The following is a 57,671-nucleotide window of genomic DNA, read 5'->3' on the forward strand; positions in this document are numbered from 1 at the left end:
TTACCACATTTGCTTACGAGCTAGCGCGTAAAGAAAACCGTAAAAAAGTCACTATCGTTCATAAAGCGAACATCATGAAGTCGACTTCAGGTTTATTCTTGAAAGTCGCGCGTGAAGTGAGCCTACGTTACCCTGACATTACAACTGAAGAAATGATTGTTGATGCAACCTGCATGAAATTAGTCATGAACCCTGAAAATTTTGATGTAATTGTAACTACGAACCTATTTGGTGACATCTTATCAGACTTATGCGCAGGTCTCGTAGGTGGTTTAGGCATGGCACCTGGCGCTAACATTGGTCGTGATGCTGCTATTTTTGAAGCTGTCCACGGCAGTGCTCCAGACATAGCAGGTAAAAACCTTGCTAACCCAACGTCAGTTATTTTGGCATCGATTCAAATGCTTGAGTATTTAGGTATGTCTGATAAAGCGGTCATGATACGCGATGCCGTTTCTGCAGTGATTGAAGAAGGTGATCGTACGACTCGCGATTTAGGTGGTACTTACGGCACTACTGACTTTACCCAAGCTGTTCTTGATCGTTTAGGCTAATCACTTCTTCTTAAAAAGACTTGAAGCTCAATAAAAAGCCCGCTGATAATGACTATCAGCGGGCTTTTTATATTAATCGATATTGAGATAATTAAGCGTAACTCACACCCTTTTCAGGGAATAACCATAAATGCACGGTGACTTCATCACGGTCATGATATAAGTGCTTACACTGCATTTTAAAGTCAATTTCGTTCTCGGTTAAAATGGTGGCCATGGTTTCTAAAATGGTACTCACTTCTTTGTAGCGGCTCTTCATCGGTAATTTAAGGTTAAAGATAGCTTCTTTAAACCAGCCGTTAATTGCCCATGCTTCCATTAATTCAGCTACACGCGCAGGCTTTTCAACCATGTCACATACTAACCAGTAAATATTTTTACGCGGTGGCTCAAAACGAAAACCATCGGCGCGATAATGTTTAACCTGGCCTGTTTCCATTAATTTAGGATCCATTGGGCCATTGTCAATTGCAGCAACCATCATACCGCGACGAACAAGCTGATATGTCCAACCACCGGGGCAAGCCCCTAAGTCAACAGCATTCAAGCCACTACGACAACGTGTCTCTTGCTCTTCTTTAGTTAAAAATACCCCAAAAGCTTCATCGAGTTTTAAACTTGAGCGGCTGGGTGCATCGGTTGCCATTTTTAAACGAGGAATACCCATAAAATGAGGTGAGCTATTGTTACTCAACGAATAACCGGCATAGGCTTTGCCCGGGCCAATAAAACATACATGAATAATAGGGCGACGATCATTTTCTGCACCGAGTAGTGCGCCACTTTTCTTTAAACCTTGACGAAGCGGTACCGTAAATTTACGGCAAAAAGCAGACAGTTCTTTAGCTTCATTAGTGTCTGGAGTCTCAACACGTAAGTCGCCACATTTTGATAACTCAGATAATGCAGCAACTACAGGGCTAACGCGGTCTTGCTCAGGTAAATCAGACAATAACTCGCCTGCGGCAAACATTTGTCTAGCGAAGACTAATGAACTTAGCGCCAAATCTTTAGCTAAAGTATCCGCCCCATCCTCTTCAAAACATTGATAAATAACATATGCATCATTAACGTTGGTTTTAACAAAACCACCGACATTCAGTTCTGCTGCACGTTGTTGAATTTCTGCCGCACAGTCTTTTTCATAGCCTGATCGACAAAATAGGAATAGGTTTTTCATTTGGAGCCTTAACGTAAGGATGGTCGCATTGAATCGCGAGACAATAATCCCGCTATTATACCCAAAAAAACGTCAGGAGGGAGAATTTAGACGAACCGTTATTTATCTGTTTTTGATTGCCAAATAGCGGCAGCAAATAACAGCCAACCAATGAGTAAACATAACCCTCCCATGGGGGTTATAGGCCCAATCCATTTTGCGCCAGTAAAGGCATATAAATACAATGAACCAGAAAATAACACCATGCCAGCAATGAAGCTGTAAGCAGCCCAGTTGAGTAATCTAGAGGTAATCCATTGGCCAGAAAATGCTAATGCGATCAATGCAAAGGTATGGTAAAACTGATACTCAACACCCAGTTTAAAAATACTCACTAACTCTGGTGGTGCTATTGCTTTTAGCCCATGAGCACCGAAAGCTCCCAATGCCACCGCTAAAAAGCCGCTCATGGTTGCGACAAGTAACACGCCTTTATTCATGTCATCAATCCTTTCAATACCCAAAAATTTAACCGTTAGAAGTAATAAATTGACGAATACAGCTTACTGCCAATTGCATATTACCCACTAACGTATAACCGGACGACTTTCGAGGCTGCAGGCTGTGATCGCCATCGCTTATCCAGCACAATTGTGTTTTATCTGTTAACGCCCACGTTGGGACTTGCTCTAGGCCACCAAACTTATCTCGCTCACCTTGAACGATTAGAATAGGTAATGGATTAGTTTGAATAGGCGATAAACGTGGTTCGCCACCTTTTAACGGAATAAACGGATAACCTAAGCAAATGACAGCACTAATCTGAGCCGCAATATCTTGCGCTTGTGATGAAACAAAGGTGTGTTCTTTACTGGTTAATATGGCCGACATTCGTCCGCCCATTGATTTACCCATTAGCACGATTCGTTTAGGAGTAATTAGCCCTTGCTCAATTTTATGACCAACGTCTATCAGCACTTGCTCAAAATGATGCAACAATTTTGGCGCGCGATCAGGTGGACGACGTTTACCATCTTGCATATTGGCTTGCATATATAAAAAATTGAATCGGTAAACTTGAAAGCCAGCAGTGACTAATTGATCACTCATGTTGATCATAAACTCATGGTACATATTGGCACCGGCGCCATGAGCAAAGATTACCAAGGTATCACTTTTAGGTCCTTGTAAAACATAATCATGAGCCAGTTCAATTTGGCTATCCGGTGAGCAGTTCACTGCGCGACTCCTCTGCAAACATGTCGACCATCCATTCTCTGAACGCTGATATTTTACCTATTTCGGAGTGATTTTGTTGGCACACAAGGTAATAGGCATCTTTACTGACTAACACTTCAGAAAACGGGCAAATTAAGCGCCCAGCTTTAATGTCTGGCCTTGCCAACACACTGTACCCTAACGCAACACCTTGCCCGTGTGCTGCAGCTTGTAGCACTAATGACGAGTGACTAAATATCGGCCCCTGGTTAACATTAATGTCGGTAACACCGCATTGCCTAAACCACGCTTGCCAGTCTTGACGGCTCGAATCATGTAATAAAGTATGGAATTTTAAATCGCTGGGCTGAGATAAAGGCTTAGGACCATTTAACAATAAAGGAGAACACACAGGAATGAGCACTTCATTTCGTAATTTATCTGCACGTAACCCTGGCCAGTTACCTTGGCCATAATAAATCGCCACATCTACATCGTCGGTTAACGAACTGGCATCACTGTCTACGGCTTTAATACGTACATCGATATCAGGGTTTTTCTCGCTAAACTTTGCCAAACGAGGTACTAGCCATTGGATAGCAAAACTCGGAGACATACTTACCGTTAATGAACCGACAGCACTTCGAGCAAGCAGGCGATTGGTCGCTTCGCCAAGCTCAATAAAAATATCTTTGATATCGAGAAAGTAGCTTTGGCCTTCTTCTGTTAACAATAATGATCGATTCTTACGTCTAAACAGTTTTAGCCCTAAAAAATCTTCTAATGCTTTAATCTGATGACTTACTGCGGCTTGAGTGACGAACAACTCTTCTGCGGCGCGGGTAAAGCTCAGATGCCTTGCTGCGGCCTCAAATGCTTTCACCGCATTTAAGGGTGGCAATCGTCTAGACATAGTGATCAATCTCTCGTTTTATAATTAGTTTTTCTAATGATTATCGTTATTTTTTGTCGCTTGTAAAGAACACTGTGTTTGGTTAAATTAGCATCATTGAAAATACAGTTGGACAATCTCTACGACGTAATCGGGATAGTCCGGCAAATGTGATAAATTAGCCTGGAGGCTCACCCCTATGTTCAACTTAAAAATAATTGCTACGTTAATTCTGACATCCATCATTGGATTTACTACTGCACAAGCAACAGAGTTAGAGCCTATCAACATGAGTGATTTGCATGCAGAATTATCTCAAAGCATTGAAGCGATGAAAGTTGACATCAATGATGATGTTAACAGCATTTTAGTTGCAGACAATGAAGAAGCACAAAAAACTTCTGAAGCTATTCAAGCAAACTAATTTTTAGCGAGATATGCAGACAATAAAAAACCGCATTAAATGCGGTTTTTTATTGTCTGTAAGTTTTTATTGTCTGTAAATAATCAACCAATCAATAACGTCATCGGCATTATTGATTGGCGTTATGCTTATGGACGGTAAACTTTAACGTTGGTATAACCCTGCTCAATTAAATACAACGCTTGCAATTTACTCATCACACCGCGATCACAATAGAGAAGATAAGTTTTGCTCTTGTCTAAATCAGCAAACTGAGTCGCTAATTTAAAAAATGGAATAGCTTTCACCGTCACGTTGTCTAATTCTAACGGTTTACGTTCTTCTTCTTCAGGTGCGCGTACATCAATAACAATCTCGCCAGAAGCCACGTCTTTAACCGTTTCTGTTTCAGTAACCTGCTTATTCATTTCAGCTTCAATATCGCGAATGTCCATCACCACAGCGGCATCAACAACACGGTCGATTAAATCCTCAGAGAATTTAAGCTCTTCTTTTTCTACTTTAGATAAAATTGCTTTCACGGTTGGTTTTTGTGAAATGACACCACAATATTCAGGAATAGATTTAGCAAAATCTTCAGTGCCAATCAAACGGCTCTGATTAATGATATCTTGTTTATCCATTGCAATCAGCGGGCGCAAAATCAATAAATCAGTACTGCGGTCAATCACGTTCAGGTTGGTTAATGTCTGGCTTGATACTTGGCCTAAACTTTCGCCTGTCACTAACGCTTGGATCCCAAATTTGTCAGCAATACGCGTTGCAGCGCGCATCATCATCCGCTTTAACACTACGCCCATTTGGCCATTATCAATACGTTCAAGAATTTCAGCCACGACAGGCTCAAACGGCACAGACACAAAACGTACCTTGTGAGATTCACCATACGTTTTCCACAAATGGTAAGCCACTTGCTTTACGCCAATCTCGTGCTGTGCACCACCAAGATTGAAAAAGCAGTAATGAGTACGGGCGCCTTTTTTAATAAACTGGAAACTCGATACGCCTGAGTCAAAACCACCAGAAATAAGTGATAACACGTCTTCTTGAGTCGCCATAGGAAAACCTCCCAGACCAGGAATACGACGCTCAACCATGTACAATTTGTCTTGATCAATTTCAAGATTCACTGTTACGTCAGGATTTTTAAGTTTTACACCAAGCGCGTCAGTGTGTTGGTTTAATCCGCCGCCAACATAACGTTCAACTTCAATAGAGTTAAAATCATGATTTCCTGAACGCTTAACCCGCACACAAAAGGTTTTACCCGCGATTTCATCGCGGTATTTAGGCAATACTTGCTGGTATATGTGATCAATTGAATCAAAAGCGTATTCACTCACCTGCACGACATGAGCAATCCCCGGAATACAGCCTAAACGTTCAGCAAACGCGTCGACTAACTCAGGCTTATTGTCTGGTACTTTCACTAAAATACGATCATATAAACGTTGTACCTTGGCTTCTTCATCAACCTTTTTCAGTACATTACGAATATTGGTTTCGAGCATTTTGGTAAAACGCATTCTTACCGACTTACTCTTCATCATTATTTCAGGGTATAGCTTTACAATAAACTTCATGGGGTTTCCGCAGGCATAACTTATCCCTTAGCACAGACAAAATGTGGTTAGCTAAAAGGAATTGTAATACGTTGATTATAAATTGAAAAAACAGCTTACAGATTTGATACATAACGGTTTATTGATAAACCAAAGCAAAAGCGTAAGCAATAATTCGCGGATTATACCAAAAGCTGACTATTAACCAAACATATTCACCAGTTAATCATTCATTTTGTGCAGACTATACGGTTAATAAACATTCTTATAACAAAAAAGCGCAACCTATTCAGGTTGCGCTTTTTGTTAGTAAGCAATCTTACTGCTCTACGGTTATCTCATTTGATTCTTTAGCTTTACCTTGCTCAATGGAAATTTCAACTCGGCGGTTTCGAGTTCGATTCTCATTGGTGTCATTGGGTACTAGCGGCCGATTTGACGCCTCACCGACAACCTTCATTCGAGTTTCATCAAACCCAGATACACGTCTTAATTCATCTGCAACAGCAACTGCACGTTGGCTCGATAGCTCCCAGTTAGAACTGTATAACTCGTTACTAATGTGGGCGCCATCAGTATGGCCAGATACCGTCACAATACCAGGAACATCTTTAAGTAACGTACCAATAGAGCGAACAATAGGTTTAAATTTAGGTTGTAAAAAACCAGAACCAGAAGCGAACGAGCCTTTTTCACGAATGCGAATAATAATTTGTTGGCCCAGTGATTCAATTTCAATGGCACCATCAACGATTTCTTCGTTGAGCTTTTCAGCCATTTTTTTCACTTGTTCATTAATATTTTCTTGTGCAGAAGCGGCATCTTTTTTCACAGCCTCAGCTTCTTGCTGCGCCGTTGCAGCTGCATTACCACCACGTTGATCACCACTTTGCTTTTGAGTGCCACCCGCGCTGTCTTCCTCGCCGGCTTGATATTCAATCGTCGGTTGGGTCATTTCGTTAGTCTGCTGATTAATAATCTCAATCGGCGTGGGATCGGGTCTACCAGGACGAAACTCAAGTGCAATCACCGATGTTCCTTTAGGAATATCTTTCACTTCAACTTTGTTTTGCACCCCAAATGCGTACTTCATCGAGCCTGCAATTTGCTTAAACTTCATGACGTCCATTTCGGAAAACGCCAGCAATAAAACGAAGAAACACATAAGTAGCGACATTAAGTCAGCAAAGGTTGCCAGCCACATAGGGGCGCCAGCCGGTGGACAATCACACTTGGCCTTAGCCATGAGTTACTCTCCGTCCGTTGTATCAATTTTGCGTTGTTTCTCTGCAAGGTAGTTCTTTAGAAAACCTTCAATAACTCGAGGGTTTTGTCCATCTTGAATCGCCAATACAGCATCCATAATTAAATTACGGTTCAACAGTTCTTCGCCCATGCGCAGTGACAATTTATCGGCCATAGGTATCGCAATCATGTTTGCAATAACAGCACCGTAAAGCGTGGTTAACAACGCAACCGCCATGGAAGGACCAATGGATTTAGGGTCATCCATGTTTGACAACATTGCGACTAAGCCTACAAGTGTACCAATCATCCCCATAGCTGGAGCAACATCGCCCATGGCCTTAAAGATACCAATACCAGTTTTGTGGCGGTCCTCAGTTAAGGCAATGTCTTTTTCTAGCGCATTACGCACAACATCACCATCATGACCGTCCACCAACATATCAACGGCTTTTTGCATAAAAGTATTCGTAATGACCGCTTCTTCTAAGGCTAAAAAGCCGCCTTTACGAGCTGCATCGGCCATGGTGATAGATTGTTCAATCAAGTCTTCAGGCTTATCTATTTTAAACATAAAGGCTTTCATGCCGATCTTTATCGAACCTAAAAATTGCTTTAGGTTAAACTTCATCATCACAACAAATAAGGAGCCAGCAACAACAATCAAAATAGATGGGACATCAATAAATAAACCAATACCACCACTGGTCACCATTGCACCAATAATAAACGCAAACGCGCCGATAATACCTATTAGGGTAGCTAAATCCACAACCTCTCCTCAATCGCAGTGATGACTCTGCTTTATTGTGCGCTTTATAAGTGCAATTTATAATGACGTTTTAGCACGTTTAACTTCGATAATAAGCAATCTTAAGCTCAATCGTTATGCATTATTGCAAAAGTTGCAATACTCTCTTTAAATAACATGATGGTATCAATCTAACAGCAGTTTACGCTATTGATTGAAAATCTTAACTCTTTATCGGACAAAGTCAGCTCAAGTTTAGCCCGTTTTTAAGGTTTCTAAAAAAAATTCAACAACAAAGCGTGCTGTTGAGCAAATAACCAGCGACTGTATTTGACCGATACGCTGGGCTGATATACCTTGTCACACGCGCCGAGAGAGGAATAATAACCGTGGCTAAAAAACCAGAAAATCTCAGTTTTGAACAATCTTTGACAGAACTCGAAACTATTGTAGCTCACTTAGAGCAAGGTGAAGTCTCACTAGATGACGCGCTCAAACAATTTGAACGCGGTATTACCTTAGTGCGCCAGAGCCAAACTAAGCTAGAACAAGCCCAACAAAAAGTGTCTATTTTATTAAATGAAAATGATGTTGATTTAGCACCATTTTCAGTCGAAAGTGAATAATCGTCAATCCTTTAGGTTGAATTATAGGTCTTGATACGTGTTAGCTGAAGCGATAAAAACTTACCAAAAACGAGTTGATGCTGTACTGAATGAGCATTTAAATCAACTTGATGCTGCCGCGCCTCACCTAAAAGCGGCCATGTTGCATGGCGCCTTATTAGGCGGTAAACGTATTAGACCTTTTTTGGTTTACAGTGTCGGTGACATGCTAGGTGTCAATATTGACGCTCTGGACAAAGCTGCTGCGGCAATTGAATGTATTCATGCTTATTCATTAATACACGATGACTTACCCGCAATGGACAATGATGCGCTCCGTCGTGGTCAGCCGACCGTTCATGTTGCCTTTGATGAGGCTACTGCCATTTTAGCCGGTGATGCCTTGCAAACTCTAGCGTTTGAGATTATTACCGCGCCATGTGAAACACTAACCGCAAGCCAACAATTAGCCATGGTAAGTGCGTTAGCCAAAGCATCGGGTTATCAAGGAATGTGTGGTGGCCAGGCGATTGATCTTAGCGCCACCAATCACAGTATAAATTTACAACGCTTAACAGAATTACATAATAAAAAAACAGGTGCTTTGATTAGTTGTGCCGTTGAACTTGCATTAATAACAGCCAATGTTCCAAAAGAGCAGTATCTATTAATGATGCAATACGCTCAATCACTAGGATTAGCATTTCAAGTTCAGGACGATATTTTAGATATTACCGCAAGCACGGAAGAGCTTGGAAAACCTCAAGGCAGTGATGAGCAATCCAATAAAAGCACCTTTCCTAAACTACTGGGTCTTGATGGTGCAAAGGCCTGCGCAGAACAACTAATACAAGATGCACTATCAGCGCTGACTAAATTGCCATACAATAGCCAGTTAATTGCAGACTTCGCTCGTTATATTATTGAGCGAAGATTATAATAAGAGTCAGAATATCTCGCTATGAGTTTCGATATTTCTAAATTCCCAGTACTAGCTCAAGCTAATACACCAGAAGAATTAAAGAAGTTACCGCAAGGTTTACTTCCACAAGTGTCTGATGAACTTAGACAATTCTTACTTCAGTCTGTTGGTATTTCCAGCGGACATTTTGCGTCTGGCTTAGGCACAGTAGAATTAACTGTGGCACTTCATTATGTCTATAACACCCCATTTGACCGTTTAATATGGGATGTTGGTCATCAAGCCTACCCACATAAAATCTTAACGGATCGCCGTGAGCGTATGCATACCATTAGACAAAAAAATGGTCTGCATCCTTTTCCCTGGCGTGAAGAAAGTCAATACGATACCTTTAGCGTTGGCCACTCTGGTACATCAATTAGTGCTGCATTAGCTATGGCTGTTGCCGCAGACAAAGAAGCCGCTGGACGTAAAGTTGTGGCTGTGATCGGTGATGGTGCAATGACTGGCGGCATGGTATTTGAAGCCATGAACCACGCTGGTGATCTGCATAAAGACATGCTCGTTGTGTTGAATGACAATGAAATGTCGATTTCAGAAAATGTTGGCGCTTTAAATAATCATTTAGCCCAATTGATGTCGGGACGCTTTTACACCACGATCCGCGAAAATAGTAAAAAAGTGCTTAAAGGCATGCCTGTCATTAAAGAAATGGCTAAGCGTACCGAAGAGCACCTTAAAGGCATGGTTGTTCCTGCTACGTTATTTGAAGAGCTCGGTTTTAATTACATTGGCCCAATTGATGGGCACGATGTGGATTCGCTGGTAGAAACCTTGCGTAATATGCGCAACCTTAAAGGCCCTCAAATGCTGCACATCATGACCAAAAAAGGTCGTGGTTATGAACCCGCAGAGAAAGATCCTATCGGTTGGCATGCTGTGCCTAAATTTGACCCTAGCCAATTTAAAAAACCTGCAACAAAACCCGGACTGCCTACCTTTTCCCAGGTTTTCGGTAAATGGTTATGTGACGTTGCAGCTCAAGATGACAAGTTAATGGCGATAACACCTGCAATGCGCGAAGGCTCAGGCATGGTTGAGTTTTCGCAGCGTTTTCCTGCACAATATTTTGATGCGGCTATTGCAGAGCAACATGCTGTGACACTAGGCGCCGGATTTGCTTGTGAAGGACTGAAGCCTGTTGTAGCGATTTACTCAACCTTTTTACAACGTGGCTATGATCAATTAATCCATGATGTTGCCTTACAACGCCTACCAGTATTGTTTGCCATTGACCGTGGCGGTATTGTGGGCGCAGACGGCCCAACTCACCAAGGTGCATTCGATTTAAGCTTTATGCGCTGTATCCCTAACATGGTGATTATGGCGCCTTCCGATGAAAATGAATGTCGCCAAATGTTATACACTGGCTATTGCTACCAAGACGGCCCAACCGCTGTTCGTTATCCTCGAGGTAGTGCTACAGGAGCTGAACAAGTCGAGCAAATGACAACCTTACCTATTGGTAAAGGCCTGTTAAAACGTCAAGGCAAAAAAATTGTCATCATTAACTTTGGCACAACATTAGCAGCTGCATTAGAGGCCGCAGACCAACTTGATGCCAGTGTCGCTGATATGCGCTTTGTGAAGCCACTTGATGTTGATTTGCTAGCTGAGTTGGCGACTAGTCACGATGTCATTATTACTGTTGAAGAAAATGCAGTCATGGGTGGTGCAGGCTCTGGCGTGCTAGAAGCTCTACAACAAATGCGCATTATAAAACCGGTTTTATTAATAGGTTTACCTGATGAATTTATTAAACACGGTGCACCAGACGAAATCACATCAGAATTACAGCTTGATGCTGCTGGGATTTTAGCGCAAATTCAGGCATTTGTGGCATAGATAAGGTTAGTTTTAATTAGCTAGATTACATGATGACCATAAAAAAGGACTGATAATTCAGTCCTTTTTTTATTTCTATTTAACAGTGAAACGACTAAATGTTTATTTTCAACATCACGTTTCTATATATAAGGTTATGCTCTAACTTCAACGGCTATGCTTCAACATCTACGCTATTACCGCCTTGTGAAACCATTACCATGGCTGGACGTAATAAACGGTCATTGAGTAAATACCCTTTCTGCATCACCATCATTACTGTGTTAGCTGGGAATTCAGCGCTTGGCTGCATACCAATAGCTTGATGATGATCAGGATTAAATGCTTCACCTTGAGGATTAACTTGGTTTACACCAAACTTCTCAACTGAAGTAAGAAACCCTTTCATCGTTAATTCAACACCTTCGTAGATAGCTTTAGTCGTCTCATTTTCAGGGTCTGTTCCCTGCAAAGCGCGCTCCATATTGTCAATTACTGGCAATAATTCATTAACGAACTTTTCTAAGGCAAATTTACGTGCTTGCTCAACATCTTTCGCAGCACGAGTGCGTATGTTTTGCGTTTCTGCAGCGGCACGCATCTCAACATCTTTACGCTCAGCCAATGCAGCTTGGGTTTCAGCTAATTGCTGTTCTAATTCTTCGACGCGAAAATTTGCTTGGGTCAATTCATCCATCAAACTTGCTTCATCAGCCACGACTTCAGGTGTTACCACTTCTTCCACTTGATCTTGCGGTGCGTTGTTCGATTCGTTGCTCATTTTCACTCCAGCTAAAAAAATGCAAAATTGGATATGCTATTAATGTGACTATTTACTGATTAATTAACAGCGATTATCACACTTTTAATAAGTTTGAGTATATTATGGGGATCAATTCTTATGTTTCAAGTCCTAAAGGCACAACAAACTCGAATATGACTAATTTGTTCAAAACAATCGGACTCATCGGCAAACCGCATCACGAAGGGACCAATCAAACCTTACGGCGATTGCATCATTGGCTCAGTGTTCAAGGCTTTAATGTGATTGTCGAAGAACGCGTCTCTGCAGAGTTAGGCCCTGATGTTTGCTCAATGGACTTACTCGAAATGGGTGAACATTGCGACTTAGCCATCGTCGTGGGTGGTGACGGTAATATGCTTGGGGCAGCCAGAGTACTAGCCCGATTTGATGTTGCGGTTATTGGCGTTAACCGTGGTAACCTGGGTTTTTTGACCGACTTGCCACCGGACAACTTTGAAGATGCATTATCAAAGGTGTTAGACGGTGAGTTTGAAACAGAGCATCGCTTTTTACTTGAAGCTGAAGTGCATCGACACGGTAAGACAATCGCAAGTAATACAGCAGTAAACGAAGCGGTATTGCACCCGGGTAAAATTGCTCACATGATTCAATTTGAAGTCTATATTGATGAGCAATTTATGTACAGTCAGCGAGCTGACGGCATGATTGTATCTACGCCAACGGGTTCAACCGCATATTCATTATCTGCTGGCGGTTCTATTTTAACCCCAAATTTACAAGCCATTATTTTAGTTCCGATGTTTCCTCATACCCTATCATGCCGCCCAATAGTGGTTGATGCCAGCTGTAATATTAAGCTCGTCGTATCACCGAATAATGACGAAAATCTTGAAGTGAGTTGTGACGGTCATGTGCATCTAGCCGTTTTGCCTGGAGATGAAATCTTTATTCGCCGCTCTAATGAACGTTTAAGATTAATTCATCCGAAAGGTCATAATTACTTCCATGTACTGCGAAATAAGTTAGGCTGGGGAAGTAAACTTTTTTAACTTTTGAACTAGCTCACACCTTCTCAAACGTTCACGTGAAGCTCTTCACATTAACAACTACTAATAAACGTTATCTTAAGGCCAATCGTTCTTAACGTTTGGCCTTATTTTTATGATTATTTTCGTTCCCCAAAAACGTGATCTAAAACCAACATTCGAAATACAGCTATTGGACATAGATCCCACTTCGATAAGCAAACCCTGTTTCTCGAGTTTTAAATGATCTCGATCAACACTTTTAACACTTAAATAACGTCTATTACGCCCTAGTTAGCGAAAGTCTAACAAATAATAACAATTTAATACCCACTATAAGTGATACAGAGGTATACATGACATTTCTACAGTTACTAGCAAGCTTAACGCCCATTATCAGCGTAATGGTATTTTTAGTACTCATGCGCTTACCGGCATCCAAAGCAATGCCGATATCAATGATTGCGACAGGTCTGGCAGCAATCTTTATTTGGCAAATGGACACGATGCTTCTCGCAGCTTCCGTTGTCGAAGGACTTCTTTCAGCATTAACACCGCTTACCATTATTTTTGGGGCGGTGTTTTTGTTAAATACCTTAAAATATTCTGGCGCGATGGACACTATCCGCTCTGGATTCACCAATATTAGCGCTGATGCTCGTGTGCAAGTAGTTATTATTTGCTGGCTATTTGGCTCATTTATTGAAGGCTCTGCAGGTTTTGGGACCCCTGCAGCAATTGGTGCACCATTACTCGTATTACTTGGCGTACCTCCAATTGCCGCCGCTGTGGTTGCTTTGATTGGTGACTCTACTGCAGTTTCATTTGGTGCAATCGGTTTACCCGTTTTATTTGGTATGGAACAGGGACTAACAGAAGGCGGCGTGAATATGGCGGCTGCGCAATTTGCTGAACATGGCGGTACCTTTGTGGGTTACGCGCAGTTTATTGCGAAGCACATGATCACCATCGATTTGATTACTGGCTCACTTATTCCATTAGTGATGGTATGTGTGTTAACGGGTTTCTTTGGCCGTAACAAATCAATTAAAGAAGGCTTACAAATTTGGAAGTTTGCCCTATTTGCAGGCTTTGCATTCACCATCCCAGCATGGTTAATTAACTACTTTGCAGGCCCAGAGTTTCCTTCTGTTATTGGTTCGCTTGTCGGTATGGCATTAGTTATCCCAGTGGCGAGAAAAGGCTGGTTACTCCCAGCACAACCTTGGTGTGACTTTAGTGAAAATGACAACAAAACAGAAGAAGAGTTAGCCATTGATGAAACACCGGTTAAGTTTTCGCAAATCGCAGCTTGGTCTCCTTATATCATCATGGCAGCGTTATTAGTTCTGTCTCGTGTTGTAGGGCCTTTCAAGAGCTGGTTAACCAGCTTCAACATTAGCTGGACAGGCTTACTCGGCACTGAGTTAAAAGCCGGTTTTGCCACTTTCTACGCCCCTGGTATTTTCTTTGTTGCCGTCTGCTTATTTGGTTTTGTGTTATTCAAAATGAAACCCAAAGCAATGAAGCAATCATTGACTGTGTCATGTAAATCAATGTTACCTACCATCATTTCATTAGGCGCATCTGTGCCTATGGTAAAAATCTTCCTGAACTCTGGCGAAAACGGAGCTGGCTTGGCTTCAATGCCTGTAGCACTTGCCGATTTACTCGCTAATAGCATGGGTGCGGTATGGGCTTGGGTATCGCCAGTGGTTGGAATTTTCGGTGCATTCCTTTCGGGGTCTGCCACTTTCTCAAACATGATGTTCTCTGGCTTACAATATTCTGTCGCCGATAACATTGGCATGAACCACGCGTTAGCGTTGGCACTACAAGGTATTGGCGCGAACGCCGGTAATATGATGTGTGTGATGAACGTTGTTGCTGCCGCTACTGTAGTTGGCATGGCTGGACGTGAGTCTGAAATCATTCGTAAAACGATGCCTATCGCCCTTGGTTATGCACTTGTTGCAGGCACCATTGCGGTTATCTGGGGCGGTTTTTAATTACTCAAATTCATATTGATAACGAAATACTCAAGCAGATTGGAGTTGTAGCCAACAATGTTACAACTCCAACATAAGAGTATAAAACAGTAGGCATAACTGCCTACACAACATTACAGTGTAAGAGAGCATGTTATGACTATAAACTATCAAGTGGTAATGGGTATTTTAACGTCTCAATTAGGCAGCAAATGTGTTACCAATGATCCGGTTCGTCGCTTTGCTTGGTCTACCGACGCCAGTTATTTCCGTATCGTCCCAGAAATCGTCGTTCACGCAGATACCATAGAACAAGTAAAAATAACGTTAAACGTAGCAAGAGCACACAATGTACCGGTAACATTTCGCGCAGCAGGTACCAGTTTATCAGGCCAAGCTATTGGTGAAGGTATTTTGCTCATTCTTGGTCACGATGGTTTTAGAACTATTGAAATCAGCGAAGATAAATCCTCTATTTCGCTTGGTGCTGCTGTAATTGGGTCTGATGCCAACGCGGCATTAAAACCATTTAACAAGAAAATCGGCCCAGACCCTGCTACCCTCGCCTCAGCACAAGTCGGTGGTATGGTTGCTAACAATGCCTCGGGAATGTGTTGTGGTACGGCGCAAAACAGCTATCAAACCATTAAGTCTGCAAAGCTGATGCTTGCTGATGGTACCGAGTTAGATACCGGTTGTCCGCACTCTAAAGCTGCATTCAGCCAATCGCATTCGATGCTTTTAGCTGCGTTAACTGATTTATCGCAGTTAACCCAAAATAACCCAACACTATCAGCGCGTATTCGTAAGAAATTCTCGATTAAGAACACGACGGGCTATAGCATCAATTCTTTAGTCGATTTTAGTGACCCTTTTGACATCATCAATCACCTTATTGTTGGTTCTGAAGGTACATTGGCGTTTGTTAATGAAATCACTTATCACACGGTAGACGAAGCGCAATTTAAAGCGTCTGCCATGGCAGTGTTTTTCAATATGGAAGACGCTGCAAGCTCAATCCCGCTCATTAAAGGTGACAGTGTTGCTGCAGCTGAATTACTCGATTGGGCCTCAATTAAATCAGTGACAGGCAAAACCGGCATGCCTGAATGGCTAAGCCAGTTACCTGAAGGCTCTGCTATTTTGTTGATTGAATCACGCGCAAATGATTCTCAAACACTCGATAGCTATACCAATGACGTGATCCAAAAAATTGCACACATTAAAACCGAACGTCCGATTGAGTTCAGTAAAGATCCTGCGGTATTTGGCCAGTATTGGGCAATGCGTTCGGGCTTGTTCCCTATTATTGGTGGTGCACGCCCTAAAGGAACATCAGTTATTATTGAAGATGTGGCGTTTGAGCTTGAACATTTAGCGAGCGCAGCTGCAGATTTAACTGCGTTATTCCATAAGCATGGATACCCAGAAGGGGTGATTTACGGCCATGCACTTGCGGGTAACTTCCACTTTATCATTACCCCTACGTTTGCTTCGCAAGGCGATATCGATCGTTTCCATGCCTTTATGCAAGATGTCGCTGATATGGTCATCAATAAATACGATGGTTCGATGAAAGCGGAACATGGTACTGGACGTGCTGTCGCACCATTTGTGGAAATGGAATGGGGTAGCGATGCTTACACCCTTATGAAGCAAATTAAACAAATTTTTGATCCGAGCGGCTTGCTCAACCCAGGTGTTATTTTAAACAACGACGCACAAGTCCATGTCAAAAATATTAAACCATGCCCTGTAGTAGATGACTTTGTCGATAAATGTATTGAATGTGGTTTCTGCGAAAAGACCTGTCCAACATCGGCACTTAACTTCTCTCCACGTCAACGTATAGCAGTATTACGTGAGATTGAACGCCTAGAACAGTCAGGTGACAAAAAAGCGGCAGCAGAAATGCGTGCCAGCTCGAAGTACGATGTTATCGACACCTGTGCTGCTTGTCAGTTATGTACTATCGCCTGCCCTGTTGATAACAGCATGGGTCAGTTAGTACGTAAATTACGTACCCCTTATATCACCACTACAGAACAAAAAGTACTCGACTTCCAAGCGAAGCATTTTGGTGCAGTAAACCAGGTGATTAGTACTGGGTTTGATATTCTTGGCATTCTTCATAAAGTGACCGGTGACACTATCACCAACTCACTGATGAATGCGGGTAGAATGATCACTAAAGAAGTACCCTATTGGAATCCAGATTTTCCAAAAGGTGGTAAAGTCGCTAAGCCATCGCCTCATAAACCGGGCCAGCAAACGGTATTATACTTCCCTGCTTGTGGCGGCAGAACCTTTGGGCCAACACCAAAAGATCCTGATAACCGCACCTTACCAGAAGTGGTTATTACCTTACTCGAACGTGCCGGTTACAACGTGATTATCCCAGATAATACTCGTCATTTATGCTGTGGCCAGATGTGGGAATCAAAAGGTGATTTTAAAAATGCCGACGCTAAACGTGATGAACTCATTGATGCGTTAAGCAAGCTATCTGACAACGGAAAAGTGCCTGTTGTAGTTGATGCCTTGTCTTGTACTTATCGTACGTTAACTGGCAACCCTAAAGTAGCCATTACAGACTTAGTCGAGTTTATGCACGATAATTTGCTACCCAACATGACCATCACTAAAAAATCTAACGTCACCTTACACCAAGGCTGTAGTGCCCGTAAGATGAAGCTAGAACCTAAACAACAAGCGATTGCCGATGCATGTGCTAAACATGTTGTATTACCTGCAGGTATTACGTGTTGCGGTTATGCGGGAGAAAAAGGCTTGTACAAGCCTGAAATCAACGCCAGCGCCTTACGTAATATCAAAAAACTCATTCCAGCGGAAACCAAAGAAGGGTATTACGCTAACAGAATGTGTGAAGTAGGATTAACCCAACACAGTGGTATTTCATATCGACACTTAGCGTATTTGTTAGAGGAATGTACTCGCTAATCTGCAGAGTATTGTTAACCTCTTAAACGCAAAATGGGCATTGATTATTTATCAATGTCCATTTTTATTGGATTATTGCTAATTGATCAGCTCAATAGCATTCAAATAACTGTTGTTGAAGTGTGCCACCATCAAGCGGTTTGTCGCTAATGATCTCGATACGCGAATCAAGGGCATCATCTAATTCGTCGAGAGTTAATTTATCATCAACCATATTGACACTTAGAATGCCGTCAAAGGTAATGACAATGGCTTTTAATCTGATTACATTTAGCAACTTTACAGAGTCAATCCATACCATAAAACGGTCAAAATCAACACTGCGCTGGCTGTCTAAAACCCAACCGTAGCTAAAACAGCCCTCACCTTGATTAGTTTTGTAAATATAGCCCTGCTCAGCTAGCTGTTGTTGTAATTTATCGCCACCTTGAGTTGATGTAGCCATAGGCAATAACCATTGATCTGCCGTTCGAAAAAGCAAGCTGGTAGGTTTGGACTCTGACATGATGCTAGCCGTCGCTCGGCCACTAGGCTGATTTAATATGGCGATCAGCTGTTCTACTTGCCCTTTTTGGCTAAAATAATCATCACTCTTAATAATCGGCGTTTCCGCTCTATCCAATCTCGCCATCAATTCTATTAAGTGTTGCTGTTCTTGCTCACCATATTGTTGAGCTTTGTTAGCAATCACAGTGTCGGCTATCTGCAATTGTTGGATAAAAATATCATGGCTATTATAGCGGCTGTCACTGACCTTACGTGCATCGACTAAACACAATGTAGTTTGTACCTTTATCACCTGTTGCAAATGCGGCACTTGTAATAATTTAACGATTTCAGCTGGGTGGCCAAGTCCGGTAGGTTCAATCAATAATCTATCAGGCTTAGCCTGTTGAATAATTTGATTTATTGCAACTTGGGTTGGCACTCCAGCCGTGCAGCAAAGACAACCACCAGGGACTTCTTTAATCACGACTTTAGTTGCTGTAGAGCCGGCATTGAGTAAACCACCGTCAATGCCAATCTCGCCAAATTCATTGACTAAAACCGCCCACACTTCATGCTCGGGTTTATTGGCCAGCAACGCTTTAATGAGCGTAGTTTTACCTACCCCCAAAAAACCGGTGATAATATTCGTTTTTATCGGTTTAGTGATCACTTTTTAACTTTCGCAGCGTATTTACCTTTACGCATTGGTTTTGCGGCGCCTTGAGGCGGTTTTCCGCGTTTATGCTTAAAGGCTTTCTTTGGTTTTTCAGGGCTGACATCTCGATATCTAGCAGGCAATGGCGCTCCTTCCTCATAACCAGTTGGAGTCAGTGCAGGTAACGTTTGGCCAATAAGCTGTTCAATATCACTGAGTAATTCAAGTTCTTGTGGGCTCACTAAAGAAATAGCCTCACCAGCCAACCCTGCACGACCCGTACGGCCAACACGATGAACATAATCTTCACATTCTTCAGGCAGTTCAAAGTTAATTACACGTGGTAATGCCTGAATATCCAGGCCTCGAGCGGCTAAGTCGGTAGCAATTAATACTCGCAATTGGCCGGCCTTAAATTCTTCTAGGGCACGATTACGTGCACCTTGACTCTTATCACCATGGAATACGGCTGATTTAATCCCATCCAATGACAACTCACGGAATAAATGTTCAGCCGTTTCTTTACGGCTGGTAAAAACCATCACTTGTTGCCAATTGTGTTTACCAATAAGTTCAGACAATAGCTCGGCTTTACGACGAGCATCCACTTTATAGACTTGCTGAGCGACATTCGCAGCCGTCGTGTGAGTTTCAACATGGACATATTCAGGTTGATTAAGCATTTTAGCCGCAAGACTTTTTACATCGTCAGAAAAGGTGGCAGAAAACATCATGGTTTGATGCGGCTTCGCAATTAGGCGTTTTACTTTTTCGATGTCTTTAACAAAACCTAAGTCAAGCATACGGTCGGCTTCATCTATCACCAGATGCGTCACAAATGATAAATCCAATTCATGTTGGCCAATGATGTCAAATAGGCGCCCAGGAGTTGCAACTAACACATCAACGCCCTGTTCTAAGGTTTTACGCTGTGGATTAATGCTGGCACCGCCGTAAACAGCTAAGCTAGAAAGGTCGCTAAATTGACTGTACTTAATCAGGTTTTGTTCTATTTGAATTGCAAGCTCACGAGTCGGCGTCATGATGAGCACGCGCAAGCGCTGGCCGGGAATAATATCGGCTATAGGCTGTTGTAATAATTGATGTAAAAGTGGCAACGCAAATGCAGCTGTTTTACCTGTGCCGGTTTCGGCACTGGCCAACACATCCTGGCCATTGAGCGCTAGTGGGATCACCGCTTGTTGGACAGGTGTTGCGGTGTGATAACCAGATTGATTAATCGCATCTAATAATAATTGCGACAACCCTAGCGAAGTAAATGACATAACAGACTCAGTAAACAATGAAATAGGCTGCTATTGTATACTAATCTAAAGCGCATTAACTATTTCAATTATATCTCGCATTACGCTATTAATTGGCGTATGTCGCTATCAATAACACTTTAATTCGAACTAGATTCAAGCAAAAAATAAGCAGTCCTTAATTTGTGACAAGTTCATCCGACAGCCTTGGCACAACATATTGTTGCATATATTTCTTTTCAAAATCCTCGCTACATAAGGCATGTGAAAACAAATAACCTTGGCCATAATCGCATCCAGCAAACTCAAGTAAGCTTCGCTGTTGTTCGGTTTCGATCCCTTCGGCAATCACTTTCATGCCTAATTTATGTGCCATTACGATAATGGCTTCACACAAACTTAAATCATTACTGTCAGGGGCTAAATTATTGACAAAAGATTTATCAATTTTAAGATAATCGATATTGAATTTTCGTAAATAGGATAACGATGAATAACCGGTACCAAAGTCATCTAACGACACTTCAAGCCCCGCCTCGCGGTAAGCTAAAAGCTTAGCTTCAACGTTTTGTTCTTTTTCTAACAACAACCCTTCGGTAATTTCAATACAGATACTTTTTGCATCAACATGTTGCTCAGACATTTGCGATAACCAATCGTTTACGTCTGTGGTTTCATCTCTAAATTGTATCGGAGATTTATTAATACTTATCTGAATATCCGCATTGAACTGTTTTTTCCATTTAGCAGATTGTGTCACGGCCTGACTAAACACCCAGTTACCAATTTCGATAATCATCCCGGTCTCTTCTGCGATAGGGATAAACTCCGCTGGCGAAATAAATCCCATCGTAGGATGATTCCATCGGATCAGCGCTTCTACCTTGACGATATGCTCACTGCTTAACTCAACAATAGGTTGGTAATACAGTTCAAATTGCTGTTGTAGCACCGCATTTTTTAGCTCTTGCACTAGTTGCATGCGTTTTTGGGCATCACTTTGCATTGCTGGAGTGAAATAATTAAACCGATTTCGGCCATGTGATTTTGCAGAATACATAGCTTGATCGGCATTTTTTAGAAGCGCTTCTGTGGTGATGGCATCATCGGGGAACAAAGTAATACCAATACTGCCGCTTATGTAGGCTGTCTGTTGTCCTAATGTATAAGGTTCAGCTAGGCGTTTAAGTATTTGGCTCGCAACGCGTTCGACACCATGATTATGATCAAGATTGGTTAATACGATGGTAAATTCATCGCCACCTAAACGCGCCACGACATCTGACTCTCGTACGCAGCTTTTAAGGCGTTCTGCGGTTTCTAACAACAATACATCACCCATATCGTGGCCTAATGTGTCATTGATTTCTTTAAAGTAATCTAAGTCTAAAAACATCAAAGCAAAGTGATTATGCTGTCGGTCGCTATGTTGGACTTCTTTAGTTAAAAACTCTAATAACATCCTACGGTTAGGTAAGCCAGTGAGTGCATCATAGTTCGCTTGGCGCCAAATAAGCTCTTCCGTTTGTTTTTTCTTGGTAATATCAGAAAATAGCGCAACAAAACGAGCAGACTGATTTTTTGTTTGGCTAATTGAGTTTATCGTTAATAGGATCAGGTAGTTTTCACCATTTTTACGCCGCATCCATACCTCACCCTGCCAACGACCGAGTTGCTTCAGTTGTTTATCTAGCTGGTCGTAAAAGCTCTTCGGTTGTAGTTCAGATTGGAATACACGTAAACTTTGACCTTTGATATCTTCCTTGTTAAACCCAGTAATCATTGAAAATGCAGGATTTGAGTCAACAATTATTCCATCGGATGTAAATACACTCATCGCCTCACTAGAATTTTGGTATACAGACGCCGCAATACTTAACGACGCCTCGACCTGTTTAATATCGGTAATATCACTTAAAGTGCCACACACTCGCAGTGGTTTTCCTCGCTCATCGATATCAACTACCTTCCCAGTTTGTAATATCCATCGAGTTTCCCCCCATAGATTAATCAGTTGATACTCTATCTTTTGGCTGATACAACGGCCTTTACGAACATCGATAATTGACCGTAAAAAACGAATCCTATCTTGTGGATCAATCGCATCAACCCAAATTTTTGGGGTTTGATTTAATTCTTCCATCGAACAACAGAGAATATCAGCACTATAACGGTTAATCTGCATGGCTCGATTGGCAACGTCCCAATCCCAAACCCCCAGCTCACTGCTGTCGAGCACTAAATCTAATTGCTCTTTACTTTGCAATAATGCTTTCTCAGCTTTTTTCTGTTTAGTAATATCAAGGAAACCAGCAATCACCAAAAAACCGTTATTTTCGACATTACGTCGGCACGTTATAGTGATATGGGTATAAACAATAGAACCGTCTTTGGCCACAAAACGTTTATCCATTTCATACTCATCAATATCCCCCTTAACCATCTTGTCGTATAACAGTAAGTCTTTATTTAAATCATCTGGGTAAGTTAATTCGACCCAGGTACGGGCTTTTAACTCACTCTCACTGTAGCCAAACATTTGGCACAAATAAGGATTAACTTTAAGCCAGTATTTAGCTTTCGACGTAATTGATATACCAATATTACCGATGTCGAATTGATTTTTAAAAAGAAAATCTTCTTGAAGCTTTACCTGCATATCACGTTCGCGAAACACAATTTGAGCCAGTAAGTGACCGATTACCATCGTTAATAGCGGAAATATGATTAAGATGGGCAGTGAAATATGCAAAAGCGTATCAATGGCTTGATTTAGCGGTAATAACAGTAACGATGACAACAATACAAGATGGACTATTATACCGAATGTATAAAATGCCCATTTGCTAATTTGAGCAAGGTGGTCTTTACGGTAATGGTGCCAGGCCACGCCAATAAAGCCACTGCAAAACAACATCAAAATGCCAACCAAAGCACCAGTTCCACCCTGGTTATATCGATATAACGCCATGCAAACAGAAGCTATGATAGTTGGGATAAATCCAAAAAATAATCCCGACAGGCTTAACAATACAGAACGAGTATCAAACAATACCCCTTCTTGGAAAGCCAATGGATTCATCATAATAATCACACCGATGATACCAATCAGCGCGCCCATACTAAATTGCCATGCAAATAAGTGAGATTTACGTTGGTGGGAAGGAAAAAGCGAATACAGATACACCAACGCTAACAGCAGCGCGGCATTTTCGAAAAAAGAGAAAAAAACATTCAGATTGATCATCTACACATTCCCTTAAGCATCCTTAACAAACTCATTTGCATCCTAGCAGTCTTTAATTAGTGTAGCAGAATCAAACTAATAACATGATTCTTTTGCTCTTTATACCGTATGAGCAGTGATAAATAAATCCCATTAATGGTTTAATCCAGATCTAATATCGATATACATAAAAAGTATACCTTACACGGTTAATATTGAAGCATACCAAACCACGATAACATTCAGCAATTTAGCCTCAATACAGCCCCAAAGATGACAGGGATCACAATTAATCAGCTAAACATCGATTATGTAGTAAAAGCACATACATTTAATGCGTTGTAGATCCATATTTAGAGGTAAATCACACAATATTCTTAACCATATTGGTACTTTTACTACAGAGAAAATTTAAAATTAAAATATAGGGGTACAACTTATGGCGACTAAATTCTTTATTCCAAGCGTCAACATTCTTGGTCAAGGTAGTGTAGATGAGGCGATTAATGATATTAAAGCATTAGGCTTTACAAAGGCATTAATTGTAACTGATAAACCATTAGTCAGTATTGGCCTTGTGGCGAGAGTACAAGACAAACTCAATACCCAGGGTATTGAAGTGGTGATATTCGACGGCGTGCAACCAAATCCAACGACAGGTAATGTTACTGCAGGCCTTGCTTTACTGACCAGTAATCAATGTGATTTTATCATCTCATTAGGTGGTGGTTCACCGCATGATTGTGCTAAAGGTATCGCGCTTGTGGCGACCAATGGCGGCCAGATTAAAGACTACGAAGGTGTTGATGTATCTACAAAACCGCAAATGCCTCTTGTTGCCATTAACACGACTGCCGGCACTGCAAGTGAAATGACTCGTTTTTGTATTATTACCGACGAAGCAAGACACATTAAAATGGCCATCGTTGATAAAAATACCACACCGATTTTATCAGTAAACGATCCTGAACTTATGCTAGAAAAGCCTGCATCACTCACAGCAGCAACGGGAATGGACGCGCTGACTCATGCTATTGAAGCCTATGTTTCTATCGCCGCAACTCCAATAACTGATGCCTGTGCAATTAAAGCGATCGAACTGATCAAAGCAAATTTAGTCAATGCCGTTAAAAAAGGCGACGACATTAATGCAAGAGAGCAAATGGCCTATGCCCAATTTCTAGCTGGTATGGCATTCAATAATGCCAGTTTAGGTTATGTACACGCTATGGCACATCAACTTGGTGGATTCTATGATTTACCACACGGTGTATGTAACGCTCTATTGCTACCACATGTGCAAGCGTACAATGCTAAAGTGGTCCCTGAACGTTTAAGTGATGTTGCTAAAGCAATGGGGGTTGATGTCAGCTCGCTCACAGCAGAACAAGGTGCTAATGCAGCAATTGAAGCCATCAAAACATTATCTGTAGCCGTTAATATTCCAGCAAATTTAACCGAATTAGGTGTAAAAGCAGAAGATATACCAACGCTAGCAGATAATGCCTTAAAAGATGCTTGTGGCTTTACGAATCCTAAACAAGCTACGCATGAAGAAATCTGTCAGATTTTTACTAACGCACTATAAAAACATCAATTTATACGAATGATTAGCACCATCAGACATCTGATGGTGCTATTTTTTTAACGGTATAAATACGATTATTTAAAACAAATATTCAACGATGACAATAGGTTATTTATAATTTAGTAAAAAGTGATGCATAGATCTAACTTCTCGAAATAACCGTTGACCAAAACAAAAAATAAGGACTATGATGAAACCACTTAGATAGCGAATAGGTAGGTAAATAATGACAGCAATCACTCATGTATATAATTACACCGTTCGATGCCCGCACTATAAAGAAAATGAACAACCAGCAACATGGCTCAACCATATCGAAGTTAATCAATCTTGTGAAATCGCGCTAGACCGCATCACCAAATGGCATAACCTTTCAGGTACAAAATCTTTTGAGCTTAAAGATTTTGTTGTGAGAAAAGCTGATAATGAAGAAGCTTATTTTGCCATGCAAAGTAGCCGTTTAAAGCACGATGGCCATGCGCTAGTCACCTTTAAAATATATTTAGATAACTGCTGCCAAGAAGCATCTCCAAATACGATAATGGAGCATTTAATCGAAGATTATCAAAACCGTATAGCTAAAGTTGAATAAGCATACAACATAGTTAAATAACACTTTGTATATTGATATAACGAATTCCTAGGAGCAAATAATCCCTTATTTGCTCCTTTTTTTTGGCATATTAAGCCGCATTGGCACGCATGCCATGCGGAATAGGTAAACCATTTTCATTGATATTCACAAAGACCATTTTATCAATAAAAGCGATTGGGGCATGATTGACTTTATTACGAATTTTACAACGTACAGTCACTGAGCTTTGTCCGAGGCTCACAAGTTCAAAACCAAATTCAATAATGTCACCCACATATGCTGGCGCCATAAAGTTTATTTCGGAAATGACTTTAGCAATATGAAATTGGCTGCGCATTTGGCAACTGGCAAAAATGGTCGCCTCTTCATTCACCCAGCTCAATAGCTGTCCGCAGCATAAACTTTGACTGCTGTTAAGGTTAATTGGCATAACCATATGACGTGTAAAATATTTCATGATGACCTCGCGTGTTAATCCATTCATTTTATGCCATCAGGCATATACCTCATAATGAGTAGCAACGTTTAGGCCAATTATTTAATTGTTATTATTCAAGGGGATATTTTTGAAAGACAGCGTGTGAGATTGAAAATGCTCGAATTAAAGGCAATTACGCACCAAAAAAATACAAAGACCGCATGGCGGTCTCAATATGTAGAAGTGACTTTTATTACTTAGCGAGGAGGATCACTTGCTTGAGTTCATGTACAAATGTGTTGATGTCATGGCAGCTAATATTATTATGCGTCACTAAGCGTAATTGCTGACTACCACTGATTAATATACCTTTACGACTTAACGCATGAGCTAGCATACTGGGATTAATGTGTTCGGCCAGCTTAGCAAAAACCATATTGGTTTGAACGCTTTCAACATCGACATTCAGCTCAGCAATATCTTCCAGTAATAATGCCAAGGATTTAGCATTGTGATGATCTTCAGCTAAACGCTCTACTTGGTCAGTGATGGCTAACTTAGCCGCGGCAGCAATTATCCCAGCTTGTCTCATCCCACCGCCAAGCATTTTTCGCCACCGTGTCGCTTTTGCGATTAATCGCTCATCACCTAACAAAATCGAACCTATAGGCGCACACAAACCTTTAGATAAGCAAATAGAAACCGAGTCAAAGTATTGCGTAATGTCAGCAATCGCAATCCCCTGAGCCACGGCAGCATTAGCCACACGAGCACCATCAAGGTGTATTTTTAGACCGCGATTAAAGGCCAGTGTTTGCGCTTGTGCTAAATAATCTTGACCAAGTACCTTGCCGCCGATGGTGTTTTCTAAACTCAACAACCGAGTACGGGCAAAATGGATGTCATCGGGTTTAATTGCTGAGTCAATATCACTTAATAAAATACTACCATCTGCTTGATTAATCAGGGGTTGAGGTTGAATACTTCCCAGTACTGCCGCACCACCACCTTCAAATTTATAATTATGCGCTTGCTGACCACACAAATATTCATCACCACGTTCACAATGAGCCATTAATGCTAACAAATTAGCTTGGGTGCCTGAACTAACAAATAATGCACCGTCAAAACCAAACATTTCAGCTGCCATGTCTTGCAAACTATTGACCGTGGGATCATCACCATAAACATCATCACCCACTTCAGCCTGCGCCATCGCCGCACGCATAGCTTGGGTAGGCTTAGTGACGGTATCACTTCGAAAATCAATCATGAAATACTCTATTTTATCAAAGGTGTATGGTTGAACTGTCAAATATACTATTTGGCTTCAGCAATCTCGGTAAGTGCAGTTAATGCAGCGTCGTAATCTGGGTGTTCACTCACTTCACTCACTAACTCGTGATATTTTAAAATGCCTTGCGCATCAATGATAAAAATAGAACGAGCAAGCAGACCACGGTCTTTAATTAGCAAACCATATTTTTCACCGAAGTCACGCCAAACAGAATCTGACAATACGCTAATCTTATCCACGCTTTCCGTTTGGCAAAAACGTTTTTGAGCAAAAGGTAAATCTTCACTAATGGTAAGCATTACAACATCTGCACCAAACTGGCTAAATTCTTTATTAAAACGCTTGGTTTGTAATGCACAAACCCCGGTATCTAGGCTTGGTACTGCACTGATTAGTACTGTTTTACCTTTAAAGTCACTTAAGCTCACAGGATTAAACTTTTCGTCAACCACTTTAAACAATGGGGCAGGAGTTCCAATGCTGGGTATTTGACCTTCAAGTGCGACAGGATTTCCACCCATTGTAATCATGGTCTTTTCGCCCGCGATAGTAAAACTACTGACAATAGACGCTGATACTAAAGTCATTGCTGCAAGGGTCGTGATTAATTTCATACAAACTCCTAGTATAAAAAAACCAGCAAATGCTGGTTTTTATTTATAAACATACGTTGCCGTAATTTATTTTGCTGGAACTTCTTTCACATGTAAATCCATTTGTGGGAATGGAATTTCAATTTCAGCAGCATCTAATGCATTCTTGATTTGCTCAAGTAACTCAAAACGAGTTGGCCAATAGTCACCAGTACTAACCCAAGGACGAACCACAAAGTTAATAGATGAATCAGCAAGTTCGGCTAAACCAATTGTGTAACCAGGATCTTTTAATACAGATTGGTTGCTATCAAGCACGTCAGCGATGACTTTCTTCGTTACTGCGATATCAGCAGTGTAAGACACACCGATGGTTAAATCGATACGACGCTTTTCTAATGCTGAATAGTTAGTAATTGTGCCGTTCATAATCGCAGAGTTTGGTGCAATAATCACTTTGTTGTCACCAGTGCGTAAACGAGTTGAGAAAATAGTAATTTCATCAACAACACCTGCAACACCAGCAGCTTCAATAAAGTCACCTACACGACATGGACGGAATAAAACAATCAACACGCCTGAAGCAAAGTTTGATAAAGAACCTTGAAGCGCTAGACCTACCGCTAAACCAGCAGCACCAATAACAGCAACTAATGACGCAGTTTGAACGCCTACTTGGCCTAATGTTGCTATAATAGTGAATACAAACACCAATGCCCAAGCTAGATTAGCTACAAATGATACGACAGTGGCATCTACTTTACGGCTATTTAGTACCTTTATAGTCAAACGTTTTGCAACACCTGCAAAATATTTACCAATAATAAAGATAACTATTGCTGCTAAAGCCTTAAGACCATAAGTCATAAAAAACTCTGGTGCTTGCTCTATCAGACCATCTAAACCTTCTAGGTTTTCCATTTTTCTCTCCCTTAAATAAGCAGAATTATTCTGCCGAAATGATGAACTCTACACGCCGGTTACGCTGTCGCCCTTCGACTGTGGCATTATCCGCTGCCGGCTTTTTGTTACTCATACCAACAACTTCAATAGATGTTGGCTGAAACTGGTATTCATTAATCAATAAATCTTTAATTGCATTTGCACGTTTTAGAGATAAAGCCATATTAATCGCTTCACCACCAATGATATCGGTATGCCCTTCTAGACGAACACTTACTTGAGGATGTTGCTCAATGTATTGTTGAACCCTAACTAGTGTTGGCCGTTGAGTCAGCAACACGTTCGCTCTATCGAAGTCAAAATACACAGGTTGAAGAATTGAACCAAAACAATCAGCTGCGACATTTACATCTGGTTGTTGGCGACATTGCTCTGCAATTAATGCGGCATTATTGGTCACCGTTGCGCCAATGTCGCCTTCATCAAACTCATCGTCATCGTCGTCATCAACAACCAAAATTTCAGTATCGATACAGCCATTGGCCATGACTACAGTATTAACAGGTGTTTCTTTACAGGCATCTTTCTTATCCGGGACACCATCAAAATCGGTATCGACCCAAGCAAATGCGTTGTTAATAAAAAAGCTGATAATGATCAATGTCAAAGTACGAACGATAGTCATAAGAACCCCTTCGACATAGTATCGAGATGCGTTAAGAAATGACATTTTAACTGTTTATCAACAAAATTAAAAGACAATACTTAATAATCAATACCTTGCAAAACTGCTTTCACAAAACTGTCTTCAAAGTATGCTAGGTTCATCGGCCGCAGGTAAAAAAACATAACCAATTGACCGTTTACTTTATAAACAAAATTTACAACTCACTAACAAACAAGCATTTTATTTTTTTGCATTGACACAATTTATAACAGGGTTAACCACTCTGTTCCCCGCATTAACATTGACTTTATCGCCTCTAAAAGGGTATATAAGGTTAGCTTTTTGGTGTTTGGTCAGCTTTTAGCATCAAAATGACATAATCTCTTATAAAAATTAACCAATAAAGTCGCTCAGTCATGAAGTATTTGCAATTTTCTTGTTTCTACAAGAGTAAATTGTAACCTCATTATTAGACGATAAATGCAAACAAATAATTTCTGTGTCGACATTTTCGCACAGGCAATCACAAGCTTAAGGTGGAAGACTTAATGAGTGAAGCAAAACCAGAAGGAACGATGTTTGGACACCCTAAAGGGCTGTTCTTACTATTTACAACGGAATTATGGGAACGCTTTAGCTACTACGCTATGCGCGCAATCCTAGTACTTTATTTAGTGGATAAAGTACAAAGTGACCAGGCTGGAGGAGGCTTAGGCTGGACTGAAGCTGATGCATTGTCATTGTACGGTACCTTTACAGGCTTAGTATATTTAACCCCACTGATTGGTGGCTGGTTAGCAGATAACATATTAGGTCAGCGCAAAGCCATTTATATTGGTGGCTTGTTGATGGCTGTAGGTCAATTTACCTTAGCTGCACCACATAGCTGGATGCCTGGACTAGAAACCACAATGTTTTATATTGGTTTAGGTACACTGATTATAGGTAATGGCCTCTTTAAACCAAACATTTCAACTATGGTTGGTGATCTATATCCAGCAGGAGACCATCGTCGTGACGGTGCCTTTACCATTTTCTACATGGGTATTAACGTAGGTGCTGCACTTTCAGGCTTTATCGTAGCTTGGGCTTATACTTCATTCGGTCATGAAGTTGTTATTGACGGCCAAAACGTATTTATCAATAACTGGCAAGCAGGTTTCTTCTGCGCTGGTGTTGGTATGATTATTTCACTTATTATTCAATTTTTCTTTGCAAAAAAACTACTTGGCGACATCGGTACTGTACCAGCTGCTAAAGTAGAACAAAGAAAGAACGAAGCCAAAGGCGAAGTTCGTAAAGAACCATTAACTAAAATTGAACGAGACCGCATTAAAGTCATTATGATCATGGGTCTATTCACTATTATTTTCTGGGCAGGCTTTGAGCAAGCCGGTGGGTTAATGAACTTGTTCACTAACAACTTCACTGACCGTATGATTGGCTCATGGGAAGTTCCAACCACTTATTTCCAATCACTTAATGCTATTTTCATTGTTGTTTTTGCGCCAGTAATTGCTTCTATTTGGATCAAACTCGGTAAGAATGAACCTAACTCACCAATCAAATTCGCATTAGGTCTATTCCTATTAGCAGTTGGTTTCTTGTTCATGATGGGTGCCGTTTTAGAAATGGGCGGCGACGCGTCTGTTAAATCAAGCATGTGGTGGTTAGTCGGTGCGTATTTCTTCCACACAATGGGCGAACTATGTTTATCACCTATTGGTTTATCAATGGTGACTAAGCTTGCACCACTGCGTATTGCTTCTTTAATGATGGGGGCTTGGTTCCTATTTATTGCAGCGGCAAACAAAATTGGTGGTTTAGTGGGTTCATTGATTGGCCACGGTGGCGCAGTTGAAGAACAGTTAGCAAACGCAATGGCAATCTTCGCAGGCATCGCTATCACAGCTGTTATTTCAGGTATTATCTTATATTTAATGTCAGATAAATTGGTTGACTGGATGCACGGTGCAGAGAGCAAACATGATTCTGAAGAAAAAGCATTAGAAGAAGAAATTGCTGTTACTGCAGAACATGAAGCGATTAAACGCTAATACAGTAAATAATTAATTTGATGAGTTAGCACTGATTCATCATCAATCAAAATCCCCTTCAAGGCTTCTTGGAGGGGATTTTTTTTAAGAACACTTAGCTAATGCTAATGGCAAGACAGCTGCATAAAACCACCAGCATTCATATCAGACTGATAAATTAAGCCTGTAAAACGATTATCAAGTAATTGTTGTTGATGTTGCTGATGAGACGTGCCGATACACAGTTTCTCATCTATCAATAAGGTACGTATTTGTATGCCTGCCTGATGCCAATTAACATCGCCTAATTGAAGCGCACTCGGGAATACTAAAGGCATCAGGTGATTATCATGCCTTAAATAACATCGTAAGCCATTTCCAGCTTGACCAACTGACACTAGGTATTTCTGTAAATCAACGCACACATAAATAATATCTGCCAAAATATGTAACCCAGAAGTCACCATGCGTTTATTTAAATAAGAGAGCATATTTGCAGGTTCAATTAAGGTTGTACTTAGGCCATTTCGAAACAATTTAAGTTTTTGGTTAACGAAGCTTCGCAGTAACACACAGCCAAAAGCAGCGCTGTTATCTTCTGGATGGAAATGTGCCATATACATCACTAAGTGATGCTCCCCGACCATGGTAGAGTCGATAAAATATGCACTTACATCATTATTTTTAAATAAACTGTAATCTATAAATGCATGTGGATAATCCACATGAGAAGCGGGAAAGAGCTGCTGTTGAACACTTTTAGCTGCATGTGCATTTTGTTCGAGCAACAGCAAGTTATCGGTTAATTCTTGATAGGACAGCTCATTCATTTCATGTAAATGTGATTGCCCTGACGCATTCATTGGCGTTGCCGCTGTGAGCATCGCCTGAATAATTGCATGTTCAATAATAAATAAGTCAGCAATCGGTTTAGTGAGATAATCACTCGCACCAATACGTAATGCTTCAACAACATCAGACATGACATCGTTACCCGATACCACAATGAAAGGGACTGCCGGATTAATACTTTGCATTTGTTTAAGCATAGTAAGACCGCCAAGACCTGGCAGACCAAGATCGGCAATCACAATATCAAATATCGATTGGGAAAAAGCAGATACGCCTTCAAGGCCGTCGCATGCTTGATGCACCCGAGCCCCTTGTCCTTGCAGAAAATCGGCAACGACTTGACGAAATATCGGGTCATCCTCAACAAAGAGAATATCGACATCAGTTAACGCCATACTACAACCCCGCAGATGTTACTGTCGGGGTTGTTACACACTCCGACTATTCTAGCTCATCTAGAAATTCATCAAGTAACTCATCGTTTTCTTGATTTGACGGCATATCGCCATCATAAACTTTGTAATCCATATGCTGTAAATAAGCATCTTTAGCAAAAGCATAAGGATCAAGAGCATTGTCTAGTAACCTTTCTTGATCAATCGCTTCAGCTCGCGAATGCAGTCCCTTAAGACCCCATTTCAGCACAGACTGCCAAAAAGTCAGTTCTGATAAAGGAAAGTATAGACTATCAACCCAGTCTGATGCGATTTCTCTTGTCACAAAAGGGCCATAAAAAGGCGCCATAAAATATGGACCATTTGGCACACCGTAATATCCCAAGACTTCGTTAAAGTCATCTTGTTTACGTGGCATACCCATCATTTCAGCAACATCGATTACCCCAAGTAGACCGATTGTGGTGTTGACGGTAAAGCGTCCGCCAGCATTTGCCGCCCAGCCCCATTTACCTTGTAGGGTATTGTTGACAAGCGAACTAGGTTCTTCCAGATTATAGACAAAGTTAATCACCCCAGTTCTTATCGGATTAGGCACATAGTTCTTGTAACCATGAGCGACCGGCCTAGCGATATATTTATCTAAAAATAAATAGTTAAAATCCCACATTGTGCGGTTAATTTCTTCAAACGGATCGCGAGGATCGTTATAAGTAATTTCAATCGCAGGTTGTGGTGTTGTGGCAACTTGAGGCGCTTCACTCTCGGCATACACAGGTATACTAAAAGCAACAATCACCTGAAGTAATATCCATTTATACTTCATACAAACTCTCTTTAAATGACAAAAGGGGTTACTCAACAAACTGCTATTTTTGTCTTTTTATTAAAGCAATTTTTGTTCAAGTCGATATAATTTAACGGGCTTCAGCAAGGATTTGCCTTGATATTTTATTCCTGCAGCACATTAAGCTTGTTCCTGTTACCAGCAATCATCAACACAATAGACACTTTGTTGGAATGAATTGCCCCAATATGGGTAACAAGAACCCTAAGGATACTGTCACTGTTGACAATATCAATCAAAAATTTGTAAAAGATGAATATTCCAATAACTCTTTGATTGATTTTAAAAGACATTTTGGTTTGTTTGCTTAATAGGATATTTATGGTTTTGCCGATAATTAATACAGCAACGACGGTAACCGCCCCTGCAACACCAAAACCTGCCAGTGCAAGTCAAACCAACACACCCGAAAATCAGCAACCTCAAAATCTATCTGCGACCACTAAAAACATTGAAGCCAATATAAAATCCGATCTTTCAACATTATTGTTGCCTGTTCACATACAACAAAAACAGACATCAAGTAGCGCCCAAGTTAATGTGAGCATTCAAGAGCAGCAGTACCAGCTCAATAAGACCGTCGAATTACAAAAATTATTGCAGCAAACCGTTCAAGTTGTCATCGCCAGTGATCAAGCTAAGCTGGTCGCAAAGGTTGCAGCAACTCAAATAACGACATCTGCAGAATTAGCTCAACAAGCTACCCAGCAGCAAACAACACAACAAACCGCTTCGAGTATAAAACCAATCTCGACTCAAATAATTTTGTTAGCACAAACAGTGCAATTAGCTTTACCGCAATCGTTAACTGAATTAGCCAAACAAAATGGCGTATCGACACAGCAATTAGCCTCTTTAGCATCTAGAGCTCAAGGTTACCCTTTACCCACTGCGCTAATCGCACAAGGTCAACTAACATTTACCGATGGACCAAGTCTTAAGCTACCTAACAATATCGTATTAAACGGCGGCCAATATCTTGCAAAAGTGGTCGTTAATCAACAACAATTACAACTTGCATTAACCCCTGTGATTGGAGAAGTAAAAGTCGATTTGATTAAGCAAGCGCCAGTAATAGCATCATTGCAGCAAGACAATATCATTATAACTAAAAATGAACCTGCACAGATTTTAAGTCAGTTTTTAAAAAAACTCGAAACGACACCACTCCCTACTGCAAACACAAATCAAACAGGCATCAATAAAACCGATTCAAGTGCAATGCCAGTAGCAACAGCAAACCCAGTGAATACCATGAGTCAAGGTTCAAAGACAAGTGAAAATATTCAGCAAGGGCAAATAGCTACGTCAACAAAAGCCGATACGTTGAGTGTAAAAACTGGTAACTCGAATATACCAAATAATATTTTACAGCAATCACCTGCGCAGCAGAGCACTCTGCAAGGAAAAAGTAATATTAATGATGTCAATGTAACAGCCGCGAATCTTAATACTGTCGAAGTAAAAGGCAGCCAAAATCAAGCATCAGCTCAAGCAACACTTCAACCGACGGCTAACAAAGATCCTCAACCAATAGAAGTATTAAACAAGGCATTGTCTAAAGCCGGAGCAATGCCTATAAAACAACAACTCGCTTTGCAAATCCCTAATAGTCTAGCCACTGAATTACTAAAACATTTACCGCAGATGAGTCCACACCCACTGAGCGCCTTGAGCGACCCAAGCTTACTAAGCCAAGAGCTTCTAAGCCTTGCGGGATTAAACTTAGCGCAAACATCATCACAGGCGAATAGTTCAGTCTCTTCTACCCTCTATTCTGGTGGAGCTATAACGACACTATTTCAACTGTTATTAGGGGTAAAGGCAAAAACGACAGGCTCAGGGATAAGTGCAAAATTGCAAGAGCATCTCAATCAAATACAACAACGTACCCTCGCTAAGTTATCGGGAAATTCAGGCTTATTAAGTGCACTTGATAAACTTGGAGGAGCGGATTCTATGGCACAACTTGCCGGCAGTATCGCAATGTATCAACAAGCGAGTGCCGATCCTAACCAAGCTTTGACTTGGTACTTTGCTCTGCCCTACTCAATTAACCAGCGTGATGAGCAATTTGAAGGAAAATTCGAACAAGAAAATGAGTTAGATAAAGACAAAGTTAATGGTTGGAAATTACAATTAAAATTTAATTTAGCACAAGGCTCGTTACTCATTTGTGCCCACAAACAGGGCGACACACTCGACATACAATTTAAAGGTAACAGCCAAGCACTGTTGTCAAAGGTCGATAATTTTAATGGTGCCTTAGCAAGTAAAATTAGCCAAATAGGTTTAACACCTGGCACATTTAGCACCCAATTAACCCAACTTCCCGCAACGCTATTGCCAGGGGATCATTACTTAGTTAAGACAAGAGCTTAGTTAAGACAAGGGACTAAATATGAATAACGAATCGAAAAAAATTCAACAAGCAGTGGCACTCAGTTTTGACGGTAAAAGTGCCCCTAAAATTACTGCCTCAGGTAAAGATCTCGTTGCAGAAGAAATCATAGCGATTGCAAAAAATGCTGGCATACATATCCATCAGGATCCGCACTTAAGTGAATTTTTACAATTACTAGAACTCGGAGAAGAAATCCCCAAAGAGTTATACTTATTGATAGCAGAACTCATCGCATTTGTTTATATGCTCGATGGTAAATTTCCTGAGCAATGGAATAATCTCCACCAGAAAATTGTTGCCCAAGCCTAATGGTTAACATGGAAAAAGTATGAACAACGCGCTACAGCAAAAATTGAAATGCAAATTTTGCGATGATAAATACCCCACCCAAACCGAGTCCGCCCAGGCATAAACCAGCTAATCGGTCTTGATCAAATTCAAGCCAATCGTTAAATGCCGCATAGAATCGTAATGAAATGCCGTACAACACAATGACAGCGAGTGATAGAAAACTATACAGATAATGCTCAGGATAAAAAAACGTTAATAGCGGAATAAATGCCAACAAATAATCACAGCCTTTACGATCAAAGTTGGTTTTGGTTTCAATGGCAATATCTAACAACATTTGCAGTGGGAGTACGATCACGAGTAAGCCAAATAACAGAAAAAAGTCCATGCTATTCCTTTAATCCATCACACACTTTAACGAAGTTAAACTGTGTATAAATAATTTGTATCTCATGAATAAAGAACAACTAGTAACGGGGTTTATTTCAGCACTTGTTAAGTGATAGTCACTGCGCTCAGGCAGAAGTCGACGCAGCATAAACACTACAGCTGTAAAGGCTGTAGATATTTGGGTTAGATAATTTAGGTATAGCGAAGAATAATCCATTATAAATTCCATTTAAACATAACCGTCCATCACAAATTTATGCATCTCATCCAAAGACTAAATTTGTTTTAACAATTACTTTATACCGTACTATTAAAATATAATCAATGTGTTACATAAAAAATTATCCATTATTATTCTTTAACAGTGACCCCCTGTGTCAGGATAGTTGTCGCCTCAATTAATTTACAAATAAACAGGGAGCGGTAAGTTACAGCAAGTGAATTATCAAAGGCATTCAGGTCAATTTAAAGAAGCTATATTAAACAAGTTTAGTCAAAGTGGTTTGTCGGTTCGTAAGTTTGCAGAGCAAGAAGGCATTAATCTCTCAACCCTGTATAGTTGGCAAAAGCAATTTAATACCTCAGGGTTAAACGTGTCAAAAGTCAGTTCATCGGATAAGTGGTCAAGTGAAGAAAAGTTTTCAGTGGTATTGGAAACAGCCTCTCTGTCGGCAGTTGAGTTAAGTGAATATTGCCGAGCTAAGGGGTTATATCCTGAGCAAGTCAACGGATGGAAGCAAGCTTGCATTGCCGGTAATACAAGCACAACACTGACAAGTAAAGCCAAGACAACACCTGGACAAAAGACTGACAAAAAACGCATTAACGAGCTAGAACGTGAGTTACGTAGAAAGGATAAAGCGTTAGCGGAAGCGGCTGCTTTACTCGTACTCGGAAAAAAGTTCGATGCCTATTGGAAGGAAAAAGAGGAAGACTGATTTCGCTGACCTATAGGCAGAAGCACGCGCAGTGGGTCAGTACAGCAGTAGCATCAGGCGCGAGACAAGATAAGGCCTGTGACGTGATTGGATTATCAAGTAGAACCTTACAGCGTTGGCGAATAGGCGGTGAGATTAGCGCAGATAAAAGGCCAACCGCAATGAGGCCAGAGCCTGGAAATAAACTGAGTCATGCTGAAAGACAAGCCGTGATTGATGTGTGTAATAGTGAAGAGTTTGCCTCATTACCACCAAGCCAAATTGTCCCGATACTCGCCGATAGAGGTGAGTATATTGCTTCGGAGTCGAGTTTTTACCGTGTATTACATACTAAAAACATGCTGCACCACCGAGGCAAAGCTAAGCCGAGAAATGTTCATAAAAAGCCAACCAGTTATACGGCTAAAAAAGCGAACGAAGTGTGGAGTTGGGATATCAGTTACCTGCCTACAACGGTGATAGGAAAACACTATTATCTGTACATGATTGAAGATATTTACAGTCGAAAAATCGTCGGTTGGGAAGTTCACTACGACGAAACAGGTGAGCAAGCAGCAGCACTACTAGAGCGCACCGTCTGGTCAGAGAAATGCTTAAAGAAAGACGTTGTGTTGCACTCAGATAATGGCGCGCCCATGAAGAGCCTGACGATGCGAGCTAAGATGTACGATTTAGGCGTTGTGACCTCACGAAGCCGCCCAAGGGTAAGTAATGATAATCCGTACTCAGAATCGCTATTTAGAACGGTAAAGTATCATCCACGTTGGCCTAGTGAAGGTTTTAAGTCGTTAGAAGCAGCACGTAAATGGGTCAATGAATTTGTTTGTTGGTACAACAACGAGCATCGACATAGCAGGATTAAGTTTGTGACACCAAACCAGAGACATGATGGTCTTGATGTAGAGATACTGGCGAAGCGAAAAGTGTTGTATCAGACAAAAAGAAATGAACATCCAGAACGATGGTCAAAAGAAGAGCGAAACTGGCAGCCCATAGGCGCTGTGGAGTTAAATCCAGAGCAACACAAAGAAGCTGCTTAACAATTTAGGCGACAACTGTCTTGAAAAACGCCGGTGACATAAAAAAACATATCAGGACATATCACAGATTTAACTCAACAAAGTTTCTCAATATAATTGTTTTGCATATTATGTTCACTTTTTGTTGTTTAAATTTATATTGCACGCAATCATAATGCGGGACTTGGTAATCTCTAACGCTCGTTATAACAATAAGCCATTCAATTTAAGCTGCGAAATAGCTTGATGAGCCACGCGAATAAAATGAGAAAACTATGCTGATGAAAAAGAATCTATTGTTCACTCTCTTAGGGCTAACATGCTTACCTGCTGCGCAAGCTCAAATGATCGACTTTGACGATTACGGTCCGTTAAGAGTGTATGCACAGTCGCCAATGCAATCGATCAATCACACCCCACTATTGCGTTCAGGTTTTTCGTTGCCAAATGGGCAACGCGAATGGTACATCACAGCCAATATCGCGAGTATGTGGTCTGAATCAGATGTACTACTGGCCGATTACTACCAAAATGCGGTCACTGGTGGCGTAAAGTGGCAGATGTCTGATGCTCTGATGTTAGATATTAATTATCGATGGGGATTTAGCGCTGATAACCATCTAGACTCGTTAACGATGTGGTTTCACGACGCGTTTGGATTTGATCAAAATGGCCGACAAAACCAAGCTAAACATCAAAACCAAATACAATCAAAAGAATATGGTATTCACATTGATGACTTAAACGGTGAAACCCTCGAAAATGCTTTAACAGCATACTTAGGTTACCAACTCGTACAAACTGAGCGTCATGGATTATCTTTAGGCGCTAGCCTATATTTCAAATCTGTCGATAGTGGTCCATTTGCTGAAGATTCATTTGCGCAAAGTATCCAAATAAACTATAGCTACAAAAATGGCCCACATAATGTTAATTCAAGCTTTGGCGTCAGCTTTATTGAAGACACCGAGTCGATATCAACTAATAATTTTGACTCTCGTTTCACCAGCATTGGGATCGGTTATGAATATCGAACTGGACGCCATGGTTGGTTAGCCGAAATTCACCGATATGAAGGATTGGTAAGCTGGGATGAGAACTTCTCTGATGCATCGCATGAAGCCTTACTAGGCTATCGTTACTACTTAAATACCAGTGCAATTGAATTCACGCTGGTTGAAAACTTTGAGAATATGGATAACAGTGCAGATATTGCTTACACGCTGGGATATCGTCATAAATTTTAATCAACAGGGCAATATGTTGCCCTGTGATAACCACTAAACTGCGGTCAATTCTGCTATTGAAACCTGTGTGCCAAGCACTCTATTTCTGCCGCGCTCTTTTGCTAAATAAAGCTGTTTGTCGGCAGCTTCAATTAATACTTTTTCAGGGATATTTCTTGTGGGCACTATCGTCGAGACGCCCGCACTTACCGTCACAAAATGAGATACTTTTGAGGTTTCATGTGCAATTTTAAGCGATATAATGCTGTCGACTATTTGCTGGGCCACATAAGTGCCTCCAACTAAATCGGTATTGGGTAAAACACAAATAAATTCTTCACCACCAAACCGCGCCACTAAATCATAAGGGCGGTTAACCGTATCTTGTATTTTTTGGGCTACTTTTCTTAAACAAGTATCGCCTTCAGTGTGCCCATAGGTATCATTAAATAGCTTAAAGAAATCGATATCTAATAAAATAATCGTCAATGGTTGTTGCTCACGACAACCTTGCAGCCAACTCACGGGTAACACCTGTTCAAACTTACGCCTGTTTGCGACTCCCGTTAAGCCATCTAGCAGAGCAATGGCACGAAGTAAGTCGGATTGTGACTTTAACATAAGTTGATTCTTAACCCGTGCTTTGGTAATGACTGGGTTAATGGGTTTATGAATAAAATCTACAGCCCCTAAGTTAAATCCTTTAACTTCTTTTTCTTCATCAAAATGTCCGCTAATAAAAATTACCGCAATATCTTGTGTTTTGGGGTCGTTTTTAAGATGAGCGCAGACATCGAACCCATTAAGGATTGGCATTTCAATGTCTAATAACACTATATCTGGATTGACTTTTTTACACATATCAATCGCTTGATGCCCATCTCTGGCCATATAAATATCGTAATCATTTTGCAGTAATTGATGCAATATTTTAATGTTGACGACTTGGTCATCAACCAACAGTATTTTTCCTTTTACAGGAGCAACACCAGAAATATACTCATCTATGAACACGCATCACTCCTTAATTATCGACTTTAGGGTATCGATAGCATCCAAAAACTCGAGTTGACTCACCTGAGATTTTAATCTTGACCAATTCTTATCTGTAGCCATATTATCTGATAATTGCTCAAGATAGCCAATTGCATCTAAATTTTGCTCAACTAATAATGCCATTAACCTATCTATTTTATCTGGCCCTATACTGGTTATCGGCAACAATGGCACTTTATCCAACTCATTTGCTGTTAGCACCGCAGTTTCATCAGGGAATAAAGTATCGAGCACATGTAAACTGTCGTTAATTTGTCCCTGGAGCTGCCCCAAATAAACATCCGCATCAATTTGAACATTATGTTTTATATTCTGTTCAAGCTGTGCGGCAAAAACGGCTAAACGCTTTGCACCAATATTACTGGCAGTACCTTTGATAGTATGAGTAATAATGCTTATTTTATCGGTGTCTTGTTGTTTAAATGCTTGAGTTAACGCCATTAACTGCTCAGACATTTCCACAGCAAAATGGTGTTTTACATCAATAAAGAACGCTAACTCACCACCAAATCGCCTTAATATCGATTCAGGACTTTCAATAATTACATCATCGTCGCCTGTAAGCTCATCAGGTAACTCAATAAATGCTTTTATATCATTAACACCGCCCAATGAAGGTACATTTTTCCCTAACAAGCCCAACATACAAGGCAGTAAACGCGTCATGTCTATCGGTTTGCCAATATGCTCATTCATACCAGCATCAAGACATAATGCTTTGTCTGCTAAAGAAGCGTTGGCTGTCATCGCTAATATCATCAAATCATTAAATCGACCATCTGCACGGATTAAACGCGTTGCCTCTAAGCCATCCATATCAGGCATTTGCATGTCCATAATAACAATATCAAATACATTGTTAGATTGGGTCACCCACTCTACGCCTTCAACACCGCCTTTGGCTAATGTAACAATCGCACCTTGTAATCTAAGTAACTCATCAATAACTTGACGATTGAGTTGATTATCTTCAACCACCAGCACTCTAATTCCTTGCAAGGCTAAGTGGGTCACTTTTTTACTTTCTAACGGTATTTCTTCACCACTAATAGCCTGATGCACGGCCTCAAGCATTAAGTTAGCCGTAATCGGCTTGGTTAACATATTAACAAAAGGTTGTTGATCATACTGCTTGGTTTGCTTCATCACCTCAGAGCCGTAAGCTGTAAGCATAATAATGGCGGGAGCGGAGCCTTCTGGAAACATTAATTGAATATGTTGTGCGGTTTCTAGACCATCCATTTCAGGCATGCGCCAATCCATAATAATCACGTCATAATGGTTGGTTGCATGTAAACTTTGGTCAATAAGATTAATAGCCTGCTTACTGTTACTCGCTTCGTTAACATAAGCACCATGAGCCATCAGTGTTTTTGACAAAATTTTACGGCTCATTTTACTGTCATCAACAATAAGAATATTTTTACCTTGTAAATCAATATCGAGATAAGTGTTTTTCATCTCGACCACAGAAAAAGACAAATCAAACCCAAAACGACTGCCTTGGCCAACCTCACTACTTAAGGTTAATTCCCCGCCCATTAACTCCACTAAGCGCTTAGTGATAGCAAGCCCCAAACCAGTGCCACCAAATCGTCTTGAGGTGGATGACTCAGCTTGCACAAAGCCTTGGAATATTTTACCTGCTTGTTCTTTGCTGATACCTATACCACTGTCTGACACTGAAATGTTAAGTTTGACTTCATCCTGGCTAAGTTGATGACAATGCACTCCAACAATCACATGCCCCTGTGAAGTAAACTTAATGGCATTACCTGCAAGATTTAATAACACTTGGCGTAAGCGCAGTTCATCGCCTTCAATAAGGTATGGAATGTCTGGGTCAAGGTCAAAAATGACTTCTATGCTTTTGCTATGAACATTGGTTGCCAACATGACAGCCAGTTCACGCATTAAAGTTTCCATTTGAAATGGATGAACATCAAGATCAAGTTTACCCGCATCAATTTTGGAGAAGTCCAATATGTCATTTAATAGACCCAACAAGGATTTTGCCGCGATTTCCGCTTTGGTGACGTAATCGAGTTGTTGTCGCGTCATATCAGAATGCTGTACTAATTGAAGCATACCTAATACCGCATTCATTGGTGTACGAATTTCATGACTCATATTGGCTAAAAATGCTGATTTAGCTGCACTCGCGGCATCTGCATCCTGTTTGGCTAAGCGCAAAGTTTGCTCGAGTTCGCGTTGCTCAGTGATATCTCGATTAATCCCAACGACACGAACAGCTTTGCCTAGTTTATCGTAACTGATTTGAGCGCCAGCATGGATATAACGCACCTGATTTGCGCGATTAAGGATTCTAAATGTTGGTTGATAAGTCGAATGGTTTTCAATGGCCTGTTGTAATGCTTGCTCTGCCATATAAAGATCATCTGGGTGAATACGTTGCTGCCAATGTCGATAATTAAGGCCGTCTTTCTGTATCTCTTGCGGATAGTCGTACATCACAAACATACGATCATTCCATTGCAAATTTTCCGTTAATAAATCTAAATCCCATATACCCAGCTCTGCAACCTCAGCGGCTTTAATTAATTGATTGCTGGTCGACATTAACTCTTCTTGCTGTTTCAACATGGTATCGATATTAACGGCAACCCCAAGGTAACCAATAAGTTCACCAGACTCATTACGCATTGCGGTAACAGATAAAGATACCTGGCATTGGGTATAATCTTTACGAACATACGTCCAGGTTCGCGTTTCAGGGCCAAAGTTTCTGGGCTTATACACAAAAACATCAAACGCACTGATCTCTTCACCAAATTCTTCGCTTAATTCTTTACCTCGTTCCCTAACCTCAGAAGGCACATGCATTATTGCCGGACTCATTTTACCAACAATTTCACTCGCACTATACCCAAGCAACAACTCAGCACCGCGATTGAACATGGTAATAACACCTTCGCTGTTTGTTGAAATAATGGCAATTTCAGATGCCGCAGCAAGTACATTGGTTAATAATGAGGTTAGTTTAAGATTTTCAAGTTGCGTGTGTTTACGTTCAGTAATATCAATTCGCAGGGCAATACAGCGCTCTAACGCTCCATTGTTATCAACAATAGGGGTGATGAGTGTATCAAACCATTTAGCCTCACCCTGCTTGTCATGGTTACACACTTCACCTTGCCAACTTTTACCCTGATTAATGGTATCCCACATGTCTTGCCAAAACGCATCATCATGCTGACCTGAATGCAAAATAGAATGTGTTTGGCCAATCATCTGTGCACGGGTATACCCTGATGCAATACAAAAATAGTCGTTTACCGCCAATATTACGCCATCTTTATCTGTTTCAGAATATAAGAGCTGTTGGTTGATATTATCGAGTAAGGTTTTATTTTCTGACAAAGCTTGCTGCAATGCTTGCGTGCGTTCAGTGACTTTTAGCTCGAGGCTGGCATTTAAACTTAATATTTGTTTTTCTGCATTTTGTTGCGCGGTAATGTCTCGAATAGTTTGACTCACACCAGTAATGACACCAAATTCATTGTAAATGGCTAACGAGGTCATTGTGGTTGTGAGGAGTTCATTATCTTTACGTTTATGATAACCAATAAAGTTTAATAATGGTTTACCGCTTAACACGTGATCAAAATGTGCGTTCTCTTGACTTTGCCCTTCATTAGCAACAATAAAGCCATGTTTTTTAAGACCAACAACCTCGCTATGGGTGTAGCCAAAAGTGAGTTCAGCACCTTGATTCCACCCTGTGACTACACCATCGCAATCGTAACTAATAATGGCATCTTGTGAATGTTCTAATATATTTGCGCGTCGTTCATTATCGGCTAAAACCAGCTGTTTTCGACCTAAAGTATAACTATAAATGGCAAGAAAAGACGCCAGCAATAAACTCAATATAAAGCCGTAAATAAATATAATGTTAGGCGAGGTTAAATGCAATTTACTGACAAAGTTAGGGTAAGCAACTAACGATATTTGCCAATTACGGCCAAAAACTTCATGTTCAACAGTCACGATATACTCAGTTAAAGGGCTTGAGTCATCGATGTGGGTTTCGTAAAAGGTCACTGTATTGGCAGTATCAGTAATATCTTTGACCAATAACTTCGTATTGGGTCGCGACAACGACAAGTCGCCAAAAACTTCATTGGCTACCAGTGGAGCGTAACTCCAACCAAAGGCTTGTTGCTCCCTTAACTCTAGCGTATCAGGGGTTCCACCTGTACGATATATAGGCATTAAAATTAAAAAGGCTTGTAATGGATTACCAGTCGCTTGTACTAAGGTAATCGGTCCGGTTAATCTCACCTCCCCAGTCAAAACTGCATCTAAAGCTGCTTTTTTACGGTTAGCTTCCGAGGCAATATCTAATCCAACAGCGGAAAAATTACGATCTACAGGTTCAATATATTGAATGATATAGCGTTCGTCATTGTGAGCGTTGAGATGCCGAATATCAAAAGTAGGCCAATCATCTAATTGCGCTGCGCTAATAAAACTGGCTTCGTCAGTCACACTCACTCGCCGAATAAACCCAAAACCTCTAGCGCCAGGAAACTCCTTATCGATATCGCGCGTCTGAGTGTATTTATTAAACCCTTGCCGATTAATCCCATCTTCACCTGCGGTAAAAATAATACCGCGAGCACTGCGTAAGCCGTACTGATATAACTGAATACGGTCAGTAATATTATTGACGACTTGCTCTGTAACAGCATTAAGCTCATTAACAATGATGTTATTATTTTTATTTTTAACACTTAAAACGACGCCCACACTAATGACTAAGCCAAAAGCGAATACTCCGACACCCAATTTAAGCGCGTTTTTATAATTAGCAAATCTAGTCATGTTTATGTGAGTTTCAAGCTACGGATGGTTAACTGTGGACGATAAGGCAGTTTTTTACAAGCTACACATTGAAAAACAAAGTATTTTCCAAGTTAAAATCACGGTAAATACTTAAGGGCATAGTTAAGATAAAAGTTAAGAGAAAAGTTAAGGCCAGTTGCTCTCTAAGGCTACTTTTACAGTGAATTGTTGACCAGTCATTTAGGCTCCGACACTGCGGTATCGCGACTCAGCGAAAAAGTCGATTACCCAGTCAAACGGCCCAAAAACATTACCCGAAGGATTCGGCTAAACCAGTTTTACTCTGTGTTTAATAGCTTTCTCAGCACCAATCGATTCATCTCAGTGAACACCGTGTTTAACTTGATACCATTCAACTTGCAAAAATCAGCAACGCCTAGCATTTCGTATACCAATACCGAGAGCCTATTAAAGAAGTTTTGTGATTTACCGATAAACTGTAAATACCTAAACAAGAAACATCTAAACAAGCGTTTCCACTATCGATTATAGCGACTTAACATATCAGCCCTGATGTCAAAAATGCTGCAAATGTTATGCAAGGCACTATGATTTAAATATGATTTAAATATGATTTAAATATGATTTAAATATGATTTAAATATGATTTAAATATGATTTAAATATGATTTAAATATGATTTAAATATGATTTAAATATGATTTAAATATGATTTAAATATGATTTAAATATGATTTAAAAAAGCTGACTAATTGTATATCAACTGTTCATATGATCTGAGGTTTAAGGATAGAAATGAGAAATATCAAAATTGGCAAATTGTTGTTACTGGGTTTTTCAATTCCTGTCATTGCTATTATTGGATTAATGTTACTGTCATTGTCACAGATGAATACCATTAACCAACAATCAACAGAAATCTCAACTAATTGGCTTCCTTCAGTACAATTAATTGAACGCATCAACACCCAAACAGCAGATCTGCGTAACGATGAAGCTGTCCACATTATTTCGACAGACTCTCAAACAATACAGCAAGCAACCCAGGGCGGGATTAAGCTTTGTTAAATCTTTTAACCAAAGAAAATCTCGCTCCTAAAATCACCATTCCATGCTGCCTTTCTTATTTTGGTTGGTTTACTGGCTTTTAGCGGATGCTGCTCTAAAAGGTTCAGCACGATGCGCCTAAATAGCGCCATCTTCTTCGCGTTTTCACGGTCACCAATCCTTGAACAGTCTTCCCTAAAAGTGACGTCAAGCACCCAGTGTTGCTGGTTTTCGATGTGCCAATGCTGACGCACTGCTTTGGCTGCAAGTTCGATATCCAGAGGTAAAGAACTTAAGTAATAATCCGTATTGATGGTGGTAACACCTTTATGTGTTCGTTGACGCTCAACTGCTATGAGCGACTTGGCTGACGGCCACTTTTTCGCGAGCGCCTGCGGCAGCTTGGCTGGAATTTGAAACGTCGTACGACTCTCCTTACGGCCATGCCCCTTGTCATCCGCTTCGACACTCAATATGTCGACGCCGTCGATATCCCAGTGAGGCTGGAACTGCATTTCTATGGCCTGCCTAAGTAGAGGTTGATTGCCTTTTACCTGAACAATGTAGTCGCCTTTAGCTTTGATGATTTGTTGAAGCGTTTCCCGCTGGCAATGAAGTGCATCAAAGGTTACAACTGCGTCCTTAATGTCTAACATGTGCAACAACGCTTGAACCGTTGCGATTTCGTTACCTTTGGTCTGTGTATCTTGCTGATAGAGCACAATACCTTGTTCGGTATCAAAAGCCGAAACGAGGTGTAGCGCATTTTTAGCGCCATGTTGATTAACTGCACCCCGCAACGTTTTACCGTCGATAGCGATCAATGGCTTGGATGAAGCCTCTCTTAAGCTATTTGCCCAGCGAAAGAGCGTTAACACCAGTATTTCGGTATCGATAACTTTAATGATCCGGGCAATGGAATGCCGAGTCGGGATCCCGTTGTCAAAATCACGATGTTTACGTAGCCAAGATAGGTTCTCGTTGCCGAATTCTTCAATAGCTTGCCAGCCATCACAACCTGAAGTGATTGCGGCTAAAACAAGAAAAATAATATCAACCAAATCATGGTCTAGGTTGATGTGAGAGCGAGGGTCTTCGATAAGTTTCAAGTGTTCAAATAAGGACATGGATTAGGTTCAGTACAATAACATGCCTGATCAGATCATGCCGATACGAAAAAGTTCCCTACTGTTAACAAAGTATGATCCCGCCCTGGCAAGCAACCAATGCGATTAACCAAAAGAAACAACAAATAGAAAAAACCATTAACGACTATAGAGTGCTTATATCTAGCCCTCAAGAGCAAGCGCTTGTAGATGAGTTTGACGAGCTTTATCGTCAATATCTAGCCATTCAAATAAAACTCCTGCGTCTATCTGAAAACAATGATAATGAAGAAGCAAAAACCATGTTTTTGGGTAAATCATTAGCGGCTTATAGTAAATACTCAGAAACACTGCTCAAGTTGTCAACGTTAAATGAAAATGGCGCTATTACGGCAAGTGAATATGGCGACGTAATTTATAGCCGTTCTATGACGATCATGGTGGTAGCGGTAGGTGTTGTCGCTATCATTATCATTTTTATGGCATTACGCATCTCCAGCCTTCTTGTTAGTTCAATTACAGTCATACAACATGCGATGATCAGAATGTCTCAAGGTGATTTGAGTGTACGTATTGATAACCAAGGTGAAAATGAACTTGGAATACTGTCAGATTGTTTAAACAAAACCTCTGAACAATTTGCTAAATTAACTCAACAGTTGATCACCGTGACAGACACAGTAGATAGCTCGTCACAAACATTGGCCTCCACCATGGAGCAAGCCGACAGCAACTCGCAAAACATGTTAATGCAAGTTGAGCAAGTCGCAACAGCTGTCAATGAAATGTCGAGCACCGCAATGGACATTAGCCGAAATGCTACTGAAGCAGAATCGTCAGCAATTGAAGCGAATCAAAGTGTCGATAAAGGCCATCACGCTTTGCAAGAGTCAAATAAAATCTCGGACAAAATCAACCACTCTATTAAAGAATCAACTGAAATCGTCAATCAGTTAAAGAGTTACTCAAACGAAATTGGTGCTGTTATTGAAGTCATTAATGGTATTTCTGAACAAACCAATCTACTAGCACTTAATGCTGCAATTGAAGCCGCACGCGCTGGAGAACAAGGCAGAGGTTTTGCTGTTGTTGCTGATGAAGTGAGAACATTGGCAGGTAAAACGCAAACCTCTACCATCAACATTCAAGAAATTATTACCAAACTGCAAAACCAAGCATCCAAAGCTGATGAATACATGCAATCAAATGCATATTTAATTGATGAAGCCCAAAAAATTGCTCAAGAAGTACGGGACTCCTTCTCAGACATTGCCCTATCGGTCTCTAGAATCTCAGAAATGAACTCTTTAGTCGCAACCGCTTCAACAGAGCAATCAAGCGTAACGGATGATATTTCTAAAAATATTACCCAAATGGTCGACATGGTGAATCAAAATGTCGCGGGAATTAGTCATAGCTCTAAAGCCAGTATCGATTTATCAAAGCAATCATCTAATCAGAAAAAAGTACTTTCATTTTTTACTATCAATTAATTAATTATTGAGCATTAAAAAAGGCTACCCCAGGTAGCCTTTTTGTTAATTAGGGATTCATTATCTGCCCACAGTCGTCTCTGCTAAGGCATCAAATTGGATAATATAGTAACGTCCATCACTCTTATCTTCTTGGTTATTCACTGCTGGAGATAAGTGTAATTTATTAACTGCTACGAGAATTTTACCGTCAGTAGTGGTGGCAAAACCGTCTGCCCAACTCAATTTATCAGCGTCGTGGTATAAAATATGGTACTGGCGATCCGTATCAATATACCCAACAGCATTGTGAGTCATGTCAGTGACATAAATGTTACCGCTGTTATCTATTGTAATACCATCACTGATAGGCTTGTTGGCATAAAACTCTACTTTGCTACGCAACATATTGGCCGAAATTTTAGCATCTAATAAATATTGGGTATGCACGCGATACAACTTCTCACCACTCAACGCGCCAAAATAAACCCATTCATTATGAATATCTAATGTAATAGAATCGACGCCAATACGGATAGGTTGCTCACCAATCGATAATGTTTTGCCATCAATCACTGCATCGATATCTTCAGGGCGTGTATAAACAGTGCTATCGAGAACTCTACGTGCATTACCTGTCGTTATATCAACCACAATTAAGCCTGCATTATCGCCACCAGCAGGGTCACTGATGTAAATAGCCTCATGATCACGATCAACCGCTAAGTCATTCAAAAATGAATTAACCGGCAATACTGCTGCAGTTAACTCAATTGCTTTATAAAGTTGGTTATTTAACGTATCCCAACCGATTAAATGCCCTGCTCGGTCATGCCCAGTGGCCGTTTCAAGCATCCATAAAATCCCTTTTTCATCGACAACAACGCCGAGTACAGGGTTAAGCTTTTGATTAAAATCGCGATTAGGATAATCTATTATCGTACCGTCTTGCTTAAGCTCTACAATTCGTGCATCCACACCATAAAAGTGGTGATTACTCATAAAAACACGACCTGTCGCAGATACTGCAATATTACCCGGTGGATGCTGTTTATCTAACTCTCGAAAAACAGAAAATTCACCTGCATTCACACTGATTGCCGTAACACTTAATAAAGCGAGCAGTAATACGACAAAAATGAGCCTTAACATAACGAGGATCCCTATTGAATAATGAGTCTAGCGAGCTGTAATGATCAACGACACGCACAAACTAACTCATATCGTTCTTATTTGAATATACATTCAAGATAATCATTTTCAAGCTTAGAAGCAAGCTTTTTTGAACAATCATTCAAGTGGTGTTATTATTATAAATAAGCCTTATGGATAACTCATGCAACTAGGCTAATTGAAATATGCAGTAGGATTTAGGAATAAGCGCTATGGCGAAGAAGAATTATCAACGTGAAGACGTATTAGATAAAGTTATTACTTTATTTTGGCAACAAGGCTATGCCGCATCAAGTGTCCAACAGATTACTAAAGCGACAGGATTAAAACCGGGCAGTATTTATCATGAGTTTGAAAGTAAAGAAAAGCTGTTTCAGGAAGCATTAGCTCGCTATGCCTCGTCCTCAATTGGCTCAATTCACCAAAAAATGGCCAATACCTCGAACGTCAATGAAGGTATCAAGCAAATATTGACTGATTTAATTGAACAGTCAAAAGCGTGTGATTACTGCGGCTGTTTTTTAATCAAAACACAACTTGAGTTGGCATCGCAAGGAAATAGTTTATACAAGTTTGCCTCAGAGCAATTAGCCAACATAGAAAAAATTTATACCCAATATCTAAGCCTAACCTACTCAGAAGTACAGGCTAAAGCTTACGCAGCACAGCTGATGACGGTCATTTTTGGCATTCGTATATACGGTTACCAGGCGGACTCGGCCAATACCATCATCCAAACCATCAACGCGCTACTCCCCTGGTTAAATGAGCACTAATGCGATAAGTACTATAAGTGCGATAAATGCCCATTATCTTATTATCAACAATTTCAACAATAAGTTGTTCAAAAATATTGCTTTTCTTACCCAATAAATTATGGACAGTAGGAATACTCAACTGCTCCTTAGATGCAAGCTCATTAATGGTAAAGGCTTCAAAACCATTATTCGAAATAAGCTCTCTGGCTATAGAGAGTAGTCTCTCTTTTCTTAACGCTTTATTTGCACATAAGGAAGTTGGCATTAATGGTTCTGTCTGACATAACCATTAGCCACAATAAAAATGCCTTTCGAGATCTCATGCCATTTATTTATCTGGTTTTCATTGGCAGCCACTTTAATGCGTTTTATTACAAATTTCATTGGAGAAACTATTATTTTATGGCACCCTAAATAAAGGCTTTACATGGCATCATTTTACAATTTCTGAGTGACTTATCTTATATGATGTTAATGCCTCGCTCTTCAATCAAAAAAGGATTAAGCATTGCTAGCACTCATCAAAAAACACCGAAATAGTACCGCAGAGCAGCAACAGGCTCGGGTTATTTCGTTGTTTTCATTGGTTGGAATGTCAATCACCTTATTGATGGGATTAATCAGCCTATTTGGCAATAACACCACCCTCACAGTCGTGCTGTTTATGGCCAGTATCACTTACCTGTTCGCCTTCTTTTCTGTCAAAAAGTTCGATCTCAGTATTAGTGCCACATTGATTATTTACTCGCTGTATTTACTCATGTTTTATTTGGTGTTTAGTGGCGGAGTTTCCCAAACAGGTCCACTGTGGATTTTCATTGTCGCGCCAGTATCGGTTTACGTATTGGGTTTGCGTCACGGCTTAATTAATTTATCTCTGTTCCTATGCATCATCTGCATTATCATATTTTTACCGCAGCAATGGGTTGAGCATGCACCATACAGCAATGAATTTTCGCTCAGGCTGATTATTTCGTTTTTAACCATGTCCTTTTTATCAGCTCTGTATGAATACTCCAGAATGCAAGCCTATATAAGTGCACTCGAACTAAGCAAACAATACCAAGATCTCGCCATGCACGATCCACTCACCAAACTGGCGAATAGACGCAATGCCGCGGCGATTCTAGAACAAGAGAAATCAAGGTTACAGCGCAACAATGAACCGCTAGCAGTATTATTGTGCGATTTAGACCACTTTAAATTGGTCAACGATAAATACGGCCATAATGGCGGGGACATGGTACTCACCGAGTTATCAGCCCTCTTTAAAGAACACGTTAGACAACAAGATTGTGTCGCCCGCTGGGGCGGCGAAGAGTTTTTGATTATTCTGCCACAAACATCATCAGAGCAAGCGAGCGTCATTGCAGAGAAAATCCGTAGCAGTGTTGAGCAATATACCATTCACTTTGTTAAACATCAGATCCGCGTCACCATCAGTATTGGCATATCACAGCTTGCTGAAGATCAAACTATCGATGAGCTGATTAACAATGCCGATAAATGTTTGTATCAAGCCAAAACTTTAGGTCGAAATCGGGTTCATCCGACGTAAATACGATTGTCCCGCGAGACGCTGTGCAGTGGTATTATTAGGCTTTATTGACCAGATAACGACATCATGTACAACATGGCTTACTTAGACATGGCTTACTTAATAGTGTCACTGTTCGTTAAGAGATAAACCAAACATGTGCGGAGCTCACACCTCCCCACTCATGTTTGGGTTTAATATAAGCGCCTTAAAAATCAATTTATTAACAAGGCCAACATTAAACATGACCTTGTTAATAAGATTAATATGGGTATTACTTCGCTAGGTTTCGTAATACATAATGCAAGATGCCGCCATGTTGGTAATAACTAAACTCATTAGGGGTATCGATCCGAATTGTAGCTTCAAACGAATGTTGCTTACCCGCTTTGTCGGTCACTGATACCTTAACGGTTTTCTGTTCGGCGCTTACCGCAGGAATACTAAATTGTTCTTCACCTGTGAGGTTTAGTGATTCTGCACTGTCATCAGGCATAAACTGCAGTGGCAAGATGCCCATTCCTACCAAATTAGAACGGTGAATACGCTCATAACTTTGTGCTATAACCGCTTTAACGCCCAACAGTGCAGGCCCTTTTGCCGCCCAGTCTCGCGAGCTGCCAGTACCATATTCTTTACCTGCCAGCACAATGCAAGGCGTACCTTGTTTTTGATACTGCATAGCGGCATCAAATACCGTCATCGACTCACCGTTAGGCATTAAACGTGTCCAGCAGCCTTCGGTCCCCGGTGCCAGCAGGTTTCTTAGCCTTACATTGGCAAAGGTGCCGCGCATCATGACTTCATGGTTGCCACGGCGTGAACCGTAAGAGTTAAAGTCTTTAATGGCGACTCCAGCTTGCTGTAAATAGTCTCCGGCAGGGCTGTTGGGTGCAATAGAGCCAGCAGGTGATATATGATCGGTAGTAACCGAATCACCTAATTTAAGCAAACAACGGGCATTGTCGATAGCCATAATGTTAGGTACTTCAGCACTGATCCCATCAAAAAATGGCGGCTGTTTAACATAGGTGGAGTCGGGCCAGTTATATTTTTGGCTTTGTACTACCTCGAGCCCTTGCCAGTCTGCATCGCCGCTATATACATCGGCATAGCGGGAAACAAACATCTCACTTTGTACCGCGCTGGCCATGACCTGTTGAATTTCCTGATTGTCTGGCCAGATATCTTTTAAATACACCGCATTACCATCAGCATCTTCACCCAATGGCTCAGTAACCATATCGGCTTTCATATTTCCGGCCAATGCATAAGCAACCACCAGCGGCGGCGATGCTAAGTAATTGGCTTGTACTTCTGGATGAATGCGGCCATCAAAGTTACGGTTGCCCGACAACACCGAACACACCTTTAACCTGCCCTGTTGTATCGCTTCGCTGACGGGTTGAGGCAATGGACCAGAATTACCAATACAAGTGGTACAACCGTAGCCAACCAACTGAAAACCTAAGGCATCTAAATCAACATTAAGACCCGATTTTATTAAATAATCCGTCACTACCTGTGAGCCAGGTGCAAAGCTGGTTTTCACCCAAGGTTTAACCTGTAAGCCTTTTTTACGCGCATTTCGGGCCAATAATCCGGCGGCGATTAACACCGATGGATTAGAGGTATTAGTACAACTGGTTATCGCCGCTATCACCACCGCGCCGGCTTCCAGTACAAAGTCTTTATCTCGATAACGACAAGCAACACCAGTACTGCCATCGGCAACGGGGACTTGCACCGATGGACCACCCTCGCTTGCCAACTCGTCTTTACCTTCGGCGTCGATGTGGCTCACAGGGATTTGACTATCCAACCATTGGCGGAAACTGACTCCTGCTTGTTCAAGTGCAATTCTGTCTTGTGGCCTTTTGGGGCCAGCAATAGAAGGCACAATACTGCCTAAATCCAGTTGTAAGCTCGCGTGATAACAGGCTTTGTTGTCGGATGCGCTAGCCCACATGCCCATCTGTTTAAGATACGCTTTGATCAGCGCGATACGCTCTGGATCACGACCGGTAAGCTTGAGGTAATCTAACGTTTGTTGGTCAATCGGGAAAATGCCACAAGTCGCACCGTATTCTGGCGCCATATTGGCAATGGTCGCTCTATCGGCTAGGGTTAATTGATCAACACCAGCACCAAAAAACTCAACAAACTTACCTACCACGCCAAATGAGCGCAGCTGTTCGGTTACCGTTAACACCAGATCGGTAGCGGTAACTCCTGGGGGCAATTTACCGACAAACTCAAATCCGACAATTTCGGGTAACAACATGGTCACGGGTTGGCCTAACATCGCGGCCTCAGCCTCAATGCCGCCCACTCCCCAACCCAATACTCCCAAACCGTTGATCATAGTAGTATGAGAATCTGTTCCGACTAAGGTGTCTGGATACAATAGGTTATCGTCATCCTCTTTAACAAAAACCACTCTCGCCAGATATTCCAGATTGATTTGATGCACGATACCGCGCCCTGGCGGTACTACTTTAAAGTTGTCGAAGGCTTGCTGACCCCAACGCAAAAACTGATATCGTTCGCGGTTTCGTTGAATCTCAATGGCGGTATTTTTTTGCAGTGCTCCTGTTTCGGCAAACACATCGACCATCACTGAGTGGTCAATCACCAGCTCTACCGGATTCAGTGGATTAATCGCGTCGGCATTGCCGCCCAATGTCACGATTGCATCACGCATAGCGGCTAAATCGACCACTGAAGGTACACCGGTAAAATCTTGTAGAATGACTCGAGAAGGAACAAAAGCAATTTCGGTTTCTGACCAGTTATCCAGATCCCAGCGGGCTAAGGTTTCAATATCCTCTGGCTGGACAAAATCTGACTTTTCGTAACGCAGTAGATTTTCTAATAATATTTTTGCCGCAAAGGGTAAGCGGGTTAAGTCGTAGTGTTCAGCTAATCGATCAAAGCTGTAATACCGAAAAGTTTTTCCATTACTTTCAAGCTGTTTCAATAATTGCATAGAATGGTTCATTACTGATCTCCCTATAAACGTTTATTGGCACTTCATGCTAAGCTTAGTGAACACACTAACATATCCAAATCAAAAATCGAGTCGGAAACCTTATGAGTAAGATGCGTATAGAATATGACAGTATGGGAAAAGTACAGGTGCCAGATGAGGTTTATTATCAGGCGCAAACTCAACGCGCACGAGATAACTTTCAGTTTTCTGATCGGCGCTTTCCGACACCAGCGATACTCGCCCTACTCGACATAAAATCAGCTGCAGCACAGGCTAATAGCCAACTCGATTTGTTAGATAGCGCTATAGCCAAAGCAATTCAACAAGCCATTATCGCCGCTAAGAAGCTTGATTTTTCGCAGCATTTTCCGATTGATTTGTTCCAAACAGGCTCTGGTACCAGTTCTAATATGAATGTTAATGAAGTCATTGCCAGCCTCGCCAGCGATATTTTGCAGGCAAAGGTTCACCCCAATGATCATGTCAATATGGGGCAAAGCAGCAACGATGTGGTGCCTGCCTGTATTCATATGAGTACGGTGAGGCAGTTAAAGGGCTTATTGTATCCGGCTATTAAGGGCTTGAATGACAGATTAGCGTTTTTGGCCGATGAGTATTCCAATACAGTCAAAACCGGTCGCACCCATTTAATGGACGCCATGCCGATTACCCTTGGCCAAGAACTGCAATGTTGGCAACAACAGCTAAACAGTGCTCAAGCTCGAATTCAGCAAGTTGAGCTGAGCCTGCATCAATTGCCATTGGGCGGCACAGCGGTTGGCACTGGCGTTAATTGTGACCCCAATTTTGCCAAACTTGCATGTGATAATTTACAACAGCAAGATAAAATCCCTTGGCAGGCGGCGATAATGCCTGCGTTATATATGAGTAGCCAAGACCACACCTTAGCCATGGCTTCGGCGCTCAAAGGGTTAGCGGTTACGTTATTGAAAATCGCAAATGATTTACGCTGGATGAACTCAGGGCCTTTAGCAGGGTTACAAGAAATTAGCTTAACTGCGCTGCAACCCGGCTCATCGATAATGCCCGGTAAGGTTAATCCCGTGATCCCAGAAGCGGTAGCCATGATTGCCGCTGAAGTCATTGGCAATGAAACTACCATTACCATCGCAGCACAATCGGGTAATTTTCAATTGAATGTGATGTTGCCACTGATTGCCGACAAGCTACTGTCCAGTATTGATTTATTAACCCATGCCTGCCAAGCCATGACCGACAAAGTGTTTGCCGAGTTTAGCCCCAATGTAGAACATTTAACCCAGGCATTGGAGAAAAATCCTATTCTGGCGACCGCACTTAATTCCGTGGTGGGTTACGATATGGCCGCAAAAATTGCTAAACGTGCAGATAAAGAACATAAATCAGTATTAGCCATTGCACTTGAAGAAACCGATTTGGACGAAGAGAAACTCAAAGCGATACTCGACCCATTGCATTTGGCCAAGCCGAATTAATATTTATAATATACGAAGATAAATGTGCGCGGTTTATTGGAACAAAAAACAGGCTAACGATTAACATGACATACCGCGGTGTTGTGTATTTATTGCTACACAACATTAACCGAAAGACATTTCGCTGTTAGCAGCGGTTTAAAATACACATTGATTACCCTTGAAGCTGATTTTG

Annotated in this window: 45 protein-coding genes (1 of these 45 running past the window's edge); 20 read left to right on the forward strand and 25 right to left on the reverse strand. The window is 41.0% G+C overall.

Features of this window, described 5'->3' with window-relative positions:
• A protein-coding gene (locus K8B83_RS17245; protein ID WP_188957855.1) for an isocitrate dehydrogenase crosses the window boundary here: on the forward strand, nt 1-554 show its 3' portion. Its footprint begins 457 nt before the window's first position; the window shows 554 of its 1,011 coding nt (coding positions 458-1,011); its start codon lies off the left edge, out of view; the stop codon is at nt 552-554.
• A gap of 91 nt (nt 555-645) precedes the next feature.
• On the opposite strand, the gene rlmM is transcribed toward K8B83_RS17245, so the two are convergent.
• The 4 genes from rlmM to K8B83_RS17265 form a co-directional block, all read right to left on the reverse strand.
• The gene (gene rlmM / locus K8B83_RS17250; protein ID WP_188957857.1) at nt 646-1,734 is read right to left on the reverse strand and encodes a 23S rRNA (cytidine(2498)-2'-O)-methyltransferase RlmM; all 1,089 of its coding nucleotides are present in this window, start codon (nt 1,732-1,734) and stop codon (nt 646-648) included.
• 98 nt (nt 1,735-1,832) lie between these two features.
• Nucleotides 1,833-2,213: a DUF423 domain-containing protein gene (locus K8B83_RS17255; RefSeq protein ID WP_188957859.1), complete on the reverse strand. Its 381-nt coding sequence runs from the start codon at nt 2,211-2,213 to the stop codon at nt 1,833-1,835.
• Nucleotides 2,214-2,241: 28 nt separating this feature from the next.
• Nucleotides 2,242-2,952 (reverse strand): alpha/beta family hydrolase, encoded by a 711-nt coding sequence (locus K8B83_RS17260; protein ID WP_223418425.1) that lies wholly within the window; start codon nt 2,950-2,952, stop codon nt 2,242-2,244.
• Nucleotides 2,933-3,844 (reverse strand): transcriptional regulator GcvA, encoded by a 912-nt coding sequence (locus tag K8B83_RS17265; protein ID WP_160053940.1) that lies wholly within the window; start codon nt 3,842-3,844, stop codon nt 2,933-2,935. Before K8B83_RS17265 ends, K8B83_RS17260 begins: the two co-directional genes overlap by 20 nt.
• A 178-nt stretch (nt 3,845-4,022) precedes the next feature.
• Here K8B83_RS17265 and K8B83_RS17270 point away from each other — a divergent pair, with 178 nt between their 5' ends.
• A complete protein-coding gene (locus tag K8B83_RS17270; RefSeq protein WP_188957863.1) occupies nt 4,023-4,247 on the forward strand; it encodes a hypothetical protein in 225 nt (74 codons plus the stop codon).
• A gap of 128 nt (nt 4,248-4,375) precedes the next feature.
• On the opposite strand, the gene thiI is transcribed toward K8B83_RS17270, so the two are convergent.
• The 3 genes from thiI to pomA form a co-directional block, all read right to left on the reverse strand.
• The gene (gene thiI, locus K8B83_RS17275) at nt 4,376-5,830 is read right to left on the reverse strand and encodes a tRNA uracil 4-sulfurtransferase ThiI (RefSeq protein ID WP_188957865.1); all 1,455 of its coding nucleotides are present in this window, start codon (nt 5,828-5,830) and stop codon (nt 4,376-4,378) included.
• Between the two features lie 298 nt (nt 5,831-6,128).
• Complete coding sequence (locus K8B83_RS17280) at nt 6,129-7,055, reverse strand: flagellar motor protein MotB (RefSeq protein ID WP_188957867.1); 927 nt, start codon at nt 7,053-7,055, stop codon at nt 6,129-6,131.
• A gap of 3 nt (nt 7,056-7,058) precedes the next feature.
• The gene (gene pomA, locus K8B83_RS17285; protein ID WP_223418427.1) at nt 7,059-7,826 is read right to left on the reverse strand and encodes a flagellar motor protein PomA; all 768 of its coding nucleotides are present in this window, start codon (nt 7,824-7,826) and stop codon (nt 7,059-7,061) included.
• 368 nt (nt 7,827-8,194) lie between these two features.
• On the opposite strand from pomA, the gene xseB reads away from it, so the two are divergent.
• Genes xseB through dxs form a run of 3 tightly spaced genes read left to right on the forward strand, consistent with a single transcriptional unit; the run spans nt 8,195 to nt 11,237 of the window.
• The gene (gene xseB / locus K8B83_RS17290) at nt 8,195-8,431 is read left to right on the forward strand and encodes an exodeoxyribonuclease VII small subunit (protein WP_188957870.1); all 237 of its coding nucleotides are present in this window, start codon (nt 8,195-8,197) and stop codon (nt 8,429-8,431) included.
• Nucleotides 8,432-8,468: 37 nt separating this feature from the next.
• Nucleotides 8,469-9,350 carry a (2E,6E)-farnesyl diphosphate synthase gene (ispA, locus tag K8B83_RS17295; RefSeq protein WP_188957872.1) on the forward strand — a complete coding sequence of 294 codons (882 nt, stop codon included), beginning with the start codon at nt 8,469-8,471 and terminating at the stop codon, nt 9,348-9,350.
• A gap of 21 nt (nt 9,351-9,371) precedes the next feature.
• Nucleotides 9,372-11,237 (forward strand): 1-deoxy-D-xylulose-5-phosphate synthase, encoded by a 1,866-nt coding sequence (gene dxs, locus K8B83_RS17300; RefSeq protein ID WP_223418429.1) that lies wholly within the window; start codon nt 9,372-9,374, stop codon nt 11,235-11,237.
• Nucleotides 11,238-11,391: 154 nt separating this feature from the next.
• Here dxs and grpE read toward each other — a convergent pair whose 3' ends face one another.
• Entirely contained in the window at nt 11,392-11,997 is a 606-nt protein-coding gene (gene grpE, locus K8B83_RS17305) for a nucleotide exchange factor GrpE (RefSeq protein WP_223418431.1), read from the reverse strand.
• A gap of 155 nt (nt 11,998-12,152) precedes the next feature.
• On the opposite strand from grpE, the gene nadK reads away from it, so the two are divergent.
• From nadK to K8B83_RS17320, 3 genes are all read left to right on the forward strand, one after another.
• Entirely contained in the window at nt 12,153-13,031 is an 879-nt protein-coding gene (gene nadK, locus K8B83_RS17310; RefSeq protein ID WP_188957878.1) for an NAD(+) kinase, read from the forward strand.
• Nucleotides 13,032-13,363: 332 nt separating this feature from the next.
• Complete coding sequence (locus K8B83_RS17315) at nt 13,364-15,016, forward strand: L-lactate permease (RefSeq protein WP_188957880.1); 1,653 nt, start codon at nt 13,364-13,366, stop codon at nt 15,014-15,016.
• A gap of 135 nt (nt 15,017-15,151) precedes the next feature.
• Nucleotides 15,152-17,956 carry an FAD-binding and (Fe-S)-binding domain-containing protein gene (locus K8B83_RS17320; RefSeq protein WP_223418433.1) on the forward strand — a complete coding sequence of 935 codons (2,805 nt, stop codon included), beginning with the start codon at nt 15,152-15,154 and terminating at the stop codon, nt 17,954-17,956.
• 91 nt (nt 17,957-18,047) lie between these two features.
• Here the strand turns inward: K8B83_RS17320 and K8B83_RS17325 are convergent, their stop codons facing one another.
• The 3 genes from K8B83_RS17325 to K8B83_RS17335 all read right to left on the reverse strand — a co-directional run bounded on the left by K8B83_RS17325 (nt 18,048) and on the right by K8B83_RS17335 (nt 23,609).
• Nucleotides 18,048-19,115 carry a CobW family GTP-binding protein gene (locus K8B83_RS17325; protein WP_223418435.1) on the reverse strand — a complete coding sequence of 356 codons (1,068 nt, stop codon included), beginning with the start codon at nt 19,113-19,115 and terminating at the stop codon, nt 18,048-18,050.
• On the reverse strand, nt 19,112-20,386 hold the full coding sequence (locus K8B83_RS17330; RefSeq protein ID WP_223418436.1) for a DEAD/DEAH box helicase: 1,275 nt from the start codon (nt 20,384-20,386) through the stop codon (nt 19,112-19,114). The genes K8B83_RS17325 and K8B83_RS17330 overlap by 4 nt, the downstream gene beginning before the upstream one ends.
• 157 nt (nt 20,387-20,543) lie before the next feature.
• Entirely contained in the window at nt 20,544-23,609 is a 3,066-nt protein-coding gene (locus K8B83_RS17335; protein WP_398410900.1) for an EAL domain-containing protein, read from the reverse strand.
• Nucleotides 23,610-24,030: 421 nt separating this feature from the next.
• On the opposite strand from K8B83_RS17335, the gene yiaY reads away from it, so the two are divergent.
• Entirely contained in the window at nt 24,031-25,179 is a 1,149-nt protein-coding gene (gene yiaY, locus K8B83_RS17340) for an L-threonine dehydrogenase (protein WP_223418440.1), read from the forward strand.
• A 226-nt stretch (nt 25,180-25,405) separates the two neighbouring features.
• A complete protein-coding gene (locus tag K8B83_RS17345) occupies nt 25,406-25,771 on the forward strand; it encodes a cytoplasmic protein (RefSeq protein WP_188957893.1) in 366 nt (121 codons plus the stop codon).
• Between the two features lie 91 nt (nt 25,772-25,862).
• Here K8B83_RS17345 and K8B83_RS17350 read toward each other — a convergent pair whose 3' ends face one another.
• From K8B83_RS17350 to K8B83_RS17370, 5 genes are all read right to left on the reverse strand, one after another.
• Entirely contained in the window at nt 25,863-26,231 is a 369-nt protein-coding gene (locus K8B83_RS17350) for an acyl-CoA thioesterase (RefSeq protein WP_160053957.1), read from the reverse strand.
• A 214-nt stretch (nt 26,232-26,445) separates the two neighbouring features.
• Nucleotides 26,446-27,465 (reverse strand): low-specificity L-threonine aldolase, encoded by a 1,020-nt coding sequence (gene ltaE / locus K8B83_RS17355; RefSeq protein WP_223418442.1) that lies wholly within the window; start codon nt 27,463-27,465, stop codon nt 26,446-26,448.
• 47 nt (nt 27,466-27,512) lie between these two features.
• Entirely contained in the window at nt 27,513-28,103 is a 591-nt protein-coding gene (tpx, locus tag K8B83_RS17360; RefSeq protein WP_188957897.1) for a thiol peroxidase, read from the reverse strand.
• Between the two features lie 66 nt (nt 28,104-28,169).
• A complete protein-coding gene (locus K8B83_RS17365) occupies nt 28,170-29,003 on the reverse strand; it encodes a mechanosensitive ion channel family protein (RefSeq protein WP_223418444.1) in 834 nt (277 codons plus the stop codon).
• 25 nt (nt 29,004-29,028) lie between these two features.
• On the reverse strand, nt 29,029-29,670 hold the full coding sequence (locus K8B83_RS17370) for an OmpA family protein (RefSeq protein WP_223418446.1): 642 nt from the start codon (nt 29,668-29,670) through the stop codon (nt 29,029-29,031).
• Nucleotides 29,671-30,200: 530 nt separating this feature from the next.
• Between K8B83_RS17370 and K8B83_RS17375 the strand changes: the two genes are divergently transcribed.
• Entirely contained in the window at nt 30,201-31,709 is a 1,509-nt protein-coding gene (locus K8B83_RS17375) for a peptide MFS transporter (RefSeq protein ID WP_223418447.1), read from the forward strand.
• A gap of 104 nt (nt 31,710-31,813) precedes the next feature.
• Here K8B83_RS17375 and K8B83_RS17380 read toward each other — a convergent pair whose 3' ends face one another.
• Nucleotides 31,814-32,935, reverse strand: coding sequence for a response regulator (locus K8B83_RS17380; RefSeq protein WP_223418449.1), 1,122 nt, complete (start codon nt 32,933-32,935; stop codon nt 31,814-31,816).
• Nucleotides 32,936-32,981: 46 nt separating this feature from the next.
• Nucleotides 32,982-33,761: an MlaA family lipoprotein gene (locus K8B83_RS17385; RefSeq protein ID WP_188957907.1), complete on the reverse strand. Its 780-nt coding sequence runs from the start codon at nt 33,759-33,761 to the stop codon at nt 32,982-32,984.
• Between the two features lie 348 nt (nt 33,762-34,109).
• On the opposite strand from K8B83_RS17385, the gene K8B83_RS17390 reads away from it, so the two are divergent.
• On the forward strand, nt 34,110-36,164 hold the full coding sequence (locus K8B83_RS17390) for a flagellar hook-length control protein FliK (protein ID WP_223418451.1): 2,055 nt from the start codon (nt 34,110-34,112) through the stop codon (nt 36,162-36,164).
• A 19-nt stretch (nt 36,165-36,183) separates the two neighbouring features.
• Nucleotides 36,184-36,495 carry an EscU/YscU/HrcU family type III secretion system export apparatus switch protein gene (locus K8B83_RS17395; RefSeq protein WP_223418453.1) on the forward strand — a complete coding sequence of 104 codons (312 nt, stop codon included), beginning with the start codon at nt 36,184-36,186 and terminating at the stop codon, nt 36,493-36,495.
• 31 nt (nt 36,496-36,526) lie between these two features.
• Here the strand turns inward: K8B83_RS17395 and K8B83_RS17400 are convergent, their stop codons facing one another.
• Nucleotides 36,527-36,865, reverse strand: a complete 339-nt coding sequence (locus K8B83_RS17400; RefSeq protein ID WP_223418455.1) for a hypothetical protein — start codon at nt 36,863-36,865, stop codon at nt 36,527-36,529.
• 439 nt (nt 36,866-37,304) lie between these two features.
• On the opposite strand from K8B83_RS17400, the gene K8B83_RS17405 reads away from it, so the two are divergent.
• Nucleotides 37,305-38,845, forward strand: a protein-coding gene (locus K8B83_RS17405; RefSeq protein ID WP_223418456.1) for an IS3 family transposase whose coding sequence is annotated in 2 segments (ribosomal slippage) — nt 37,305-37,770 and nt 37,770-38,845 — 1,542 coding nt in all. Because the reading frame shifts where the segments join, the coding sequence is not laid out codon by codon here.
• A 254-nt stretch (nt 38,846-39,099) separates the two neighbouring features.
• On the forward strand, nt 39,100-40,071 hold the full coding sequence (locus K8B83_RS17410; RefSeq protein WP_223418458.1) for a DUF3187 family protein: 972 nt from the start codon (nt 39,100-39,102) through the stop codon (nt 40,069-40,071).
• A 33-nt stretch (nt 40,072-40,104) separates the two neighbouring features.
• Here K8B83_RS17410 and K8B83_RS17415 read toward each other — a convergent pair whose 3' ends face one another.
• On the reverse strand, nt 40,105-41,064 hold the full coding sequence (locus K8B83_RS17415) for a diguanylate cyclase (protein ID WP_223418460.1): 960 nt from the start codon (nt 41,062-41,064) through the stop codon (nt 40,105-40,107).
• 3 nt (nt 41,065-41,067) lie between these two features.
• Nucleotides 41,068-45,954 (reverse strand): PAS domain S-box protein, encoded by a 4,887-nt coding sequence (locus K8B83_RS17420; protein WP_223418462.1) that lies wholly within the window; start codon nt 45,952-45,954, stop codon nt 41,068-41,070.
• 777 nt (nt 45,955-46,731) lie between these two features.
• Here K8B83_RS17420 and K8B83_RS17425 point away from each other — a divergent pair.
• Nucleotides 46,732-47,004 carry an MCP four helix bundle domain-containing protein gene (locus K8B83_RS17425; protein WP_223418463.1) on the forward strand — a complete coding sequence of 91 codons (273 nt, stop codon included), beginning with the start codon at nt 46,732-46,734 and terminating at the stop codon, nt 47,002-47,004.
• Nucleotides 47,005-47,009: 5 nt separating this feature from the next.
• Here K8B83_RS17425 and K8B83_RS17430 read toward each other — a convergent pair whose 3' ends face one another.
• Nucleotides 47,010-48,110, reverse strand: a complete 1,101-nt coding sequence (locus K8B83_RS17430; RefSeq protein ID WP_223418465.1) for an ISAs1 family transposase — start codon at nt 48,108-48,110, stop codon at nt 47,010-47,012.
• Between the two features lie 74 nt (nt 48,111-48,184).
• Between K8B83_RS17430 and K8B83_RS17435 the strand changes: the two genes are divergently transcribed.
• Nucleotides 48,185-49,582, forward strand: coding sequence for a methyl-accepting chemotaxis protein (locus K8B83_RS17435; protein ID WP_223418467.1), 1,398 nt, complete (start codon nt 48,185-48,187; stop codon nt 49,580-49,582).
• Nucleotides 49,583-49,642: 60 nt separating this feature from the next.
• Here the strand turns inward: K8B83_RS17435 and K8B83_RS17440 are convergent, their stop codons facing one another.
• Nucleotides 49,643-50,713: a major royal jelly family protein gene (locus K8B83_RS17440; protein WP_223418469.1), complete on the reverse strand. Its 1,071-nt coding sequence runs from the start codon at nt 50,711-50,713 to the stop codon at nt 49,643-49,645.
• 233 nt (nt 50,714-50,946) lie between these two features.
• On the opposite strand from K8B83_RS17440, the gene K8B83_RS17445 reads away from it, so the two are divergent.
• Complete coding sequence (locus tag K8B83_RS17445; protein ID WP_188957925.1) at nt 50,947-51,510, forward strand: TetR/AcrR family transcriptional regulator; 564 nt, start codon at nt 50,947-50,949, stop codon at nt 51,508-51,510.
• On the opposite strand, the gene K8B83_RS17450 is transcribed toward K8B83_RS17445, so the two are convergent.
• The gene (locus K8B83_RS17450; RefSeq protein WP_223418471.1) at nt 51,476-51,757 is read right to left on the reverse strand and encodes a TetR/AcrR family transcriptional regulator; all 282 of its coding nucleotides are present in this window, start codon (nt 51,755-51,757) and stop codon (nt 51,476-51,478) included. The two genes, K8B83_RS17445 and K8B83_RS17450, sit on opposite strands and share 35 nt — an antisense overlap.
• 243 nt (nt 51,758-52,000) lie before the next feature.
• On the opposite strand from K8B83_RS17450, the gene K8B83_RS17455 reads away from it, so the two are divergent.
• Entirely contained in the window at nt 52,001-53,050 is a 1,050-nt protein-coding gene (locus K8B83_RS17455; RefSeq protein WP_223418473.1) for a GGDEF domain-containing protein, read from the forward strand.
• 253 nt (nt 53,051-53,303) lie between these two features.
• Here K8B83_RS17455 and acnA read toward each other — a convergent pair whose 3' ends face one another.
• A complete protein-coding gene (gene acnA, locus K8B83_RS17460; RefSeq protein ID WP_223418475.1) occupies nt 53,304-56,030 on the reverse strand; it encodes an aconitate hydratase AcnA in 2,727 nt (908 codons plus the stop codon).
• 92 nt (nt 56,031-56,122) lie between these two features.
• On the opposite strand from acnA, the gene K8B83_RS17465 reads away from it, so the two are divergent.
• Nucleotides 56,123-57,496 carry a lyase family protein gene (locus K8B83_RS17465; RefSeq protein ID WP_223418477.1) on the forward strand — a complete coding sequence of 458 codons (1,374 nt, stop codon included), beginning with the start codon at nt 56,123-56,125 and terminating at the stop codon, nt 57,494-57,496.
• Nucleotides 57,497-57,671 lie beyond the last annotated feature (175 nt).

The organism is Shewanella inventionis, from assembly GCF_019931735.1.
GTDB lineage: Bacteria > Pseudomonadota > Gammaproteobacteria > Enterobacterales > Shewanellaceae > Shewanella > Shewanella inventionis.

What these genes read in the sequence shown, in the direction of transcription:
- rlmM (WP_188957857.1), bottom strand. Translation starts at nt 1,734, where the DNA reads ATGAAAAACCTATTCCTATTTTGTCGATCAGGCTATGAAAAAGACTGT.
- K8B83_RS17255 (WP_188957859.1), bottom strand. Translation starts at nt 2,213, where the DNA reads ATGAATAAAGGCGTGTTACTTGTCGCAACCATGAGCGGCTTTTTAGCG.
- K8B83_RS17265 (WP_160053940.1), bottom strand. Translation starts at nt 3,844, where the DNA reads ATGTCTAGACGATTGCCACCCTTAAATGCGGTGAAAGCATTTGAGGCC.
- K8B83_RS17270 (WP_188957863.1), top strand. Translation starts at nt 4,023, where the DNA reads ATGTTCAACTTAAAAATAATTGCTACGTTAATTCTGACATCCATCATT.
- thiI (WP_188957865.1), bottom strand. Translation starts at nt 5,830, where the DNA reads ATGAAGTTTATTGTAAAGCTATACCCTGAAATAATGATGAAGAGTAAG.
- K8B83_RS17280 (WP_188957867.1), bottom strand. Translation starts at nt 7,055, where the DNA reads ATGGCTAAGGCCAAGTGTGATTGTCCACCGGCTGGCGCCCCTATGTGG.
- dxs (WP_223418429.1), top strand. Translation starts at nt 9,372, where the DNA reads ATGAGTTTCGATATTTCTAAATTCCCAGTACTAGCTCAAGCTAATACA.
- grpE (WP_223418431.1), bottom strand. Translation starts at nt 11,997, where the DNA reads ATGAGCAACGAATCGAACAACGCACCGCAAGATCAAGTGGAAGAAGTG.
- nadK (WP_188957878.1), top strand. Translation starts at nt 12,153, where the DNA reads ATGACTAATTTGTTCAAAACAATCGGACTCATCGGCAAACCGCATCAC.
- K8B83_RS17315 (WP_188957880.1), top strand. Translation starts at nt 13,364, where the DNA reads ATGACATTTCTACAGTTACTAGCAAGCTTAACGCCCATTATCAGCGTA.
- K8B83_RS17320 (WP_223418433.1), top strand. Translation starts at nt 15,152, where the DNA reads ATGACTATAAACTATCAAGTGGTAATGGGTATTTTAACGTCTCAATTA.
- K8B83_RS17330 (WP_223418436.1), bottom strand. Translation starts at nt 20,386, where the DNA reads ATGTCATTTACTTCGCTAGGGTTGTCGCAATTATTATTAGATGCGATT.
- yiaY (WP_223418440.1), top strand. Translation starts at nt 24,031, where the DNA reads ATGGCGACTAAATTCTTTATTCCAAGCGTCAACATTCTTGGTCAAGGT.
- K8B83_RS17345 (WP_188957893.1), top strand. Translation starts at nt 25,406, where the DNA reads ATGACAGCAATCACTCATGTATATAATTACACCGTTCGATGCCCGCAC.
- K8B83_RS17350 (WP_160053957.1), bottom strand. Translation starts at nt 26,231, where the DNA reads ATGAAATATTTTACACGTCATATGGTTATGCCAATTAACCTTAACAGC.
- ltaE (WP_223418442.1), bottom strand. Translation starts at nt 27,465, where the DNA reads ATGATTGATTTTCGAAGTGATACCGTCACTAAGCCTACCCAAGCTATG.
- tpx (WP_188957897.1), bottom strand. Translation starts at nt 28,103, where the DNA reads ATGAAATTAATCACGACCCTTGCAGCAATGACTTTAGTATCAGCGTCT.
- K8B83_RS17365 (WP_223418444.1), bottom strand. Translation starts at nt 29,003, where the DNA reads ATGGAAAACCTAGAAGGTTTAGATGGTCTGATAGAGCAAGCACCAGAG.
- K8B83_RS17370 (WP_223418446.1), bottom strand. Translation starts at nt 29,670, where the DNA reads ATGACTATCGTTCGTACTTTGACATTGATCATTATCAGCTTTTTTATT.
- K8B83_RS17375 (WP_223418447.1), top strand. Translation starts at nt 30,201, where the DNA reads ATGAGTGAAGCAAAACCAGAAGGAACGATGTTTGGACACCCTAAAGGG.
- K8B83_RS17380 (WP_223418449.1), bottom strand. Translation starts at nt 32,935, where the DNA reads ATGGCGTTAACTGATGTCGATATTCTCTTTGTTGAGGATGACCCGATA.
- K8B83_RS17385 (WP_188957907.1), bottom strand. Translation starts at nt 33,761, where the DNA reads ATGAAGTATAAATGGATATTACTTCAGGTGATTGTTGCTTTTAGTATA.
- K8B83_RS17395 (WP_223418453.1), top strand. Translation starts at nt 36,184, where the DNA reads ATGAATAACGAATCGAAAAAAATTCAACAAGCAGTGGCACTCAGTTTT.
- K8B83_RS17400 (WP_223418455.1), bottom strand. Translation starts at nt 36,865, where the DNA reads ATGGACTTTTTTCTGTTATTTGGCTTACTCGTGATCGTACTCCCACTG.
- K8B83_RS17410 (WP_223418458.1), top strand. Translation starts at nt 39,100, where the DNA reads ATGCTGATGAAAAAGAATCTATTGTTCACTCTCTTAGGGCTAACATGC.
- K8B83_RS17420 (WP_223418462.1), bottom strand. Translation starts at nt 45,954, where the DNA reads ATGACTAGATTTGCTAATTATAAAAACGCGCTTAAATTGGGTGTCGGA.
- K8B83_RS17425 (WP_223418463.1), top strand. Translation starts at nt 46,732, where the DNA reads ATGAGAAATATCAAAATTGGCAAATTGTTGTTACTGGGTTTTTCAATT.
- K8B83_RS17430 (WP_223418465.1), bottom strand. Translation starts at nt 48,110, where the DNA reads ATGTCCTTATTTGAACACTTGAAACTTATCGAAGACCCTCGCTCTCAC.
- K8B83_RS17435 (WP_223418467.1), top strand. Translation starts at nt 48,185, where the DNA reads ATGATCCCGCCCTGGCAAGCAACCAATGCGATTAACCAAAAGAAACAA.
- K8B83_RS17440 (WP_223418469.1), bottom strand. Translation starts at nt 50,713, where the DNA reads ATGTTAAGGCTCATTTTTGTCGTATTACTGCTCGCTTTATTAAGTGTT.
- K8B83_RS17445 (WP_188957925.1), top strand. Translation starts at nt 50,947, where the DNA reads ATGGCGAAGAAGAATTATCAACGTGAAGACGTATTAGATAAAGTTATT.
- K8B83_RS17450 (WP_223418471.1), bottom strand. Translation starts at nt 51,757, where the DNA reads ATGCCAACTTCCTTATGTGCAAATAAAGCGTTAAGAAAAGAGAGACTA.
- acnA (WP_223418475.1), bottom strand. Translation starts at nt 56,030, where the DNA reads ATGAACCATTCTATGCAATTATTGAAACAGCTTGAAAGTAATGGAAAA.
- K8B83_RS17465 (WP_223418477.1), top strand. Translation starts at nt 56,123, where the DNA reads ATGAGTAAGATGCGTATAGAATATGACAGTATGGGAAAAGTACAGGTG.